Here is a 57,671-nt window from a genome sequence, read left to right as displayed (position 1 = left end):
GGCGAGCGCGTCGCCATCGCGGGTACGGCCGTCAACTGCGCGGGGGGCCGGACCCCTTGGAACACCTGGCTGACCTGCGAGGAGACCGAGGACAAGGCCGGCACCAACGGCTACACGAAGGACCACGGCTTCATCTTCGAGGTGGACGGCGCCGATCCGCGCCGCACCGGCGCGGTACCGCTGACCGCGATGGGACGCTTCCAGCACGAGGCCGTCGCCATCGATCCGCGGAACGGGATCGTCTACGAGACGGAGGACGCGTTCGAGAAGCCGTTCGGGCTCTTCTACCGCTTCCTCCCCGAGAAGCCGCTCGGGGGGACGGGTTCCCTGCGGGCCGGCGGGGCGCTCGAGGCCATGCGCGTGCCCGGCGTCCCCGACCTCTCGGCAATCCAGGAGACCGGCGCGGTCTTCGACCGGATCGAGTGGGTCCCCGTGCCGGATCCGCAGGCGGCCGACACGCCCATCCGGCTGCAGGACTTCGGGCCGAAGGGCATCACGCACGCCCAGAAGCTGGAGGGCTGTTACTGGGGCGGTTCGTCGGTGTACTTCGTCTCCAGCTTCGCGCACAGCTCGGAGGGGTCGGCCGCCGATCACTTCGGCCAGGTGTGGCGCTACGAGCCGAAGCGCCGCCGTCTCACGCTGGTGATCGTCTTCGGCCCGGACACCGACATCCAGCTGCCGGGAGAGTCGCCCGACAACATCTGCCTCGCCGCCGACGGCGGGCTGATGGTCTGCGAGGACGGCGGCGGCGCGCAGCACGTGCTCGGAGTGACGCGGCGCGGCGAGGTCTACGCGATGGCGCGGGGACGGCAGAACATCGGGACGGCCGAGGATCCGGAGTGGGGGGAGTTCGCCGGCGTCACGTTCTCGCCTGACGGCGGCACGATGTACGTGAACTGCTACACGCCGGGGACGACCTTCGCGGTGACGGGCCCCTGGCGCTGACCGCGGTGCGGTCGGGCGGGTGATCAGGCGCTCCGGCCACCGGACGGCCGGAGCGCCGTGCACATCATCTGAAGAACCATCAGCTAGCGTCCTTCAGTGATCAAATCCGTTCGTACGATGATCGTGCTGACTGTTTTGAGCGGGGTGCTCGCCGGTTGCGCCGGAACCGAGGGCACCCGCGCCAGGACCGCCGCGGCGACGGCCTCCCGGGAGCCGGCGAAGGGGACCGCTTCCCCTTCGCCGGCTCCCGGGAGCGGGCCGCCCGTGCCCGCCCGGGGACCCAGCGGTCTCACACCGGTCTTCGAACGCCGGGCGGACGGCTCCGGCCCCCGTCACACGGCGGGCGGGTCCGACAAGGTCGTGGCGCTCACCTTCGACGCGGACATGACCGCGGATCAGGGTCCCCGCGCCGCCTCCGGCGAGCACTTCGACAACCCCGCCCTGATCGCGTCCCTGCGCCGCCTGGAGGTCCCCTCGACGGTCTTCATGACCGGCAGGTGGGCGCAGGAGTACCCGTCCCAGGCCCGCTCGATCGGCACCGACCCGCTGTTCGAGATCGCCAACCACTCGTTCAGCCACTACGCCTTCTCCTCCCCCTGCTACGGACTGCCGACCGTCGCGACGCCGGACATGCGGGACGACGTCGAGCGGGCCTTCGCCGCGATCCGGAAGACGGGGGCGCGCCATGTCGTGCCGTACTTCCGCTTCCCCGGCGGCTGCTACGACGACGTGGCACTGAAGGCGCTGGGCCCGACCGGGGTGACCGCGGTCCAGTGGGACGTGGTCAGCGGTGACGCCTTCGCCACGGACGCGGACGCGGTGGCCGAGCAGGTGCTGGACGGGGTGAGGCCGGGATCGCTGGTGGTCATGCACTGCACCAGCAGCGCGGCGCCCGTCACCGACGACGCCGTACGCCGGATCGTGCCGGAGCTGCGCGAGCGCGGCTACCGCTTCGTCAAGGTCTCCGAGCTGATGCGCGGCTGAGCACGGCCTGCCGCACGGGCGTCAGCCGGAGCAGGCGGTGCGTCCCGCTTCCTGCCAGGCGCAGACCGGGCAGAGGGTGCTGCCCTTCGTCGACTCCGGATGTTCGGTCGGCTTCCGACACAGCACGCACTCGGCGTACGGCGGCCCCGTGTCCACCGGGGCGGGGGCCGGCTCGGGTGTCCCGCAGTACGCGTCGTCCATGAGGACGAGCGTACTCACTCGCGCAGTGCCGCGAGGCGGGACGTCAGTGCGGCGGCCGCCGCGGCGACGGCTACGGCGCCCGCCAGCGGCAGGAGCGGCACCCGGACCGCACCGGTCAGCGAACCGGAGACCAGGCCCGTCACCGCGGCCTCGGCCGGTGAACCGTCGGCCACGAGGGCGAGCAGCGAGCCGAGCAGGGTCGCGGCGAGCGACCAGCCGCGGCGGTGCACGACCGGCCGGGCGCAGAGTGCTCCGACCGCCGTTCCCAGCAGGGCGCAGCTCGCGGCAGCGAGCGCACCCGCCAGTGCGGCGGGCAGGAGCGGGACGGCTACGGTGCGGTCGGTGCTGACCGGTTCGCTGATCAGCAGCACGATCACGGCCCCCGCGCCGCCCAGGGCGAGCGCGCAGACCAGGCCCGTGAGCAGGGAGGCCAGGTGGGCGCGCGACGGTCCGACGGCGGCGGCGGTGACGGCCCGGGCGGCCCGCGGCTCCTGGGTCACGCAGAGCCGCGTGACCCAGGCGGCCACGGGGAGGAGGGCCGCGGCGGCGTATCCGAGCGAGTCGAGCAGGGGCTGTCCCGCCCGTACGCCGATGCCGAGGACGGCGGCGTACAGGAGCACGGGGGCGAGCCAGCGTTGCGAGCGTGCCAGCAGGGCGGCCTGATAGCGCGTCACCGCGGCCGTGCCACGGGCCGGCGCGACAGCCGTACGAGCCCGGCCGGGCACGCTCTCCGGGCCGGGAGCGGGCGTGCCCTCCGCCACGGGGACGGGTGCCCGGCCGGGCACCGGGCCCACGGCGGCTCGGTGCGGTGCCGCGTCGGGCACGTCTCGGGGCGGTGCCGTGCCGGGCGCGGAGGGGTCGACCGGCGCCGGTAGGCGGGAGAGCCCGGTGATGTGCCACGGCGGGCGGGCCGTGATCAGGGCGCGGAGCAACGGGTCCGAGTGTGCCGCGGTGGTCGTGAGCCGGATCGCGGCCGGGTCCCCGGCGTCCCGTTCCACCTCCGGTGTGCCCGGCAGCCCAGGGGGAAGGACGGCGGGAGGACCGCACGTGGCCTCGATCCGGACACGCGGACCCGGGTCGGCGGGCGGTGCGGTCGCCGGAAGGAGCGTGCGGCCCTCCAGGCGGTACGCGGCACGGACCGATCCCGCGAGCCGTCGCGGATCGTGGTCGACGAACACGACCGTGCCACCGTCGGCGACCCGCTCGGCCACGGCCCGGTCCAGCTCGCCGCGGGCCATGGCGTCCAGTCCGGTCCACGCCTCGTCGAGGACGAGGAGCTCCGGCCCGGCCAGGAGCGCCTGGGAGACGGCGACCTTCTGACCGGTGCCCTTGGAGAGCTCGTCGAGGGGTGTGGCGGCGTGCTCGGCGGCCCCGAACCGGGCCAGCCACATGTGGGCCCGAGCGGTGGCCTCTGCGGTGGGTAGGCCGTGGACGCGGCCCATGTGGACGAGGTACCCGGCAGCGGTGAAGGGCAACGCCGCGGGGAAGCGCTCGGGGACGTACGCCGCGCGCGGACGCCCGGTGACGCGCCCCTCGGTCGGCGCGTCGATTCCGGCGAGCAGGCGCAGCAGGGTCGACTTGCCGGCCCCGTTGGCTCCCTCGATCCGGACCACGGTGTGCGCGGGCAGGTCCAGGCCGAGCCCGCGCAGCACCCAGGGACCGCGCAGGCCGTACCGGCGGCCCACTCCTCGGAGCATCAATGGGCCGACGGCTTCTCCGGCTTGAGCTCACTGGGGCGTACGATCACGAACCCCTCGCCCTGGAGCATCAGCTGGACCGCTTCGCCGGAGCCGCCGCGCACCATCGAGCCGAAGCTCTGCGAGCGGTGCAGGGAGGTGGAGAGCTGGGCGCTCCAGCCGACGACCGCGTCCGTGTCGACGTACACCGGCTGCTGCGCGGTCACCGGGATCACAATGGGGTGGCCGTCGCAGACCAGGCCGAGCTTCCCGTATCCGCTGAAGACGCTGTTGAAGAGGCCGCCGCCGGTCATTCCGGCACCCTTCACGGTCTTGATCTCGTAGGAGAGGCTCGCGTCGAAGCAGAGGACGTTGCGGCCGTTGATCGTCAGGACGTCGCCCTGCTCCATCTCCACGATGAAACAGTTGGCCGCCTCGTGGGCGAACCAGGCCTCGCCCTGGCCGGTGACCGCCATCAGGGCCAGCCCTTCGCCGGTGACCGCGCGCTTGAGCATGCCGCCTATGCCCTGGCCCTTGCGCTCGAACTGGAGGTTGCCGCGGAAGGCGATCATCGATCCCTGGCGCGCGTGCATCTCACCGTTGACGGCGTACTTGATGGATTTCGCGTTCTGCAGGGTCATGCCGGGGGCGGTGGCCTGCTGCGCCATGTGCTCACTGGAAAAGAGGTCGCTCTTCATGCCGTGCATCCTCACCCGGAGCCCTTGGTTCCGCCAAGAACGGGTTGTCGGAGGAGCCTGGCAGACTTGTGCGCGTGAGCAGCGACAGCATTCCCGAGCCCCTTCCCGCATCGCCGGAGACCCCCGCCGACAGCCCGTTCCGTACGGAACCGACGGTCCGTGACGAAGCCCCGCAGTTCGTCCTCCCGCTGGTGGTGCACCTTGAGAAGACGGACCCCCCGGCGCGTAACGACGCCCTGGTGACCGCCGCCCGCGCGGTGCTCACGATCCTCTCGGACCCCCGCTCGCTCGGCGAGGAGGAGGACGGGACCGAGGGCGAGTGGGCCCGGGCGGTGCGCGACTGGCAGGACGCCCGCATCCGGAAGGTGGTGCGCCGGGCGCGCGGCGCGGAGTGGCGCAAGGCCTCCACGCTGCCCGGGATCACGGTCACGGGTGCGCACGCCGAGGTGCGGGTGTTCCCGCCGGTGCCCCTGGACGGCTGGCCCAAGGAGCTGGCCAAGCTCCAGGTGTCGGGCACGGATCTGGACGACCCCGAGGCCCCGGCCGCTCCCGATCCCTCCGGGCCGGTGCTCTGGATGAATCCGGACGTCGCCATGTCGGCGGGCAAGGCGATGGCTCAGGCCGGGCACGGCGCCCAGCTCGCCTGGTGGGAGCTGTCGGACACGGAGCGCAAGGCGTGGCGCGAGGCCGGCTTCCCGCTCTCCGTCGCCACCCCGGACGCCGCCCGCTGGCGCGAGCTCGTCGCGAGCGGGCTGCCGGTGGTGCGTGACGCCGGGTTCACCGAGGTCGCGCCGGGGTCCTGCACGGTGGTCGCCGACCACCCTGCGCTGCGCCGCTGACCCGGCTGCTCCCGCATCGGGCGTGCCCTCGCCACCCGGGCGCGGCGGGTGGGCGCGGAACACGACACGCCGCCGGTTGAACATCCCTGCGCCGACATACGTATCTCCCCGTACTGCCGCACCGGCATTACCGCCAAGTAGGTTGAACCACGTTTCAGTTGGCGGTTGATTCGACGCTGTCACGTACCGGCCCTGGAGACATCTTGCTGCGACGCATCAACGGAACGGCCCTCATCATCGCCGCGCTGGTCGCCACGCTCGGCGCCCTCGCCTTTCCCGTGTGGTCGTACGCCGACCGCTCCGGCACCGGCGAGGCCAATCTGAACGCGTCCAGCGTGGCCACCCAGTGGGGCCCGCTCTCCGCGACCGACCGGGACTTCCTGGTCAAGGTGCGCCTCGCCGGGCTGTGGGAGCTGCCCGCAGGGCAACAGGCCATCGAGCGCGCGCCCAGCGAGGGGGTGAAGCTCGCCGGGGACCATCTGGTGGTCGGCCACACGGACCTGGACCGGCGGGCCCGCGACGTGGCCGCCAAGCTGGGCGTGGAGCTCCCGAACCAGCCGTCCGAGCAGCAGCAGGGCTGGCTCAGGGAGCTCACGGCGGCCAGTGGCCAGGAGTACGAGCAGAAGTTCGCCAACCTCCTGCGCGCCGCGCACGGCAAGGTGTTCGCACTGATCGCGCAGGTGCGGCACACCACCCGCAACTCGCTGATCCGGCAGCTGGCTTCGGACGCCAACCAGACGGTGCTCGACCACATCACCATGCTGGAGCGCACCGGCTTCGTGGACTTCGACGGCCTGGCGCGTGATGCGGCCGGCGCTTCGACGGCCAGCCCCTCGGGGCCGCCCGCACCGTCGGGGGGCGGCGTCCCGCAGGTGCCGGTGCCGGTGACCCCGAGCGGCGACCAGTCGTTCACCTCCCGCCCGGTGCCACCGACGATGGCTCCTCTGCCTCAGCCGTGAGCCGTGCGGCGCCATGGGGCCGGATCAGGCCGCTGCGGCCGCCTATCCAAGGTCCGGACCCCGCCCGTCGACGGCGTCCGGGCCGGGCCCATCGGGGCCCTCAGGAGCCGTCCCGGGATTCGGGTAGAGGATGTCGCGGGCCTGTTCCGCGGCGCGGGCGAGGCTCTCGGCGACGAAGTCGAGGAAGCGGGCCACGTTCTCCAGGCGGACGGCGGCCGGAGTGCCGGCCCCGAGGACGCCGACGCCCTGCCGTGACACCTCGACCTGCTGCGTGAGGGCGCGGACGCTGGCGGCCATCGACTGGTACCAGAGGTTCTCGTCTATGACGTAGCGCTCACGGCGGCGCTCGTCGCGTTCCCTGCGGACGAGGGCCTGACCCTCCAGGAAGGCGATCGCCTTGGAGACGGACGCCGGGCTGACCTGAAGGCGCTGCACGAGTTCAGCGGCGGTCATGCTGCCGGAGTCGGTGGTGAGGAGGCAGACCATCACCCGCGCCATCATCTTGTTGGACAGGCCCGACTGCATCATGACGGCGGTGAACTGCTCCTCGTACTCGGCCAGGGCCACGGGATCGCGCCCGTGCGGCAGCGCGGCCGGTTCCGCCCCGCGGGGCGCGGCGGGCTTGCGCCGCTGGACGCGGCGTTCGGTGGCGCGGTGCGCCAGGTCCGCGCGGTAGCCGCTGGGACCGCCGTTGCGCATCACCTCACGGGTGATCGTCGAGGTCGGGCGCTCCAGGCGTCGGGCGATCTCCGCGTAGGGAAGGTCGTCGGCCAGCCCCAGTGCGATCTGCTGGCGGTCCTTCTGGGTGAGCCTGCCTCCCGGCATCGCGCCCTCCTTCGTGTGGTCCGATGCCCCGAGAATAGCGTTCACGTTCAACTCATTGCAACATTCATCATGACCCACGTTGCATTCTCTTCAGGAGTGGCGCAACGAAATAACTGCAACCACCTGCCCTGATACGGGTTTTGGACAACAAGCGTGTTGCCGGACCAATGAACGCAACGTAGCTTTTCCAGTGTTCGAAACAACGAGCCGCAAGGAGAGCACGATGCAGAAGTTCGAGACCCCCGCCCCGATCGCCGCCGTTCTGGACATCCCCGCAGGACGCGTCCAGATCATCGCCGCCGACCGCACGGACACCGTGGTCGAGGTCCGGCCCACCAACGCCTCGAAGAGCCGCGACGTGGAGGCGGCGGAGCAGACCACGGCCGGATACGCCGACGGGATCCTGCGGATCGAGGTCCCGGTGAAGAACGAGTACCTCGGCCCTTCCGGGTCCATCGAGGTGACGGTGCAACTCCCCGCCGGTTCCCGGATCGAGGCGAAGGCTGCCAGTACCGAGTTCCGGGCCGTCGGCCGCCTCGGCGACATCGCCTTCGACGGCGCGTACCACCGGATCAAGATCGACGAGGCCGCGAGCGTCCGCCTCACCGCGATCGACGGCGACGTCGAGGTCGGCCGGCTCAACGGACCCGCGGAGATCAGCACCACGAGGGGTGACATCCGGATCGCCGAGGCGGTCCGCGGCAAGGTCGTCCTCACCACCCAGCAGGGCGACATCTCGGTCACCGCCGCCACCGGCGTCTCCGCCGCTCTGGACGCCGGCACCACCTACGGCCGGGTCAGCAACAGCCTCAGGAACGACGGCACCACCGCCCTCGACATCCACGCGACCACTGCCCAGGGCGACATCACCGCCCGCAGCCTCTGACCCGCAGCACCGGAAGGAGCACCCCTCATGACCAGCTTGGCCATCGCGGCGAACGGGCTGCGCAAGTCCTACGGCGACAAGACCGTGCTCGACGGCATCGACCTGGCCGTCCCCGAAGGAACCGTCTTCTCCCTGCTCGGCCCGAACGGCGCCGGGAAGACCACCGCCGTCAAGATCCTCTCCACCCTCATCGGCGCCGACGCCGGCGACCTGCGCGTCGGCGGTCACGATCTCGTCGCCGAGCCGCACGCGGTGCGGGCGATGATCGGTGTGACGGGTCAGTTCTCGGCCGTGGACGGGCTGATCACGGGTGAGGAGAACATGCTCCTCATGGCGGACCTGCACCACCTGTCCAGGGCCGAGGGCAGGCGGGTGACCGCCGAACTCCTGGAGCGTTTCGACCTGGTGGACGCGGCGAAGAAGCCGGCCGCGAGCTACTCGGGCGGGATGAAGCGCCGCCTCGACATCGCGATGACGCTGGTGGGCGGTCCGCGGATCATCTTCCTCGACGAGCCGACCACGGGCCTGGACCCCCGCGCCCGTCACACCATGTGGGGCATCATCCGCGAGCTCGTCACCGACGGCGTCACCGTCTTCCTCACCACGCAGTACCTGGAGGAGGCCGACGAACTCGCCGACCACATCGCCGTGCTCCACGACGGGCGCATCGCCGCCGAGGGCAGCGCCGACGAACTCAAGCGGCTCATCCCCGGCGGACACGTCCGCCTCCGCTTCACCGACCCCGCCGCCTACCGCTCCGCGACCACCTCCCTGGGCCAAGTCACCCACGACGACGAGTCCCTGACCCTGCAGATCCCCAGCGACGGCAGCCAGCGCGAACTGCGCTCCATCCTCGACCGCCTCGACACCGCCGGCATCGAGGCCGACGAACTGACCGTCCACACCCCCGACCTCGACGACGTGTTCTTCGCCCTCACCGCCACCGTCCCCGCCCAGGACAACCACTCCGAGGAGACCGCACGATGAGCACCCTGACCCTCGCCGTACGCGACTCCAGGACCATGCTGCGCCGCAACCTCCTGCACGCCCGGCGCTACCCGTCGATGACCCTGAACCTGCTGCTCACCCCAGTCATGCTCCTGCTGCTCTTCGTCTACATCTTCGGCGACGTGATGAGCGCCGGCATCGGAGGCACGGACCGGTCCGACTACATCGCCTACATCCTCCCGGGCATCCTGCTGATGACCATCGGCAGCACCGTCATCGGCGCCGCGGTGTCCGTCGCCACCGACATGTCCGAGGGCATCATCGCCCGCTTCCGGACCATGGCCATCCACCGCGGGTCCGTGCTGATCGGGCACGTCGTCGGCAGCGTCCTGCAGTCCGTCGCCAGCGTGGCCCTCGTCGGCGCCGTCGGCGTGGCCATCGGCTTCCGCTCCGTGGACGCCACCGTCCTGGAATGGCTCGCCGCCCTCGGACTGCTCGCCCTGTTCGCCCTGGCCCTCACCTGGATCGCGGTCGGCATGGGGATGGCCAGCCCGAACGCGGAGGCGGCCGGCAACAGCGCGATGCCGCTGATCCTGCTGCCGCTCATCTCCAGCGCGTTCACCCCGGTCGACGCGATGCCGGGCTGGTTCCAGCCGATCGCCGAGTACCAGCCCTTCACCCCCGCCATCGAAACCCTCCGCGGCCTCCTCCTCGGCACCGAGATCGGCCACAACGGCTGGCTCGCCCTCGCCTGGTCCCTCGTCCTCACCGGACTCGGCTACTACTGGTCGACGTCCAGGTTCAGCGACGACCCGAAGTAACCGGCATGAGCTCGCGGGCCGCTCCCGCACCTCGTCCCACCCGGGGCGGCATCCTCCGACACGTCGGGGACGCCGCCCCGTCGGCGTCCCCGGACACCGCTACGGCCCGGTGGGCTCAGTGGTCCCGGCGCCGGACGTACAGGCGGTTCCCCTTCGGGCCGGTCCATTCCACCCGCACGACACCGGGCACGGCAGCATCGGCGAGACGCGAGGGGTTGGACCAGTGGCCGAAGTTCGGGTTGCGGAAGAACGTCGCCCACAGACCGCCGTGGGAGTCCTCGAAGAAGTTGTTGTGGCCGGCGCCGACACCGACGGTCCAGCGCTCGGAGTACGGGCCCTCGAAGGTGTCCGAGACGGCGGCGACCGCGTCGTACTGGTACTGCACACGGCCGGTTCCCGCCGGGTCGTAGGCCTGGCGCGGCGTGCCGTCGGCGTCGACCGACGTCCGGTCCCAGGCTGCGTGGAGGAGGAAGTACTTCCCCCCGTACTTGAACACGTACGCGCCTTCGAGGTACGGCTCGGGCGCGTAGGGGGTCTGCCGGAACGCGGGGAGACCAGTCGCCGGGACGATGTCCTCCATGTCGTCCCGGAACTTCGCGTACAGGTTGTTGTGCAGCACGAGCCAGGCGTCGCGGCCCTCGGTGTAGAGGCTGCCGTCGATGTGGTGGTAGGCACCGGGCTTGATGAAGCCCGGTCCCCCGATGAACGACTCGCCGAAGGGCTTCTCCAGATTGCCCTCGACGAGCCGGTACGGGCCCTCGACCCCGCCCTCGCTCACGAGCATGAACGATCCCACTTTCGCGGAGTGGTCCCCCATGCACGCGACGATGTACCACCTGTCGCGGAAGCGGTGCAGCTCCGGGGCCCACGCCTGGCCGCGCTTGCCGAACTGCTCGTCGTGCCAGTACTCCTGCCACGGGGCGACGACCGTCCTCCCGGGCCGGTTCTCGTCGGTGAACTCGGGCGACCAGACCTTGCCCTTCTCCGCGCCGGGCCGGATCCCGGTCGTGTCGGCCAGCTTCCACGGCCCTTCGAGGGACCGGGCCACCCAGACGAAGATGCCGTCGTTCCACGGACCGGCCGCTTCGAGTCCGGGCACCCGGGTGGTGCCCGTGGCGACGTACAGCGGGCGGCCGTCCACGACGAAGCAGTTGACGTAGGTGTCCCGCATCCACACCACGCCGCGCTCCTTGTCGCGCGGGCGCAGCTCCAGTGGGAGGACGAAGGAGTTGTCCTCGCGGGGCCACAGGTCCGGCCGGGTGTCCGCGCGGCCGTACGGCTCGGGGTCGGGCCAGTTCGACGGGTGCCGCCGCTTCGGCGCCGCCTGAGCGGAACGCTTCTGCGCGGGGGCGGCCGAGGCCTGTGCCGCCGGTACGACGGCCACGGGCAGCGCCGCCGCCGCACCTGCGCCTGCGGCGCGGGCCAGCAGGGACCGTCGGCCGAGGCGCCGCGTGTTCTCGGAGCTGGTCATCAGTCGTGTTCTCCTTCATCGAGGCCGAGGGGGCCGGGGCCCGAGATCCGTGGCCCTGCCTCGGGCGCCCCGCCGGAGAGGCCGTCCGATCCGTCGGAACACCTCTTTGCTGCCCGGCGATTCGGGTGCGGGAGTGTCCCCACTCGCCCGGAACGTGCTGCGGGGCGCTCCTCGGATGACATGCCGATCAGCATGCGAACGCTTGTTGATCTCCGTCAACAGAGCCTGTATTTAATCCGGACCGTCCGGCTCGTCGACCTGTCCGGGCCGTTCCACGTTTCCGCAGGTCTGCGGCTTTCCGACCGGGACGTCTGAAGCATCACGATCGAATATCCGGGTATTTTCCGCGCCTCCGGAAACCTCAAATCCAGCTCTGAACGTCACCCCTTTCGGGTTCGCCGGCATCCGGCGGGGCCATGACACCTGCACAGAACGGGGAGGGGACACCATGAAGCTGGGAATCGGCATCGGATGGCGGCCGGAGATCGCGGACGCCGTCGAGGCACTGCCGGGAATCGACTGGGTCGAAGCGGTCGCGGAGAACCTCTGCACGGACCATCTCCCCGATTCCCTGGTGCGGCTCCGGGAGCGCGGGGTCACGGTCGTCCCGCACGGGGTCTCGCTGGGCCTGGGCGGGGCCGACCGCCCGGATCCCGGCCGCCTCGCCGGACTGGCCGCGCGGGCCGGGCTCCTGGGCGCGCCCCTGGTGACCGAACACATCGCGTTCGTACGTGCCGGAGGGCCGCTCACCGCCACTCCGGTGCTGGAGGCGGGCCACCTGCTTCCTGTCCCCCGGACCTGGGACGCGCTGGGCGTCCTGTGCGAGAACGTGCGGATCGCACAGGACTCGCTGCCCGTCCCACTGGCCCTGGAGAACATCGCCGCGCTGATCTCCTGGCCCGGCGAGGAGCTGACGGAGGGACAGTTCCTCGCGGAGCTGGTCGAACGCACCGGCGTACGTCTGCTGATCGACGTGGCCAATCTGCACACCAATCACGTCAACCGCGGCGAGGACCCCGCGGCCGCGCTCGACGAACTGCCGGTGGAGGCCATCGCCTACGTCCATGTGGCGGGAGGGGTCGAGAAGGACGGCGTCTGGCACGACACGCACGCCCACCCCGTGACGCGCCCCGTCCTGGACGTGCTGAGCGAGCTCCGCTCCCGCGTCGACCCGCCCGGGGTCCTGCTGGAGCGTGACGACGACTTCCCTCCGGCCGGGGAGTTGGCCGGCGAACTGACCGCGATACGCGACACGCTGGCAGCGGCGGCGACGTCTCCGCGGACGGGCCGCAGGCAGTCCGCCCGGCCCGCCCTGCCCGACGGGCCTGGCGCCTCCGCCGCCGGAGCCCGCGACCGGACGGCCGTGGCGCAGACCGCGCTGCTCTCCTCGCTCGTGGCCGGCACGCCCGCGCCGGACGGCTTCGACCACCGCCGGCTGGGGGTGCAGAGCCGCGCCCTGGCCGCCAAGCGGGCGGATGTCGTCGCCAAGGTCGCACCGGAGCTCCCCGAGATCCTGGGGGACGGCTACCGGAGGGCCTTCCTCGCGTACGCCAGGAACCGGCCGATGTCCGCCGGTTACCGCCGCGACGCGCTCGGCTTCGCCGAGCAGCTGCTCATCGAGGGCCGCCCGGCCGACGACGCGGCCCGGCGGAGGCTGACCCACTGGTGGCAGGAGCGCGCCGCCCCTCGCCCCCCGCGCCGAGGGACCCGTCTGGTCCACGCCGCCCGTACCGCTCTTCTCGGAAAGTGATCGCGATGAACATTCTTGCTCTGCTGCTGACCTTGGCGGTCGCCGTCTCCTGCACGCTGCTGGTCGTCGCGACACGCCGTGCCGGCCTGCGCGGCAGCGGCACCGCCGCGTACGTCCACGACCTCTCCGAGGAGGCGTTCCTCAGCGGCGGCCCGGCCAGGGTCGTGGACGCCGCCCTCGCCCGCATGCACGCGGACGGGCAACTGAGCATCGGTGGCCCCGGCATCGTCGTGGTCCTGCGGGCGGAGCCCCGTGACGCCGTGGAACGCGTGGTCCTCCAGGAGCTGTCCGCCGCTCCGAACGGCGCCCTGCACACGCTGCGGGAGTCCGTGATGCGGCATCCGGCGGTGCAGGAGATCGGCGACGGCCTGGCCGCCCGTGGGCTGCTCGTCGCGCCCGGCGAGAGCCGGGCCCGCCGCATCTGGGGGCTGGTCCTGGGCATCGGATGCATCGTGGGATTCCCGGTCGGCATCGCGCTGACCATCGCCCAGTACGCCCTGCAGGAGGGGTACGCGGACATTCCGTTCCCCTTCGTCCTCAAGGTCCTGCCCGCGATCGTGGCCGGGTCCGTGGTCGGCCTGGGCACCGCGGCGGCGGCCAGGGCGCGGCTCACCAAGGAGGGACGCAGGGCCGCCGACAGCTATCGGCTGGCCAGCGCCCACGTGACCGATCCGGGCCATCTGGTGGCCACCCAGGGTCTGGGGGCGCTCCCCGACCCGGAACTGCAGGGGCAGTTGGCGGCGGCCGCCCGGCAACGGCCCTCGGGGCGTCGCCCGTCGGTCACTGCGTCCACCGCCTCGCCCGCCGCGGCCACCGCGTTCGTGCCGGTGGTGTGGTGCGCCGCAGCGGGCCCCGGTGGCGGGAGCTGCGGAGGCTCCACCGGCGGGGGCGGCCATTCGGGGTCGGGTTCCACGTGCAGCTCGGGATCGAGCTGCGGCAGCAGCGGGTCGAGCTGCGGCAGTGGCGGCGGCTCCAGTTGCAGCAGTGGGTCGAGCTGCGGGGGCGGAGGCGGGGGCGGGTCCAGTTGCGGCAGCAGCTCATGAACGTACGACGCCAGACAGGGCACGATTCAGCCACCCATGACCGTGTGTGACCGAGATTCGTCCGTATCGTGAACACGGCATGGCGCTTCCTTGCCTTTCTCGCATAGAACTCGGCCATGCTCTGGGTCATGCTTCTTCTGGTCGCGTGGGGCGCGGCCGCCGTCTCCTGCATCCGGCTGTGCCTCGTCACGGCGGGCGCGGCGCAGCGGCCGCCCGCCGCCGCGCGGCCGGCCGTCTCCCCCGAACTGAATCTGTACGAGACGGCGTTCCTGGCCGGCGGACCCCAGCGGGTCGCGGACCTGGCCCTGGTCTCCATGCATCTGCGGCGCCGGCTGCTGCTCGCCCACACCGGCTGGGCGACGGTCGTCGACCCGGAAGGGCGGGACGACGTCGAGCGCACGGTGATCCGCGCGATCGGCCCTGAGGGGCAGTCCCGGATAGCTCCCATACGTGCCGCCGCGGCGGCGGCCGACGCCGTGCGCTCCCTCGCCGACCGGCTCGTCGCGGCGGGGCTCGCCGTACCGCACGGGACCCGGACGAGCCTGGACTCGGCGGTGCGCTCCGTGCGGGGCGCGGCGGTGCTGGTGGTGGCCCTGGCGGCCGCCGCGATGCTGATTCCAGGTCAGCAGACGGGCTACGCGGGCCCGGTGGCGGCCTGGTTCGGGCTGCCGCTCGTCCTGACGCTGGGCTGCCTGGCCATCGCGCGGGTGGAGAACCATCCGTACAGTCCGTGGGCCTCACCGACCGGACAGCACTGGCTGGACTCGCTGCCGGCCCCGGTGCGCGGGGCGGACCGCGATCTCCTGGCGGCGGTGGCGGTACGGGGCGTGCGGGCCCTGGAGGACCCGGACCTGAGAGCGGCCCTGCTGAGCGGAGCCCGGACCGGGGTCTGACCCGGCGAGCCGGCGCAGCACACCACGAGGGCCGCCCCCGGCGACGGGGGCGGCCCTCGTGGTGTGCTGTCCAGTTGTTCGGCCCGGGACACATCGGCCGGAGCCGGCGAGAGGCGGCGGTCCGCGGAGAGGAATGGCTGACTCCCCCGCGGGCCACGACAGTTCGCCGGCATGCGGCCGATGTGTACCCGGCACCGGACCCGGTGTCGCTGGAACGACGGGCGGCGTCACACGCGCCGTTGCCCGCCCACTGATCTTCCGGGTCGGGATGACCGGAAACGCTGGCTATGCGAGTCCGGCCACCAAGTCTGCGACTGCCTTCCTGCGCCCCGTGTAGAACGGGACCTCTTCCCGCACGTGCATCCGCGCCTCGGACGCCCGCAGGTGACGCATGAGGTCGACGATGCGGTACAGCTCGTCGGCCTCGAAGGCGAGGAGCCACTCGTAGTCGCCCAGCGAGAAGGAGGCGACGGTGTTGGCACGCACGTCCGGGTAGCCACGGGCCATCTTGCCGTGGTCCGCGAGCATACGGCGGCGGTCCTCGTCGGGCAGCAGGTACCAGTCGTAGCTGCGCACGAAGGGGTACACGCTGATGTAGTCGCGCGGCGTCTCGTCGGCCAGGAAGGCCGGCACGTGGGACTTGTTGAACTCGGCCGGGCGGTGCAGCGCCATGTTCGACCAGACCGGCTCGAGTGCGCGGCCCAGCTTCGTGCGCCGGAAGAGGTTGTACGCCTCCTGGAGCTCGTCGGAGGTCTCCGCGTGCCACCAGATCATCAGATCGGCGTCGGCCCGCAGACCGGACACGTCGTAGGTGCCGCGGACCGTGATGTCCTTCGCCCCGAGCTGGTCGAACAGCTCCTGGACCTCGTCGGCGTAGCCGGCGCGGTCGACGGGCAGGACATCCTTCAGCCTGAAGACGGACCACAGGGTGTAGCGGATGACCTCGTTGAGGTCCTTGGCCTTCTTGCCTGCGTTCGGAAGCTTTTCTGGCGCACTCATACGGCTATTGTCCCGCCTCGCTCCCCGTGCCCCGAACCCGGGTCGGCGTGTTGTCGATCTCCCCCGCGCCCGCACCCGTGAGGTCACGGGCGATCTCGTCCGCGGCCCGGTGTGCGCTGGCCACGCAGGCGGGGATCCCGACGCCGTCGTACACCGCCCCGCACACCCGCAGGCCGGGCAGCTTGGCGACCTGGTCGCGGATCCGGGCGACCCTGGTGAGGTGGCCCACGGGGTACTGGGGCAGCCCGCCGATCCACCGGGTGACCTCGGTGTCCACGGGCCGGGCCGTGAGCCCGGCCGCGGAGGCGAGATCGCCCAGGGACGCGGCGACGAGCTCGGAGTCCTCGCGGTGCAGGTGCTCCTCCTCGCCGTAGCGGCCGACGGAGGTGCGCAGCACGAAGAGGTCGGGGGCGGCGTCGGCGACCCACTGCCACTTGTTGCTGGAGAAGGTGGCGGCCTTGATCGTCCGACCGTCGACGGGCGGCACGAGGAACCCGGACCGCCCCCGGAGTGCCTCGGTCCCCTCGGTGTCGGAGCGCCGGAAGGCCATGGTGACCAGGGCCATCGAGGCGTACTCGACGGCGGCGAGCTCGACCGAGGCGGCCGGGCACTCGGCGGCGAGCAGGGTGGAGGCCGACCATGCGGGGGTGGCCAGGACGACGGCGTCGGCGGAGATCACCCGGCTGTCGGTGCGCACGTCCCAGCCGTCCGCGGTCCGCGTCAGGCCGAGCACCGGCGTCTCCAGGAGGATCTCGCCGCCTCCCTCGCGTACGGCGTCGGCGACGGCGCCCGGCAGGGTGCCGATACCCCCCTCGATGCCCTGGAAGACCGGTCCGGTCCGCTGTCGGGCGGCGGCCCTCTCCTGGATCCGGAGCACCCCGTCGAGGAGCGGCCCGCCCTCCTTCACGGCTTCGAAGAGCTGGGGCACGGCCGCGCGCATCGAGATCCGGTAGGCGTCGCCCGCGTACACCCCGCCGAGCAGCGGTTCCACGAGCCGGTCGACGACCTCGCGGCCGAGCCGGTCCGCGACGTACGAGCCGACCGCGACGTCGTCGCCGACCGCGGTCGGGGTGAGGTCGCGCTCCTCGGCGATCCTGGCCAGGCCCTCGGGCGAGAGGACCCCGCTGAGCGCCGAGGGGTCGCCCGGCACGCCCATCACGTGACCCTTGGGCATGGGGCGCAGGGCGTCGCGGGTCCAGACCGACGCGGTGGCGGTGGCCGGCGGCTGGAGCCGGTCCTCCAGCCCCACCGCGGTCGCCAGCTCGACCCCTTCGGGCCGCCGCGCGAGCATCGACTCGGCACCGAGGTCGACCCGCGTGCCCGCGATCTCGCCGGTCATCAGCTTGCCCCCGGGCCTCCCGGTCGCCTCCAGGACGGTGACCCGGAGCCCCGAGGCCAGCAGCCGGTGGGCGGCGGCGAGTCCGGCGATGCCACCGCCGATGACGACGGTGTGGCCCGTACGTGTGGTGTCGCGCTGAAGAGGACGCTGCATGGGTCCACTCTCTCAAACCCGGTCCGAGTCCCGAACGTGACCGGTTCGAAACCGCTGACAGGCAACCCGCGCAGGGGGCCCGTACGTCGAACCAGCACCATCGACAACGGCCCTGGGGGGACGCGTTATGCCATACGGACGCCACTCGGACAGTCATCCGCCCACTCGGCACCACCGCCGCGGTCCGCGCGCGCTGGCGGCCGCCGGACTGCTCGTCACGCTTCTGGCCACCGGCGCCTGCGGCGCCTCCTCGGACAGCGGGGGCCAGGGGCTGAACTCGGCGGCTGACGACAAGGCGGCCGCCGCCCCCGAGGCTGCGGGGGCCGGTGCGAAGGATGCGGAGAAGTCCGCCTCCGGCGCCTCCTCGGCGACGAAGCCGGGCTCCGCGGTCGCGGTCCACGTCATCCGGACCGCCACGCTCTCCGTCGAGGTGAAGAACGTACCGAAGGCGGTCGCGGCGGCCCGCGGCGCGGCGGAGGGCGCCGGCGGACTCGTCGCCGAGGAGAACACGGAACGGGTCGACGACACCCACGACTACTCCCACCTCGTCCTGCGGGTGCCCCAGGCCGGGTACGACGACGTGCTGCGCGACCTCGCGGGGACGGGGAAGCTGCTGTCCCGCACGTCGAACGCGAAGGACGTCACGGGCCAGGTCGTCGACGTAGAGAGCCGGATCGCCACCCAGCGGGCGAGCGTCGCCCGGGTCCGCGACCTGATGGACAAGGCCGAGAAGCTCACCGACGTGGTGACCCTGGAAGGTGAACTGAGCAGCCGCCAGGCCGATCTGGAGTCGCTGCTCGCCCAGCAGGCGTCGCTGAAGGACCGCACGACGCTGGCGACCATCACCCTCGAACTCAGCGAACCCGACGCGGAGGCGAAGGACCCGGAGGAGGAGGACACGGGCTTCCTCGACGCCCTGCGCGGCGGCTGGGACGCGTTCGTGACGATGCTGCGGTGGATCGCCGTGGCGATCGGCGCCACGGCGCCGTTCCTGGCCACCGCGGCCGCGCTGGTGCTCCTGTGGCGGCTGCTGCGCGGCCGCCTGCCGGGGCGCCGCACCACGACGCCGGAGAAGGCCGAGGAGCCCGCACAGGCCCCACCGGCCCCGTAGGCGCCGTAGCGTGGGGCCCTGACCTGGCACACGGCGGCGGAGGGACCCGGCATGGCGACGGAGCGACTGGTGGTCGTCGGAGGCGACGCGGCGGGCATGTCCGCCGCGTCGCAGGCCCGCAGGCTCAAGGGGCCCGAGGAGCTGAGCATCGTCGCCTTCGAACGCGGCGACTTCACCTCGTACTCCGCCTGCGGCATCCCGTACTGGGTGAGCGGCGACGTCGAGGGGCCCGACGCCCTCGTCGCCCGTACGCCCGAGGAGCACCGGGCCCGGTCCATCGATCTGCGCACCCGCACCGAGGTGACGGAGATCGACGTCGCGGGGCACCGGGTACGGGCGCTGGACCGGGACAGCGGTGAGACGTACTGGACGGGCTTCGACAAGCTGGTCGTCGCGACGGGCGCCCGGCCCGTGCGCCCCGATCTGCCCGGGATCGACGCTCCGGGCGTCCACGGGGTGCAGACCCTGGGCGACGGCCAGGCGCTCCTGGACTCGCTGGACCGGGCCACGGGACGCCGGGCGGTCGTCGTCGGCGCGGGCTACATCGGCGTCGAGATGGCCGAGGCGATGCTGAAGCGCGGCTTCGAGGTGACGGTGCTCAACCGGGGTGCGCAGCCGATGGCGACGCTCGATCCCGACATGGGCCGGCTGGTCCACGAAGCGATGGACGGACTGGGCATCACCACGGTCAACGAAGCCTCGGTCACCAGGATCGACACCGGCCGGGACGGGCGGGTCACCGCGGTCGCCACGGACCGGGAGACCTACCCGGCGGACGTCGTCGTGCTCGGCATCGGCGTCGAGCCGGAGACCTCCCTCGCCCGCGAGGCCGGCCTCCCGCTGGGACCGCACGGCGGCCTGCTGACGGACCTCTCGATGCGGGTCGTGGGGCAGGAGGACATCTGGGCGGGCGGGGACTGCGTCGAGGTCCAGGACCTCGTCGCGGGCCGCACCCGCCACATCGCGCTCGGCACCCACGCGAACAAGCACGGCCAGATCATCGGGTCCAACGTCGGCGGGGGCTACGGCACGTTCCCCGGCGTGGTCGGTACGGCGGTGAGCAAGGTCTGCGACCTGGAGATCGCCAGGACCGGGCTGCGCGAGAAGGACGCCCGCGCCGTCGGACTGCGCTACGTCACGGCCACGATCGAGTCGACGGGCCGTGCCGGCTACTACCCGGGGGCGAAGCCGATGACGGTGAAGATGCTCGCGGAGTACCGGACCGGCCGGCTCCTGGGCGTGCAGATCGTCGGCCGCGAGGGGGCGGCGAAGCGCGTGGACGTCGCGGCGGTGGCGCTCACCGCCGGAATGACGGTGGAGGCGATGACGGCCCTCGACCTCGGCTACGCCCCGCCGTTCTCGCCGGTGTGGGACCCGGTCCTGGTGGCCGCCCGCAAGGCCGTGGCGGCGGTGCGGGCGAGCCTGCGGGACTAGTGGGCCGTCTGCTGGTGGACGTACTCGACCAGGCGCGTCAGGGCGTCCGGTTCGGTCGTCGGCATGACGCCGTGGCCGAGGTTGAAGATGTGGCCCTCGAGGCCGGCGGCGGCGTCGAGCACCTCGCGGGTCTTCGCCTCGACCGCTCCGGTCGGGGCGAAGAGCACCGCCGGGTCCAGGTTGCCCTGGAGTGCCTTGCCGGGGCCGACCCGGCGGGCGCCCTCGTCCATCGGTACCCTCCAGTCCACACCGACGACGTCCGCGCCGGCCTCACCCATCAGGCCGAGGAGCTCACCGGTGCCCACGCCGAAGTGGATGCGCGGGACGCCGTACGACGCGACGGCGTCGAAGACCTTCGCGGAGGCCGGCATCACGGAGCTGCGGTAGTCGGCCGGGGCGAGCGCGCCGACCCAGGAGTCGAAGAGCTGGACCGCCGAGGCACCCGCCTCGATCTGGACCTTGAGGAACGCGCCGGTGATCTCCGCGAGCCGGTCGAGCAGGTCGGCCCAGAGCTCCGGCTCGCCGTACATCATGGCCTTGGTGCGCTCGTGGTTGCGGGACGGGCCGCCCTCCACGAGGTAGCTCGCGAGGGTGAACGGCGCACCGGCGAATCCGATCAGCGGCGTGGCGCCGAGCTCGGCCGTGAGCATCCCGATGGCCTCGGTGACGTACGGGACGTCGTCGGGCGTGAGGTCGCGCAGCCGGGCCAGGTCGGCGCGGGTGCGGATCGGCTCGGCGATCACCGGGCCGACGCCGGGCTTGATGTCGAGGTCGATGCCGATGGCCTTGAGGGGAACGACGATGTCGCTGAAGTAGATCGCCGCGTCGACCTTGTGGCGGCGCACGGGCTGCAGCGTGATCTCGGTGACCAGCTCCGGCATCATGCAGGAGTCGAGCATCGCGATGCCCTCGCGGACCTTCAGGTACTCGGGCAGCGACCGGCCCGCCTGGCGCATGAACCAGACCGGTGTGTGCGGCACCGGCTCGCGGCGACAGGCCTTCAGGAACGCCGAGTCATGGGTGGCGGGGGTCGTCCGCAGGCCCGAGGACGGGCCCTCCCCTGATCGGACGGAGCTGAGCTCTTGGGGAAGGTCGTTGGCACTCACGCACAGAATCTTCGCACGGAGCGGCAACTAGCCGGACCTCGCATGGGTGTCCCTCCCTGCACGGGGCTCCGGTTCCGCCTACTCTTCCCCGCATGGCTCCGGCTCAGGGACAATTTTCCGATCATTCCGATGGCACTGACAGCGAGGAGAGTGCGGAGGGCGAAACAGTCCCGCAGGCGTTCCGGTCGGCGGTCGAGGCGCTGCGCTCCGCGCGCCTTCGCCCCGAACTGGAGGTCGAGCCCACGCGGCCGCCGAAGCGGCTCGCCCCGCACGCCTACGCCGTGGAGGCCGCCGTCGTGGAGGGCGAGGACGATCTCGCCGACGGCCGCCTGGTCCTCCTGCACGACCCCGCCGGACACGACGCCTGGCAGGGCACGTTCCGGCTGGTGACGCTCGTACGGGCCGAGCTGGAACCGGAGATGGCCGCCGACCCGCTGCTGCCCGAGGTGTGCTGGTCCTGGCTCACGGGGGCGCTGGACGCCCGCGGGCTCTCCTACGGGGAGGCGGGCGGGACGGTGACGCGCGCCGGCTCGCACTACTTCGGCGCGCTGTCCGAGCGCCGCCCGGCGACGCAGATCGAGATCCGGGCCTCGTGGACGCCGCGTGAGGGGCGCGGCGGAGTGCCGGACATGGGCGCGCACCTGGTCGCCTGGGGCGATCTGCTCTGCCAGCTCGCCGGTCTGCCGCCCTCGGGCACGGCCGACGCCGCGGTGGTGACCCTGCCCCAGCGGCGCGGGCCCCAGGTCTCATAACGCAGCGTCATCTTCGGAGAGAGCCGGTCGCACAGGGACCGGCTCTCTTTTCGTACAATCGATCGCGCGTCCTATTTGCCCGAATTGTTACTCACTAAATCGTGATCTTCCTCTAAAGGAGGACGCACCTGCTGCCGAAGAGGTCAATGACCCTTCAAGCACGGTTCGCCCCCGGCTTCATCCCCGAGCCGGCCCGTCCCGCCACTCCCCAGGAGGCCTGGTGTCCGTTCTCCTCGAGCAGCCCGCAAGCCTGGTCGCCTACCGCCCGAACAAGCCGACGGCCATGGTCGTCGTGGCCGACCCGCGCGTCCGTTCCACCGTCACCCGCCATCTGTGGGCCCTCGGAGTTCGTGACGTCATCGAGGCGTCGTCCATCGCGGAGGCCCGCCCCCGCGTCGGCAACCCGCGCGACATCTGCGTTGCCGACGTCCACCTGCCCGACGGTTCCGGGCTGACCCTGCTGTCCGAGACCCGAGCCGCCGGCTGGCCGAACGGCCTCGCCCTCTCCGCCGCCGACGACATCGGCGCCGTACGCAACGCCCTCGCGGGCGGCGTGAAGGGCTACGTCGTCACCGGCACCCGTACCAACATCGGCCACCCCACCCGTCCCGGCGTCGCCCCGATCGGCGCCAATGCCGCCCGTATGCACCGCAGGCCCCCCGGTTCCCCGAGCCACCCGGGCGGCTACCGCGAACTCTCCGGCCGCGAGGTGGAGGTGCTCCGCCTGGTCGCCGAAGGCCAGTCCAACAAGGCCATCGGCGTCTCGATGGGCCTCTCCGCACTCACCGTGAAGAGTCACCTCGCCCGCATCGCCCGCAAGCTCGGCACCGGAGACCGTGCAGGAATGGTCGCCGTGGCCCTGCGGACGGGCATCATCCACTGACCCCACACACCCCGCCGGCACCTGCGCGGATGCGTATCCGGCCGGTTTACGTGCATGGCCGCCCGTCGACGGAACGTTCCGTCGGCGGGCGACGCACATACACAGATACCCTTGGCATGTGACCGACGCCCAAGAGACCGCAGCAGACACTTCACTGCGAACCACCGGGGGCGCTCCCCCGGACGACGTCGCCCCGGCGCCGATCCCCTTGCTCGAACCGCGCGAGGGCATCCCCCCGGTGGTGGCGGACGACGACGCGCTCGCCCGGGTGGTCGCGGCCTTCGCCGCGGGCACCGGCCCCGTCGCCGTCGACGCCGAGCGCGCCTCGGGCTACCGCTACGGGCAGCGCGCCTACCTCGTACAGCTGCGCCGCGAGGGCGCCGGGAGTGCGCTGATCGACCCGGTCGGCTGTCCCGACCTCTCCGGTCTCGGCCACGCGCTCACCGGCACCGAGTGGATCCTGCACGCCGCGACCCAGGACCTGCCCTGCCTGCGCGACATAGGCATGACCCCGACCTCGCTCTTCGACACGGAGCTCGCCGGACGGCTGGCCGGATTCCCGCGCGTCGGACTGGGCGCCATAGTGGAGAACGTCCTCGGCTACGCCTTGGAGAAGGGACACTCCGCGGTCGACTGGTCCACCCGCCCGCTGCCCGACCCCTGGCTGCGCTACGCCGCCCTCGACGTCGAGCTGCTGGTGGACCTGCGCGACGCCCTGGAGGAGGAGCTGGACCGGCAGGGCAAGCTGGACTGGGCGCTGGAGGAGTTCGCCGCGATCGCCTCGGCGCCCCCGGCTCCCCCGCGCAAGGACCCGTGGCGCCGGACCTCCGGCATGCACAAGGTGCGCCGGCGCCGTCAGATCGCGGTCGTCCGGGAGCTGTGGACCGCCCGCGACCAGGTGGCGCAGCGCCGTGACATCTCGCCCGGCAAGGTGCTCGGCGACGCCGCGATCATCGAGGCGGCCCTGGCCCTCCCGGCGAACGTGCAGGCGCTCACGGCACTGCCCGGCTTCGGGCACCGCATGGGGCGCCGTCAGCTGGAGCAGTGGCAGGCGGCCGTCGACCGGGCCAGGGAGCTGCCCGAGTCGGAGCTGCCGCAGCCCGGCCAGCAGCCGGCCGGCCCGCCGCCGCCCCGCTCCTGGGCGGACAAGGACCCGGCCGCCGCGGCCCGTCTGTCGGCGGCCCGCACCGCGGTGTCGGAGCTCGCCGAGCGGCTGCACATGCCGCAGGAGAACCTGATCACCCCCGACACGGTGCGCAGGGTCTGCTGGGAGCCGCCCAAGGTCCTGACCCCGGACACGGTCGAGACCGCCCTCGCCGGCCACGGCGCGCGCCACTGGCAGATCGGCCAGGTCGGGCCCCTGCTGCTGAGGGCCCTGGACACCAGCGCCTGACACGTCCCGACACGCGTACGCCCCCCGCCGGATCCGGCGGGGGGCGTACGCGTGTCGGGAGCACCCCGGGGACCGCCTCTTCGAGGAGGATCGAATTCACGCCAGTTACCCGGTCCTCTCGGGCGGCCGGCGACGCTCCCTCCCCGTGTGACGTTCGCCGCTCCGGCGACGGGGGGTGGGCAGTCTGGTTACCCGCAAGTAGCATGAGGGTCGTGGCGTGCCGATGCGTGCGCCCGCAGCAGTGCCATCCCGCACCCTGGAGGAGAGCCACCGTGCCTCGTACCATCCGGGACGTCGTCTTCGTCGACGGCGTCCGCACCCCGTTCGGCAAAGCGGGCCCGAAGGGCATCTACCACGAGACCCGCGCCGACGATCTCGTCGTGAAGGCCATCCGGGAGCTGCTGCGCCGCAACCCGGACCTGGACCCCGCGAAGATCGACGAGGTCGCCATCGCCGCGACCACCCAGATCGGCGACCAGGGCCTCACCCTCGGGCGTACGGCCGGGATTCTGGCCGGTCTGCCTCAGTCGGTGCCCGGTTACTCCATCGACCGCATGTGTGCGGGCGCCCTGACCGCCGTCACCGCGACGGCCGGTTCCATCGCCTTCGGCGCGTACGACGTCGTCATCGCCGGCGGTGTCGAGCACATGGGCCGCCACCCGATGGGCGAGAGCGTGGACCCGAACCCGCGTCTCGTGTCGGAGAAGCTGGTCGACGAGTCCGCCCTGTTCATGGGCATGACCGCGGAGAACCTGCACGACAGGTACCCCTCGATCACCAAGCAGCGCGCCGACGAGTACGCGGTCCGCTCGCAGGAGAAGGCCGCCAAGGCGTACGCCAACGGCAAGATCCAGCAGGACCTGGTGCCGGTATCCGTGCGCCGCACCGACCCGGCCGTCGGCGAGACGGGCTGGGGCCTGGTCACCGCGGACGAGCCGATGCGCCCGGGCACCACCATGGAGTCCCTGGCCGGCCTGAAGACCCCGTTCCGCGCCCACGGCCGCGTGACGGCCGGTAACGCCGCGGGCCTCAACGACGGCGCCACCGCCTCGCTGCTCGCGTCCGAGGAGACCGCCCGCGAGCTGGGCCTCCCGGTCAAGATGCGCCTCGTCTCGTACGCCTTCGCGGGTGTCGAGCCCGAGGTCATGGGCTACGGCCCGATCCCGGCGACGGAGAAGGCCCTGGCCAAGGCCGGTCTCTCCATCGAGGACATCGGTCTCTTCGAGATCAACGAGGCCTTCGCCGTGCAGGTGCTCGCGTTCCTGGAGCACTACGGCATCGCCGACGACGACCAGCGCGTCAACCAGTACGGCGGCGCGATCGCCTACGGTCACCCGCTCGCCTCCTCCGGCGTCCGCCTGATGACTCAGCTGGCCCGCCAGTTCGAGGAGCAGCCGGAGGTCCGCTACGGCCTGACGACCATGTGCGTCGGCTTCGGCATGGGCGCGACGGTCGTCTGGGAGAACCCGAACTTCAACGGAGGCAACAAGTGAGCTCCACCACTGAGCTTCTGAGGGGCGCGGCCGAGCTGTTCCCCGGCGAGGTCGTCACGCAGGCGCACGTACGCCATCTCGACCTGCCCGGCGGTGCGGGGCGCTTCGCGCTCATCACCCTGGACAACGGCTTCGACCACACCAAGCCGACCACCATCGGCCCGCAGTCGCTGGCGAACCTGAACGCCGCCGTCGACCAGGTCGAGAAGGAGGCGGCCGAGGGCACGATCGTCGGCGTCGGTGTCACCGGCAAGCCGTTCATCTTCGCCGTCGGCGCGGACCTCAAGGGCGTCGAGCTCCTCAAGGACCACAAGGACGCGCTGGCCATCGGCAAGGGCGGCCACGACGTCTTCCGCCGCCTGTCCGGCCTCGCGGTCCCCACGTTCGCGTACTACAACGGCGCGGCCATGGGCGGCGGTGTGGAGATCGGTCTGCACTGCTCCTACCGCACCGTCTCCAGCGCGCTGCCCGCGTTCTCACTGCCCGAGGTCTTCCTCGGCCTGGTCCCCGGCTGGGGCGGCTGCGCGCTGCTCCCCAACCTGATCGGCGCCGACCGCGCCGTCTCGGTGATCATCGAGAACTCGCTCAACCAGAACCGTCAGCTCAAGGGCAAGCAGGTCTACGAGCTCGGGATCGCCGACGCGATCTTCGAGGGCGCCGACTTCCTGGAGCAGTCGCTGATCTGGACCGCCTCCGTCCTCAAGGGCGAGCTCGTGGTCGAGCGCCTCGAGGTCGACCGCGGTGACGCCTGGGACCAGGCCGTCGCCCGCGGCAGGGCCGTTGCCGACTCCAAGGTGCACGGCGCCGCCCCGGCCGCGTACCGCGCGCTGGAGATCATCGCCGCGGCCAAGAGCGGTGACCTGTCCGCCGGCTTCGACGCCGAGGACCAGGCCCTCGCGGACCTGATCATGGGCGGCGAGCTGCGCTCCGGGATCTACTCCTTCAACCTGGTCCAGAAGCGCGCCAAGCGTCCGGCCGGCGCTCCGGACAAGGCCCTGGCCCGTCCGGTCACCAAGGTCGGCGTGGTGGGCGCGGGCCTGATGGCCAGCCAGCTCGCGCTGCTCTTCCTGCGCCGCCTCGAGGTGCCGGTCGTCCTCACGGACATCGACCAGGCACGCGTCGACAAGGGTGTGGGCTACGTCCACGCCGAGATCGAGAAGCTGCTCGGCAAGGGCCGCATCAACCAGGACAAGGCCAACCGCCTCAAGGCCCTGGTCTCCGGTGTGCTGGACAAGGCGGAGGGCTTCTCCGACGCCGACTTCATCATCGAGGCCGTCTTCGAGGAGATCGGCGTCAAGCAGAAGGTGTTCGCGGAGGTCGAGGCGGTCGCCCCGGCGCACGCGATCCTCGCCACGAACACCTCGTCCCTCTCGGTCACCGAGATGGCGTCGAAGCTGAAGAACCCCGAGCGGGTCGTCGGCTTCCACTTCTTCAACCCGGTCGCGATCCTCCCGCTCCTGGAGATCGTCCGCGGCGAGCAGACCGACGACGCCTCGCTGGCCACGGCCTTCGGCGTCGCCCGCAAGCTGAAGAAGACCGCGGTCCTGGTGAAGGACGCCCCGGCGTTCGTCGTCAACCGCATCCTCACCCGCTTCATGGGCGAGATCCAGAACATCATCGACGAGGGCACCCCGGTCGAGACGGCGGAGAAGGCCATCGAGCCCCTCGGCCTGCCGATGTCCCCGCTGGTGCTCCTGGAGCTGGTCGGCCCGGCCATCGGCCTGCACGTCTCCGAGACCCTGAACCGCGCGTTCCCGGACCGATTCACGGTCTCCGAGAACCTCGCCGCGGTCGTCAAGGCCGGCAAGCGCGGCTTCTACGTCTACGAATCCGGAGCGCCGGTCCTCGACCCCGAGGTCGCCGCCCTCCTCAAGCAGGGCGACACCGTCCTGACGGAGGACCAGGTCCGTGACCGCGTCCTCGACGCGGTGGCGCAGGAGATCGGCCTGATGCTGGACGAGGGCGTCGTCGCCGAGGCCCAGGACATCGACCTCTGCCTGATCACGGGCGCCGGCTGGCCCTTCCACCTGGGCGGCATCACGCCGTACCTGGACCGCGAGGGCGTCTCGCAGCGGGTCAACGGGAAGCCGTTCCTGGCGCAGGGCGTGGCGAGCGTCCCGGCGTAACCGGGGATCTCCCTGTGGACGGGCCGTACGGGATCCTTCCGTACGGCCCGTCCGCGTGCTGCGGCGTCCGACGGCACGGCGCACGTACGAACGGGCCGGACGGGGTCACCCGCCCGGCCCGTCGCCCGTCCCGGCCGTCACCAGGTCCCGGTGAACGGCCTGTGGTTGCAGGCCTCGCCGCACTCCTCACGGGAGTTGCCGGCTGCGCGGATGCCGCTGTTCTCCGGGATGCCGACGACCTTGAACCGGACGGTGGCGGGAGCGGATTCCTGCGCGCCGAAGAGCGCGATGACATCGACGGCGTGGTGCCCGGCCCGCCAGCGGTGGGCGTGGGTGAAGTGCCACTCGCCCTTCTCGTCGACGGCGGTCGCACCGATCAGCCGGCCGCCCTCCATCAGCACGACCTTGGTGGCGCCCGGCTGGGTGCGTCCGGCGAAGCGCACCTTCGGCCCCGCGAACTTGTTCTCCTTCGGTGCCGTGATGACGGTGGGCGCCACGCCTGCAATCACCTGGAAGTGCTGCTCGGCCGTCGGTGAACACCCGTCCGCCCGGAGCCCCACGCACTGGACGAGGTGTTCGCCGGGGGTCCACTCGACCGCACGGCGCCACAGCCACTGGCCGGCGGCGCCCACACCGGTTCCCCCGATGTACTGGCCCTGCTCGAAGAACAGCAGGTAATCCGTGCCGGGTGCGGCGGTGCCCGAGAACTTGGTCATGGGACCCACGGTGGCTCCGGCGGCAGGGCGGGCGAAACTCGGCACTCCGCCGGTGCGCACACCGTAGTTCAGGGCCGACTCGGGCGACTGGACCGTGAACTCGTTCGAGACCGGAGGCAGCCCTTCGGGTTCCATGAGCGCCGCTATGTCCACGTCGGCCCTGGTGAGGACGGAACGCTCGACGAGGCCGGCCACGACCAGCCGGGCGACCTCGTAGGCCCCGGGATGGTTCAGGTGGCTCGAATCGATGTTTCCGTCCGGGTGCAGGGCGTGCTCTCCGGCGTCGACCCAGCAGAAGTACTGGCGCAACCGCGTGGGGCCGATCCTGGACCAGAGACTCATCGTGATGCCGGTGAGATCGATCAGCGGGACACCCCGCTCGGCCGCGACCTCCGCCATGGCCCGCGGATACTCGCCCCGCGTGTTCTTCACCTCGCCGGTCGCGGAGAAGGCGTAGCGCGCCGTGGGAGTGACCATGACCGGCACTCCGCCCTCACTCCGGATGTAGTCCGTGAAGAGCCCCAGGATCTCCTGGTACTCCGGCACCGGCACATAGCGCATGCCGTTGTGGATCATGTGGTCCACGCCGCCGAACCCGAGGAGGACGACGTCCCCGGGACTCATCCTGTTGAGGAGGCCCGCGAACCGCTCGGTGTAGTACTTGCGCGTGGTCATCGCGCTGCGCGCGTAGTTCGCCACGTCGATCGGGCCGACGAGCAGCTCCTGTATCTTCTGCCCCCAGCCGGCCATGGGGGCCTCCTCGTCCGTGCGCGGCGCCGGAACGGAATCCCCGAGGACAAATATTGTGCGGTTCATTTTATCCCCATCCAAGGAGTTCTAGCGGTCGACGACGTTCATGGCCATGGCCCCTGACGCGGAGCAGTAGGGGCGCACCCGGACGGGCTTGGCCGGGTGGACGCTCACGAATTCGGTTGTCTCGTCCCCCACGACCGGTACTTCCGGGTACACGAACGCACCCTTCACGTCGGGGAAATCCTCCAGGAGATGACACACGCGGAACTTGCGCCAGTTGTCCGGAGAGGGCTGGAGCCACCAGTCCCAGTCCTCCCAGCGGTCGAGGCGGTGGTCCACCACCTTGCGGACCGGCACCTCGACCCGGAAGGCGTTGTTCGCGAGGACCTGGACGGGCACGGTGAAGTTGGCCGAGCGCGGCCCGCGCCGGCTGACCACGAAGAGAGCGCCGGGCTCGATCCGGGCGGACCCGCAGAGGACACCGGTCAGGGTGATCCCGTGCTCGTCGACCTCGACGGCGGTCGACTCGACGTGGTCCTGCCGCAGAACGGTACGGAGCATCAGCTTGCCGTTCGGCTGCGCGTACGGGAGGTTCCATCCGACGGGCGTCGTCCCGGAGTCGGTCAGGACGGCCGCCCTGGCCCCGATCAGCTTCCGCGTGTCCCGGATCCCGGCCTTCATATGGACGTCGGCAGACTTCGCCGAGGACATGGTGACCCGCCATCGGCCGTCGCCGAGGTCCTCCAGGGCCGAGGGGGTCAGCGCGGCCGTGTAGCGCGTGCCACCGTTGCCGAGCGGTTTTCGGGTGGTGCGCAGAGGCATGTCCGGCAGCCGTTTCCCGTCGGACGGGTTGTGCCTGAGGACGAACTGCCAGCGGCTCTTGCCGTCCTGCGGGCCGACGGCCGAGAACCTCAGCCAGCCGACGTCGTCGGCCGCCACATCGACCGTGGCGGCCGCTATCGAGACGGGCGGCACGGTCGACTGCACGGCGACGACGTCCGAGGCCGCGGCCGGGGGCCGGTAACCGCTGTCCGAGGCCGACCGCCGGCGCGCCGCGCCCTCGAACAGCTCGACGTATCGTGCCGCGACCGCCTCGGGGTCGTAGCGCGCGGAGTTGCGCAGGGCGGCCACGCCCATGTCGCGGCGGAGCCGGTCGTCGGACATCAGCAGCCTCAGGCCGTGCGCGATCGCCTCCGCGTCCTCGGTCCTGACCAGCAGGCCGTCCTCGCCGTGGCGCAGGATCTCGCGCGGCCCCACGGGGCAGTCGGTGGACACGACGGGCAGCCCGCACCGCATGGCCTCCACCAGTGTCATGCCGAAGGACTCGGCGCTGGAGGTGACGGCGGCGATCGACCCCTTGGCCCACTCCGACTCGATCGGGGAGAACCCGCCCATGAGCAGCGCTCGTCCGGCGAGTCCGAGTTCGGTGGTCAGCTCGCGCAGAGCGGCCGCCTCGCCTCCGTCGCCGTAGATCCGCAACTGCCAGTCGGGGAACTCGTCGGCGAGCATGCCGAAGGCACGGATCAGCAGGTCGTAGCGCTTGATCCGGTGCATGCGGCCCGCGCTGACGATCACCTTGTGGGAGCCGTCCGCGGGCTCGACCACGGGACGCGGCACGCTGTTGGGGATGCCGATGACCGGGATCCCGGGCACGGGGGTGTGCTCCAGGAACGATCGGGCGTCGGCCTCCGTGACCGTCGTCACGGCGTCGAGCCGCGGATAGACCCGTGCCATCTCGGCACGGACCGCCGGCGGGATCCCCAGATGCGTCATGTGCTCCTGGGCGACACGCAGGACCGGGTCACGGGTGTACCGCGCGACGAAGAGATTCAGGCTGGGCCTGGTGCCCACCACCACATCCGCGGTGGTCCGGCTCAGGTCCTGGATGATCCGCGCGTCGGTGAACCTGCTGTACTGGGCGTAGAACTCCTCCTGCCGTGGAACGACCTCGCTCGGCTCGTCGCTGCCGGGGGCCCGCACGTCGGCCGATCCGGACCGGAGGTCCACCAGGGCTCGCACGGTGATGCGTGGGGAGATCTCGAACTTCGTCGCGGTGCTGCGTCTGAAGACCGAGACGATCTCGACCTCATGACGGACCGCCAGCGCCTCGGCGAGATTGATCACCGTCCGGTTGGTACCGCCGATGCCGTAGATGTTGTTGATCAGGAACGAGATCTTCACCGGGCCGCACGTTCTTTCCGCTCGAACGGGCTCGGCACCGGGAAGTAGGACTCCAGGAAAGCGTTCAGCATGAGGGTCTGCCGGTTCACCTCGAAGGTGTCCGAGACCGTGTCGTTGATGCAGAACGCCTGCCGGTCACGCCGGGCCAGCAGGATGCCCAGCCTTCTGGAGATCTCCGGCTTCGCCAGATCCAGATAGGCGAAACTGATGTCGGAGGGCACGGCTCGTCCTGTGAAGTACGCGTAGTAGTGGTAGAGCGAGGACGGGATGGAGATGTCGGTCGCGCTGCGGAATCTGCTGTGCGAGGTGCTGTGGTGCGCCTCGGCGAACTCCTTCTCCATCTCGTAGAGGACACTGCGCCGCAGGGCGTACGGAGCGTGCCGGAGTTTCTGCACGATGGCGGATCCGAAGCTCTCGAGGATGATCTTCCGGTTGTTCTTCCCGGCGGCGTCGACGGGCCGGTCCCCCACGGTCAGGCCCCATCTGGGCACCTGCGAGGGGGAGAAGAAGGTGCGGGTCATCCCGTTCGACATGAAGAAGTCCTTGGGCGTCGTCGGGCACCCGAGGAACATGTCGTCGTTGAAGTACAGGAAATGCTCGGCCAGACCGTCGATGTGGTGCAGCTGGCTCTCGATGGCGTGCGAGTTGTACGTCGGCAGGGCGGCCGAGTCCTGGAATATCTCCGAGTGGTCGACGACCGTGAGACGGGAACTGCGCAGACTCAGCCACTCGGGTCTCTGCCGGTCCGTCACGAGATAGATGTGGCGGACCCAGGGCGCGTTCTGCTCCAGCGCGCGCAGGGAGTAGCGGAGTTCGTCGCGGCTGATGTACCGGGCCGCGTTGGCCGACTCGGTGTGGTAGCCCCCGTCGCCGTACTGGGCGCGCCGACGCTGCCATTCCGGGGCCGCCCCGTCCACCCAGGTGTAGACGACGTCGACGGGAAAACGCACGTCCTCCGGCAGCACGTCGGCGCAGGCCTCGATCGTGCGCACCGACCGGGTGCGGCGGGTGTGCAGGGCGGCGAACCCGGTCAGCCGGCTGACGGGAACACTGACCCGTGGTTCGTCAAGGGAGACGTCCTCGGTGACCCGGTTGGGGCGAGGGGCGACCAGCCGGCCGTCCTCGGCGCGCCAGAACTCGATGTCACAGCCGTAACGGAGGCCCAGTACCAGGGAGTTGCCGGGATCGGCCCACACCATGCCGGTGCGAAGCACGCTCGCCCGGCGCCCGGTGCGCCGGGCTCCGGCGGATCCGCACAGGGCGGACCGGCCGACGAGCCGCTCGCCGGAGCAAGCGGAAAGGTACACGGGCGCGGTGAGGCGGGTCGTCGCGAGGGCGGTCACGACACGTTCCCGGTCGGCCGCCGAGACGCCGAGGACGGACCTGAAGTCGGAGTTGCCCCGGACGGCGAAGTAGTCGATCCCCGCGTCGTCGAGCAGGGAGACGATCAGTTCCAGGTTCGCCTCCCGCAGGCCGAGCGGGGAAGCCGTGGCACGCACGAGCGCGATCATCCCTCCCCGTCCCGAGAGGACGGCCAGGCTCTCCGAGGTGCGGAAGAGGTGGGGCCAGCGGCGCCGCGCCCTGCGTCCTCGGACGAACCGAGCGGCCAGGGTGAGGATGTGCAGGCGCCGCAACAGCCCCTTGAGACCGGTCCGCAGGCGCATGGGGACGCGCCGGGCGACGCGACGCCTCAGGGATCGGGGAACGACGTTGCGGTACACCCCGATGACCGCGGATGCCTCCGGATTACTAGTGCTCACGTGTACGGTTCCGGGTCCTCTGAGTGGCCGTGCTCGAACGGACTCGCCACGGGGAAGTAGCGGCGCAGGAAATCGACGACCGCCTTGCTGCCGCCCTGGCCGAGAGCCTCGTTGCTCCCGAGCCCGAAGAACTGGAGCTGCTGCAGGTCGCGTCGCACGAGGAGCCGGTCGAGTCGCAGGGCGATTCCGGGAAGGGCCGCGTGCACGACAGCGGTGGTCTCACCCGAGGGGTCGGCGAGGCCGTGGGCGTACGCGAAGTGGTGGGCCAGCCCGTCACCCGGATGGGATCCGGGAAGCTTCGGCTGCGCCTGCCCGTCCGGTGACGGCTCAGCCGTCACCCCTGTCTCCGCGAGCCGGCCCAGGATCGAGCACGTGTACGGCTGCGGTCCGGGCGCGAAGGACTGCGTCACGGCCCGGCCGGTCGCCGAATACGCCTGCGCGGTCCAGGGTGCGAACGACTCCTCCGCCGTCCACATCCCCCGCCGCGGCCGCGTCGTGCCGCCGGGGGTGAAGTAGTCGAACGGACGCGTCGGCCGCCCGAGCAGCGCGCCGGGCCTGAGGAGCAGGAAGTGCTCCGCGATGTCGGGAAGGAGGTGGAGGCGGCCGTCGGCCCCGTGCTCGTCCGTGACCACGACAAGCCTGGCGTCGCCTCCCCTGAGCCACCCGGGTGCCGGAGTCCGGGCCACCACATGGACGACATCGATCCACGGGGCGTACTGGTGGAGGGAGCGCAGGGACGCCCGCAGCAGCTCCTCGTTCCAGGCGCCCGGGTGCTCCCACAGCAGAACGGCGTCGACAGGGAAGGAGATCTCTTCGAGGCGCGCGATGTCGAACTGTTCCAGCGTGATCGACGGGTCCATGTCACCGTCGATGTCGCAGTAGCCCGAAAGCCGGTCGAAGCCGATCTCGATTCCCACGGCGTCCCTGGAGACGACTCGCTGGACACGATTGGGCCGGGGTCCGACCAGGCGCTCCTGCGGCAGATCGCTGTTGACCGTCCAGAACTCGATCTCGATGCCCTGGTCCTCACCGACCCAGAGGTTCTCGGTGGGCTCGGTGCGCAGCCAGGTGATCCGCACGGCCTTGGCTCTGCCGTAGTTCTTCCAGGCCTTGAGATGGCTCCCCGGAGTCATGAGGGTGTCGTTGTTCACGGGCGACGCCGACACGACGTATCCGGTGTGTTCCTCCAGCAGCGCGCGGAGCACCCGGCGGACCGGCCCCTTGTCCTGCTGCTCCACCGCGAGGCAGATGCGCCGGTCGTCGAGCGCGGGCACGGCGAACCAGGGGATGTCGGCGGCGTCCAGGGCCGAGGTCACCAGATCATGGTCGAGACGACGCGCCAGGTCGATGGTCAGTCCCTGGTGCACATGACCGACACGGCCGTCCGGTGTGCGCGTCCTGCGTTCGGACGCGCTCGCGAAATCTCCCTTCCTGACCAGCCGGAGCGCGCGCCGGTGAAGGCGCGCCTCACGACGGTTGAGGGTGCGGACCAGGCCGCCCTTGACCTTGCGCCGGACCCGGGTCGGCACCCGGCTGCCGGCGACGGCACGCACCGGTTGCGGCACGATGCGCTTGTAGACCCTGGCCGCAGAACTCGAATCGGTCATGTCATGAACCCCGATTCATCGTTCGTACGGACTGGGGACGGGGAAGTAGGCGTTGAGGAATCCGTCGAGCAGCTCCTGCTGGGCCTCGATGTCCTCCGGCGTGGAGAACGCGTCGTTCAGGCAGAAGGAGTCCTGGCTCCGGCCGTCGAGGAGCCGCTGCAGGCGGTCCGCCAGGTCGGGAACGGCCAGCTGGAGGTAGGTGAACGGCATGGCCCCCGGCTGGGCACGGCCGGTCAGCGCCGCGTAGTAGAGCCCGAACGACGAGGTCGTGGACAGATCCGTCATCGCCCGGAAGCGGCTGGCCGCCGTACGGGCCCATGCCTGCGGGAAGTCGCGCTCGGCTTCCTCCATCGCGCTGCGGCGCAGCGCGTAGGGGATGTGCTCCATGGGCTGGGTGATCACCCGGCCGAAGCGCTCCCGCAGAAGAGCGCGGTTGTTCTTGCACGCCGCGTCGACCGGGGTGTCGGTCTCGACGACCGGGCCCTGCGGTATGCGGTTGCGCGAGGGGAAGTACCGCGCCGTTCCGCTCGGCGTGAAGAACGAGTGCGGCGCGACGGGACGTCCTATGAACATGTCGTCGTTGAAGTACAGGAAGTGCTCGGACAGCCCTTCGATGTGGTGCAGCTGGCTCTCGATCGAGTGCGAGTTGAACGTCGGCAGGTCCGCGGAGTTCCGGAAGATCTCCCGGTGGCTCACCACACGGATCCCGGGTACGTCCTCACGGAGCCACGCCGGCACCTGGTCGTCCGTGGCGATGTAGATGTTGCGGATCCACGGGGCGAACATGTGGAGCGACCGGACCGAGTAGCGCAGTTCGTCACGGCTGATGAAGCGGGCGTCGCTCGCGGACTCGGCGTGGTAGACCTCACCCTTCGCCGCCGCCTTGCGCTGCTGCCAGGCGGGGTCGTTCCCGTCCACCCACGTGTACACGGCGTCGACGGGGAACGCGATGTCCTCGACACAGCTCACCAGGAACTCGGGCCTGGTGGCGAGCGGGGGAGCCTCGTCCCGCGACGTGTGATCGGAGACGAAGCGGCTGAACAGCCGCGGAGCCCCGAGGACGTTTCCGCCCTCCCCCGACACCGCCCAGGTGACCCTGTTGGCCCGGGGCGCGACCAGGTGGGTCCCCTGCCACCGCCAGAACTCCACCGCGCATCCGTACTCGTGGCCGAGCACCAGGTGCCTGCCCACATCGGCGCGGTACCAGCTGACCTGCACCGCTGCCGCGTCACGGACACCGCGCCAGGCCTTGGGATCCCGGGACGAGCGGGGAGCGCCGGGCGCCGCCGCGTGCGGATCGATCACGCTGAGGTGACCCGCGTACTGCCCCATCCCCCTGAAGAGGGCGCCCAGAACGGCTTCCCGGTCCTCCTCGGCGACCGCAACGACAGTTCCGTGGTCCGAGGTCCCGCGGACGGCGAAGAAGGAGACTCCGGCGGACTGGAGCAGATCGGCTACGGCGGAACGATTCGCCTCGCGGGCGCCGAGAGGCGTGAGCCCCGGCTCCACATAGACGTCGTCCGTCGCACCACCGGACGTGTGCGGCTGCTGAGGGGCCGAGGGCGCAGTGGGGGGCGGAGCCGGCGAATGACCCGGCACCGCCTCCCGGACATGACTCACCATCGGTCCAGGAATGATCGTCAAACCCGCCACCCCCCACCCGGGCCGGACAAACGCCGCCGCACGCCATCACTCCCTGAGCTGCCTGCGGTCGACGACCAGCAGAGTTCTTCGCGGACCCCCCCGGGACCGCAACTCTGCGAGCTTTATTCGCCACAAGTAGTCATTGATGGCAACTGAAAGAACTTTCAACTTTCACAGAGCGATCACATCTTCATCAGTTGTAGGCTCCGTGTCAATGTCCGACTCACAAGCCACAAATCGCCAAACATGGCGAAATGGCGTACAAATCGACCACGGCGTCGCTGCCCGACAGGCAGCGCGTACGGGGGCGGACGTCAGGCCCGCTCCGCCGGACTCATGGCCAGGCCCGGTTCGGCGTTCTGGCGCGCGACGTACAGGGCTCCGTCGGCGCCGATCACTCCCAGCACCACCCGCCCCAGGCTGTCGACCGCCAGGGCCGGCGGCATGCCCGTCCGTTCACCGGTCGGCGACCACCACAGGCCGCCCCCCTCGTTCTCCGTGCCGCACGCCGCGAGCATGACCTGACCGTCGAGGTCGCGATGCGCCAGGACCGTACAGTCGTAGCCGTCGAGCGGGGCCCGCAGCGCGGTGACCGGACCTTCGGCCGGGGTGCCTCCCAGCGGGATCACCCAGCCCCCGAGGCGATAGGCCATCACGCCCCCCGTCGCGGGGTCGGTCCAGTAGTACGTGCACCGCTCCGGTGCGGTCTCCAGCGCCGTCACACTGCCCGAAGCCATCTGGACGGGGATGTCCTGCTCCCGCGAGAAGGCTCCGTTCGGAGACGTCTGACGCCAGTGCATCGCTGCGCCCGGGCCCTGGACGAGGAGATCGGCGGCGCCGGACCGTCCCGGAGTGACAGCCATCCCCTCCTCCGCGCCACGGGCGTTCATGTTGTGCCACGACTCCCACTTGCCGTCCTTGTCGTCGCGCCGCAGCATCACACCGCCGGCCGCGGTCCGCACGAAGAAGTGCACCAGTCCGGACGGGCTCACGATGCCCGTCGGCGCTCCCATGCCGGACGCCTGGTCGGAGTTCTTGCGCGGATTACCGAGGGAACGCCACTCGCCGAGGCCGCGGCCGCTCTGGTACTGGATGGCGTGCATCACCTCGACGACGGGCGGTCCGTCCTTCTTCGGGACGGCCCTGCGTCCGAGGAAGTGCACGTACCCGTCGGCGCCTTGGGCGAGAGAGAGGTGCGTCAGGTGGGGCACTTCGAACAGGTCCGGGCCTGACCATTCCGGCCCTCCCGGACGCGTCTCCGTCCACCGGAGGACTCCGTCGGGGTGTCGCGCGTACGCGGTGAGTCTTCCGTCCTTGCCGCGCACGATCCACTGACCGCCGACGGCGGCCACGGCCGCGCGACGGTCGTCGCTCCGGTGCTCACGGGCAGTTCGCACCGGGGCGGTCCCCCGGTCGGCGCGCCCAGACTTGACCCGCATGATGTGAGGTCGTCCTTCCCATGATTGCCCGCCAGGACCCGGCGCCGGCTGCTGCACCGCCACCTGCGTCAGGGACGCACGACGGATCTGGCACCCGCCATCATAGAATCTCCGTTCGATCGCCACCGACTCGCCGCCCCGCGTTCACCCCTCCCTCGCCCGCCGGACGAATGTGTACGAGGTGCGGAGAGCGCGCGAAGAATTACACACGATTCGAAAATTTGTCTATACTACTCGGCCAGCCCCCCACATGCGTGGACCGGCCCCACCCGAGTCCCCAACTCCCCACCCAGCCCTCACGGGCCACAGACCAAGGGACTCGTGCAGGATGAGCCACGACGCCGTACCCCCGGGCCCGCGTGCCTCGCGACGGGCGGAAGCACCCAAGCGAGGCCGGAAGAAGGAACGCAAGCGCCGCCGCGGCCTCAAGATCACGCTCGGGGTCCTCCTCGTGCTCCTGCTCGCGGGCGGTGGCACGGCGTACTGGATGTACCAGGACCTCGACGGCAACATCAAGGGCGTCGACATCAACAAGGCGCTCGGTGAGGACCGCCCCGAGAAGCTCCCCACCGCCGGCCAGAACCTGCTCGTCCTCGGGTCCGACTCACGCGCCGGGGCGGAGAACAAGGAGCTGGGCGGCGGCGGCGCGGTCGGCGGCGCCCGGTCGGACACCGCGCTGGTGGTGCACATACCCGAGGGCCGCACCGAGGCCACCGCCATCTCCATCCCGCGCGACACCCTCGTGACCCGGCCCGAGTGCGTCAAGGACGACGGTTCGAAGATGGCGTCCGCGGAGCGGGTCATGTTCAACTCCGTCTACTCGCAGGTCGGTCCGGCCTGTGTGGTCAAGACCGTGGAGAAGATGTCCGGGGTCCGGATCGACCACTACCTGGAGATCAACTTCGCCGGGTTCAAGGACCTGGTCGACGCGATCGGCGGGGTCACCGTCGACGTCGAGGAGCCGATCAAGGACAAGGCCTCCGGACTCGACCTGACCGCCGGCGCGCACAAGCTGAACGGCACCGAGTCGCTCGCCTACGTCCGCACCCGGCACGGCATCGGTGACGGGAGCGACCTCGGCCGCATCGGGCTCCAGCAGCAGTTCCTGCTCGCCCTGCTGACGGAGATCAAGTCGCAGGACCTGCTGGGCAGTCCGACGAGCACCTACAAGATCGCCAACTCCGCGACGAAGTCGCTCACGACCGACGAGGGCCTCGCCTCGCTGACCTCGCTCGCGGAGTTCGCCCGGTCGATGAACGGCGTCGATCCCTCCACCATGGAGACGATCATGCTGCCCGTCGCCTACGACAAGCAGGACCCGAACCGCGTGGTGGCGGCGGAGCCGCAGGCGGGCAGCCTCTGGAAGGCGATCCGCACGGACGGCACGATCCCCGAGTCGGCGAAGAAGTCTCCGGCGACTGGCGGCTGACCTGTCATCCTTCGGGGATGACAGGTGGGCGGACCCTGGTGATCGTCGACGCCGCCGATGTGGTGGGGCCGGTTCTGAGGGCACCTCCCACGCAGAAGACTGTGGGGGAAGCTGGTGACGGGGTACGTGTGGAGGCGGCGCCGGGCAGCGGGGACGATCTGATCGCCGCACCGGCCGCCGCCGCACACGGTGCGCGGCCCTGCGTCGTCGTCACGGCCGGGCCTGCTGCGGCAGCGGGTCGAGGCGTACGGAGCCCGGTGCACGGGCCCGCGCACGGTACAGCCGCTGCCGCCGTCACGGCGTGACTGACCGGGTCAACGGGCCTTCGCCATACGGCTGTTCCGGCGGCCGTACGCGAAGTAGATGATGACGCCGATCACCATCCAGATCCCGAACCGCAGCCAGGTCTCCGCCGGCAGGTTCAGCATCAGCCAGACCGAGGCCGCCACCGACACGATCGGGAGCGCCGGCACCCAGGGGGTGCGGAACGCGCGGTGCAGCTCGGGGCGGGTGCGCCGCAGGACGATGACGCCGAGGGCGACCACCACGAACGCGAAGAGCGTGCCGATGTTCACCAGCGTCGCCAGTTCGTTGATGCTGGTGAAGCCGGCCACGATCGCGATGACCACGCCCAGCAGGATCGTCGGACGGTACGGCGTGCCGAAGCGCGGGTGCGTCACCGAGAAGAACCTCGGGAGCAGACCGTCCCGGCTCATCGCGAAGAACACCCGGGTCTGGCCGAGCAGCAGGATCATGCAGACCGTGGTGAGCCCGACCGCCGCGCCGAAGCTGATGACGCCCGCGTAGAAGGGGTGTCCGACCGCCTTGAAGGCGTCGGCGAGCGGGGCGCTGACGGAGAGTTCGGAGTAGTTCTGCATGCCGGTGACGACGATCGACACAGCGACGTAGAGCAGTGTGCAGATGACGAGGGACGCGAGGATCCCCCGCGGCATGTCCCGCTGCGGGAGCTTGGTCTCCTCGGCGGCGGTGGCCACCACGTCGAAGCCGATGAAGGCGAAGAAGACGATGGAGGCGGCGGTGAAGATGCCCATGACGCCGAAGTTGGTCGGTTCGTAGCCGAAGATCAGCTGGACCAGCGGGGCGTCCAGGCCCGAACCGCCGGCCTGCTTCTCCGCCTCGGGGATGAAGGGCGAGTAGTTGGACGTGTCGATGAAGAAGAGCCCGGCGATGATGACGATGCCCACGACCGCCAGCTTGATGGCGACGACGACCGTGGTCACCCGGGCGGAGAGCTTCATTCCGAGCACCAGGATGACGGTCAGGATCAGCACCAGGGCGAAGGCGAGGATGTCGAAGCCGAATCCGCTCGCCACGTCCGGGCCGGAGAGCACCTCGGGCATCGTCCAGCCGATGTTGTCCATGAGTGAGCGCACGTAGCCGGACCAGCCGACCGCCACCACCGCGGTGCCCAGCGCGAACTCCAGGACCAGGTCCCAGCCGATGATCCAGGCGACCAGCTCGCCCAGCGAGGCGTACGAGAAGGTGTACGCCGACCCGGCCACCGGGACGGTGGAGGCGAACTCGGCGTAGCAGAGCGCGGCGAGGGCGCAGACGACGCCCGCCGCGACGAAGGCCAGGGCCGTGGCGGGGCCCGCCGTCTCCTTGGCGACCTTGCCCGTGAGGACGAAGATCCCGGTGCCGATGATGACACCCACCCCGAACACCGTGAGGTCCAGTGCCGAGAGGGATTTCTTGAGCGCGTGCTCCGGTTCCTCGGTATCACGGATGGACTGTTCGACCGTCTTGGTCCTGAACAGTCCGTTCCCGCTGGGGGGCGTGTCCTGCTGCGTGCTCACCGGCGTACCTCCACGCGCTCGTCGTGCACGCCATGATTCGTAACCGGCCGCCCCCGGCACGCTCCGAAGGGCCCGATTTCACGCGAATGGGCCGGTCGGACCACCCGTGCGGGGTGGCGACCGGCCCAGTGGGCACGCGAGGGATCAGTCGCGGACGGGCTCCGCGGTCCGGCTCTCGTACCGGCCGTCCAGCTTGGCGACCAGGCCGGTGACCTGCCGGGCGATGTCCGGTGCGGTCAGCCCGATCTCGGCCAGGACCTCGCCGCGCGAGGCGTGGTCCAGGAAGACCGGCGGGATGCCGAAGTCGCGCAGCGGTACGTCGACGCCGGCGTCGCGCAGCGCCTGGGCGACGGCGGAGCCGACACCGCCGGCCCTGCTGTTGTCCTCGACGGTGACGACGACCCGGTGCTCCTCGGCGAGCGGGGCGAGCGCCTCGTCGACCGGCTTGACCCAGCGCGGGTCGACTACCGTGGTGGAGATGCCCTGGGCGTCCAGCAGGGAGGCGATCTCCAGGCACATCGGGGCCAGGGCGCCGACGGAGACCAGGAGGACGTCGGGCGAGTCCGTACCCGCCGTGCGCAGGATGTCCATGCCACCGGCCGTACCCACGGCCTTGACCGCGGGGCCGACCGCGCCCTTGGAGAAGCGGACGACGGTGGGCGCGTCGTCCACGGCGACGGCCTCGCGCAGCTGGGCGCGGACCTGGTCGGCGTCGCGCGGGGCGGCGATGCGCAGGGTCGGCACGCACTGGAGGATCGACATGTCCCACATGCCGTTGTGCGAGGCACCGTCCGTGCCCGTGACGCCGGCCCGGTCCAGGACGAAGGTCACTCCGCACTTGTGCAGGGCGACGTCCATCAGGACCTGGTCGAACGCGCGGTTGAGGAAGGTCGCGTAGACCGCGAAGACCGGGTGCAGCCCACCGGTGGCCAGGCCCGCGGCGGAGACTGCGCCGTGCTGCTCGGCGATCCCGACGTCGTAGATCCGGTCCGGGAACGCCTCCTCGAACTTCCCGAGGCCGACGGGCTGGAGCATGGCCGCGGTGATGGCGACGATGTCCTCGCGCTCGTGGCCGAGCCTGACCATCTCCTCGCCGAAGACCGAGGTCCAGTCGAGGCCGGAGGTGGAGATGGGCAGGCCGGTGTCCGGGTGGATCTTGCCGACCGCGTGGAAGCGGTCCGCCTCGTCCTGGAGGGCGGGGGTGTAGCCGCGGCCCTTCTCGGTGAGGCAGTGCACGATGACCGGGCCGCCGAAGCGCTTGGCCCGCTGGAGCGCGGATTCCAGGGCCTCGATGTCGTGGCCGTCGATCGGTCCGACGTACTTCAGGCCGAGGTCCTCGAACATGCCCTGCGGGGCGATGAAGTCCTTGAGGCCCTTCTTGGCGCCGTGCAGGGTCTCGTACAGCGGCCTGCCGACGACGGGCGTGCGCTCCAGGAGGTCCTTGCCGCGGGCCAGGAACCGCTCGTAGCCGTCGGTGGTGCGCAGGGTGGCGAGGTGGTTCGCGAGGCCGCCGATGGTCGGCGCGTAGGAGCGCTCGTTGTCGTTGACGACGATGACGAGCGGGCGGTCCTTGGCGGCGGCGATGTTGTTCAGCGCCTCCCAGGCCATACCGCCGGTGAGCGCGCCGTCACCGATCACGGCGACGACGTGGTCGTCCTTCTTCAGGACCTCGTTGGCCTTGGCGAGGCCGTCGGCCCAGCCGAGCACCGTCGAGGCATGCGAGTTCTCGATGACGTCGTGCTCGGACTCGGCGCGGGAGGGGTAGCCGGAGAGGCCGCCCTTGCTCTTGAGCTTCGAGAAGTCCTGCCGGCCGGTGAGCAGCTTGTGCACGTAGCTCTGGTGGCCCGTGTCGAAGAGGACCTTGTCCTGCGGGGACTCGAAGACCCGGTGCAGGGCGATGGTCAGCTCGACCACGCCGAGGTTCGGGCCGAGGTGGCCGCCGGTCTTGGAGACCTCCTCGACGAGGAAGGTGCGGATCTCCCCGGCGAGCTGGTCGAGCTGCTCGAGGCCGAGCCGGTCCAGGTCACGCGGTCCCTTGATGCGGGTCAGCAGGTCCACCCGTGCCTCCTTGCTTGTGAGCTGGTCGAGCGTGTCGATCCGATGAGTCTAATGTTCCGCCGGCGGACCCGGTCATCGGGCGGCGCATTCCGCCGCGCCGCGCCGGTGCGCACCGGACATGCAGGTGCCCGGCATCGCGAGGATGCCGGGCACATGTGTGCAGGTACGACGGTCAGGCGCGGCCTGCGGTCTTCTGCGTCTTGCGGGTGATGGAGTCGATGACGACCGTGATGAGAAGAACAGCGCCGGTGATCATGTAGTTGATCGGTGTGGCGATGCCCTCCAGGGCCAGGCCGTACTGGATCGAGACGATCACCATGACACCGAGCAGCGCGTTCCAGGTGCGGCCCCGGCCACCGAAGAGGCTGGTGCCGCCGATGACGGCCGCGGCGATGACGTTCATCAGGAGGTCGCCGCCGCCGGAGCCCTGGTTGGCCGCCGCGATCTTGGAGGCCCAGAAGAGGCCGCCGATCGCCGCGAAGGTGCCGGCGATGGCGAAGACCGAGACGCGGATCGCGGTGACGTTGATGCCCGCGCGGCGGGACGCCTCGACGCTGCCGCCGAGCGCGAAGATCTTCCGGCCGTAGGAGGTGCGGCGCAGGACGAAGTCCGTACCGACCAGGACGACGAGGAAGAGGACCAGGGCCAGCGGGAGACCGCGGTACTGGTTGAACATGAACGCCGCGCCGAAGGAGAACACCGCGAGGATCACGGTGCGCACGACGATGTCGACGATGGGCCGCGACGGGACGCCTGCGGCCTCGCGGCGGCGGGTGTCGAGGAACGCGGCGAGGAAGTAACCGATCACCGCGACGGCCGCGAGGCCGTATGCGGCGGCGACGTCCGCGAAGTAGTACGTGGTCAGCTGGCCGACGACGCCGTCGCTGTCCAGGTTGATCGTGCCCGTGTCACCGAGCAGCTGGAGCATGAAGCCCAGCCAGAACAGCAGGCCGGCGAGGGTCACGGCGAACGCCGGGGCGCCGATCCGTGCGAAGAAGAAGCCGTGGATGGCTCCGATGACCGCGCCGCTGACGATCGCCACGAGGACGGCGAGCCACTCGTTCATCCCGTGCGTGACGCTGAGCACGGCCACGACGGCACCGGAGACACCGGAGACCGAGCCGACGGAGAGGTCGATCTCGCCGAGCAGCAGCACGAAGATGATGCCGACGGCCATCATGCCGGTGGCCACCATCGTCACGGCGATGTCGCTGACGTTCTTCGCGGAGAGGAACTCGGAGTTCAGGCTCTGGAAGACCACGCAGATGATGATCAGGCCGATGATCACGGGGATCGAGCCCAGGTCACCGCCGCGCATCTTGCGCTTGAACTCGGTGATGTAGCCGCCGAAGCCCTGCTCGCGGACGAGGAGGCGGGGGTCGACCACGGTGTCGGCGCCCTTGGCGGCCTCCGGGTTGACCACTGCGGTGGACGTCTTGTCGGTTGTCACTTCTGGGCCTCCGCGTTGCGCGCCGCACGACGGGTCACGGCGTTCTCCGTGGCACCCGTGATGGCGGAGATGATCTCTTCCTGCGAGGTGGTCTTCACGTCGAAGACCCCGTTGTTCCGGCCCAGCCGGAGCACGGCGACCTTGTCGGCGACGGCCTTCACATCGGCCATGTTGTGGCTGATGAGGATGACCGCGTGGCCCCGCTCGCGCAGCCGCTCGACGAGGTCGAGGACCTGGGCGGTCTGCTCGACGCCGAGCGCGGCGGTGGGCTCGTCGAGGATGACGAGCTTGGGCTCGCCCAGCATCGAACGCGCGATGGCGACGGTCTGGCGCTGACCGCCGGAGAGCGACGCGATCGGTATGCGGACGCTGGGAATGCGGATCGACAGCGTGCTGAGGAGCTCGCGGGAGCGCCGCTCCATCTCCACCTCGTCGAGGATCCCGAACTTGCGGAGCTCCCTGCCGAGGTAGAGGTTGCCGACGACGTCGATGTTGTCGCAGAGCGCGAGGTCCTGGTAGACGGTCGCGATCCCCAGGTTCTGGGCATCGTGCGGCTTGTTGATCTGGACCGGTCGGCCGTCCCACTCGATGACTCCGTCATCGATGGGGTGCACCCCGGCGATCGTCTTGACCAGCGTTGATTTACCGGCGCCGTTGTCACCCACCAGGGCGACCACCTCACCGGCGTGGACCTCGAGCTCGACGTCGGTGAGCGCCTGAACGGCACCGAATCGCTTCGAGACCCCTCGCAACGCCAACACGGGCGTAGCGGACACGTGAACCATCTCCTTCGCCGCCTGACCCGGCGGGGATACCGCACCTGGGGGGAGGCGCGGTGGTCGAGCAGAAGTAGAAACAGCGGAAGCGTTCCGTCCGGCGCCCGGCCCGGTAGCGGGACAGTTGGTGGGCCGGGCGCCGGACAGGCTTCGGGCCGCCCGGCCGCCCCTGGGGGCGGGCCGGGCGGAGGGGCCTACTGCAGGCCCGCGGAGGTGCAGGCGGCCTTGTACTTGGCCGAGCAGATCTCGTCGAGCGTCCAGATCCCGTCCTTGATGACGGTCTCCTTGATGTTGTCCTTGGTCAGCGAGACGACCGGGACGAGGACGGTGGCGATGCCCTTCGTGCCGGCATTGTCGACCTTGGACGTGGCGATGGTGTCGAGCTTCTCGCCCTTGGCGAGCGCGACGGCCATCTCCGCGGCGACGATGCCCTCCTGCGGGTACGACTTGTAGACGCTCATGAACTGCTCACCGGTGACGATGCGCTGCACACCGGCGAGTTCGGCGTCCTGGCCGGTGACCGGCGGGAGCTTGGAGAGACCGGCCGACTTGAGGGCCTGGATGATGCCGCCCGCCATGCCGTCGTTGGCGGAGTAGACGCCGGCGATCTTGTCCTTGCCGAGGGCCGTGATCGCACCCTCCATGTTGGAGTTGGCGTTCTCCGGCTTCCACTCCTTGGTGTCGTACTCCTTGCCGTAGGTCACCTTGCCGTCGAGAACCGACTTGGCGCCCTGCTTGAAGAGCTTGGCGTTCGGGTCGGTGATCGAGCCGTTCATCATCACGATGGTGGGCTTGGCGGCGTCGCCCAGGGCCTCCAGCAGGGCCTTGCCCTGCACACGGCCGACCTCTTCGTTGTCGAAGGAGGTGTAGGCGTCGATCGGGCCCTCGGCGAGGCGGTCGAAGGCGACGACGGGGATGCCCTCGTCCTTGGCCTTCTTGACGCTGTTCTCGATGGCCTTGGCGTCGACCGCGTCGATGATGAGCGCGTCGACCTTGTTCGTGATCATGGTGTCGACCTGCTGCGCCTGCAGCGTGGCGTCCTGCTTGGCGTTGGCGTAGACGACCTCCGCCTTGCCACCGGTCAGCTCGCTGACCTTCTTCTCGATGATCGGCTTGTCGAACTTCTCGTAACGAGCCGTGACGTTCTCGGGAAGGAGCAGACCGATCTTGAGGGCATCGCCCTTCTTGCCCGAGTCGGTGCTGGCCTTGTCACCGGACTCCTTGGCACTACCGCAAGCAGCGAGCGAGACAGCCATGGTGGTGGCGGCAACGGCAACGGCGGCACGACGCATACGCGTGTTCATTTCGAACCTCCCTGACGAGGCCGCGACGTTGCGGCCGAGGTGGCTGGAAGTCAACTCGGCCCCGACGCCAGCGTCAAGGAGTAAATACTTAACGAGATGACAACGGTGCCATTCGTTATCTAAGTGAAGGCAGGCGTCGCGGCAGGGAGGGTACTCTCCAAAAGGGTCGAATCCCCCATCTCGCTCAGTACGAGGGCCAGCGCACCCAGCACCTCGGCCCGCCCGCCGAGCGCTCCCGGGAGCACGGAGAGCTGCCGTGCGGCGCTGGGAATGGCGTAGCGCGAGACCGAGTCGCGGATGGGTGCGAGCACCAACTCCCCCGCCTCAGCGAGTGATCCCCCGAGCACGACCCGGCTCGGGTTGAGGAGGTTGCAGAGGTTCGCGACGCCGCTGCCGATGTGCCGGCCGACGTCCCCGATGACCCTGCGGCAGCCGGGATCGCCCTCCCTGGCGAGCTGGACCATCCGCTCCATCGTGAGATCCGGCCCGTGGCTGGGCTTCAGCAGCGGCAGGACGTACCGGGCGGCGGTGAAGGTCTCCAGGCACCCACGGTTGCCGCAGCGGCAGACGGGGCCGGACTCGTCGAGGGTGATGTGGCCGATCTCGCCGGCCGTGCCGCCGGGCCCCCGGTAGATGTGCCCGTCGATCACCAGACCGGCGCCCACACCGCTGGCCACCTTGATGTACGCGAGGTCCCTGACGCCCCTCCCGCTGCCCCAGACGAGCTCTCCGAGCGCCCCGAGGTTGGCATCGTTGTCGACGTAGACCGGGACGCCGAGGCGTCCGGCGAGCTCCTGGCTGGGGTTGATGCCCGTCCAGCCGGGCAGGATCGAGGTGGAGCCCAGGGTGCCGGATTCGACGTCGATCGGGCCCGGAACACCGAGGCCCACGCCGATCACCTTCTCGGGACTGATCCCGGTGGTCTCGATCAGGCGGTTGACCAGCTGCTCCGCCCGGCCGAAGCCCTGCGCGGAGGAGGCATCCACATCCAGCGGCTCGGACTCCTCGGCCAGCACCTGGTGGGCCAGGTTGCCGACGGCCACCCGGAGGTGGGTGTGCCCGAAATCAACACCGATGACGATGCCCGCGTCCCCGCTCAGGGAGACGCTCCTGGCACGGCGTCCACCTGCCGAGGTGGGCGTCACCTCTACGGTGCCACCCTCCTTGAGTTCACGGACGATGTTGGAGACGGTGGCTGCGGAGAGCCCGGTGCTTCTGGCGATCTCGGCCTGGGTCAGGGACCCCGCCATCCTTACGGCACGTACGACCCGCTCAAGGTTGGCCCTATGCAGAGATGTCTGCGACCCCGGAGTCTCCATCGACTCACTCACTCCTGCCGTTTTCTCTAACATGTGAACCCTAAGCTGAGCGTTTTGGGGTGCCCCCCGTCAAGACCTTGAGCAGTCGGAGCCTCCGATGAGCACCGGGCCTCCATATCCGGGCAGCGGCAAATCACCAGAAAAGACCCTGAACCGTCCCCCGGCCGGGGCCGGGGAACGGTTCCTGCCCCTACGGGGCCTGTCCACTTCTGGTGACAGTTGTTGTCCGGGTGAAGACAAGAAGAGACCGAAGCGGCCGGCGGGCCGCCCCGTCGAGGCGGGGCGGGCCACCGGCTCGTCAGCGGCGGGTGAAACAGGTGACCGTCACGTCGTTGTCGAACGAGGTGCGCTCGGTGACCTTGAAGAGAGTGGGGTCGAACGCCCCGTTGAACGCCGGGATCCCGGACCCCGCGACGACCGGGTAGCTCTTGATGATCAGTTCGTCGATCTCGGGCAGCAGCGCTCCGGCGAGCAGACCGCCGCCGCAGAGCCAGATGTCCTGCCCCTCCTCCTTCTTGAGCTCGCGCACCAGCGCGAGCGGGTCCCCGGGGACCACGGTGACGGCCGGGTCGGTGTCGGGCGCCAGCGTGGTGGACACGACGTACTGGCGCAGGTGGGCGTAGGGGCTGGTGAAACCGGCGTCCAGGCCGGGGCGGTACGAGCCGAGTCCCATCAGCACCGTGTCGAACCGCAGGTTGGGCGCGTCCGTGAGACCCACGCCCGCCCGGGCGAAGGTGGGGACGGTCTCGGGATAGCGGGTGTTCATCGACTTCATGTAGGCAGCCGCCTGGGCCTCGTCGCCCTGGGGATAGAAGTCGAACTCTCCCCCGGGTCCGGCGATGCAGCCGTCGAGGGTGACCGCGACGTAGTACACGAGCTTCCGCAAGGGCGATCCATTCATAGTACTGTATTTGTAGTGGTAAGAACGTAGTACTACGGATGGAGTGGTGTCAATGGTGCGCAGGAACGACGCGCGACGGGCCTCCCTCGTCGACGCCTCGATCGAGGTGCTGGCCAGGGAAGGCGCGCGCGGACTGACCTTCAGGGCGGTGGACTCCGAGGCCGCGGTGCCCGCCGGGACGGCGTCCAACTACTTCGCCAACCGTGACGACCTGCTCACCCAGGCGGGAGCACGGGTCTACGAACGGCTCCAGCCCGACGGGGCGACGGTCGAACGCCAGCAGTCCGCTCCGAGGGACCGCGAGACCTACACGGCGCTGATGCGCGAACTGATCGGCCGGATCAGCGCCTTCCGCACCGGCTACCTGGCCCTGCTCGAACTGCGCCTCGAAGCCACCCGGCGTCCGGCGCTGCGGGCCGTGCTGACCGAGCAGGTGCGCGCGGACGTCGAGGCCAATGTGGCTTACCACGAGGCGTCGGGACTGCCGGGCGACGCCACGGCCGTCCGCCTGCTCATTCTGACGTTCAACTGGCTCATCGTCGAACAGCTCACGCTGCCGGACGTTTTCTCGGAGGCCGAGCGCGACCGGCTGGTCGAGGCCGCGGTCGACCGCATCGTGGCAGGGTGACGCGCCGGGCCTCCCCCGCTCACACGGTCGGCGTACGGCTCCCTGCGGACGGGACCGGACCGTACGCGGCGCCACCGTGCGCGGCGTCGGCGAGGGCGACCTCGCCGTGCCGCTGCGTGACCTGGAACGCCTGGCAGGGGTCCGGCACACGCCGTGGGACGCCGAGGGGGCTCCTCCGTCCGGGCCGGACGGAGGAGCCCCCTCGGCGCGCCCTGCGGACGTTTCGGGCCCTACTTGAGCGCCCCCGCCGTCAGCCCGGCGACGACCTGGCGCTGGAAGACGATGTAGGCGAGGAGGACCGGCAGCATCGCCATGACCAGCCCGGCGAAGAGCCCTGACCAGTCCCCCTTGTAGCCCTGGCTGGTGGCCAGTTCGACGAGGCCCTGGGAGAGCACCTTGCCGTCCGGATCGGTGTTCAGCACCGTCGGCAGCATGTACTGGTTCCACTGCCCGAGGAAGTTGAAGATGCCGACGCTGATCAGGCCGGGCTTGGCCATCGGCAGCATCACCTGGAAGAACGTCCGGGTGTGCGAGGCCCCGTCGAGCAGCGCCGCTTCGGCGATCGACGTCGGCAGGGTCCGGAAGAACGAGGTGAGGAAGAAGACGGTGAACGGGAGCGAGTAGGCGATGTACACCAGGATCAGCCCGTGGATCGAGTTCAGCAGGCCCATGTTGTTCATGACGAAGAACAGCGGGACCAGCGCCAGGATGATCGGGAAGCTCATCCCTCCGATGAAGAGGAAGTAGATGAAGCGGTTCCCCGGGAAGTCGAACCGTGCCAGGACGTACGCCGCCATCGAACCCAGCAGCAGTGTGCCGATCAGCGAACCGCCCACCACCAGGATGGTGTTCAGGAAGTAGTCACTCATGTGGGCCTGGTTCCAGGCCCGTGACCAGTTCTCGAAGTGCAGCTTGTCCGGCAGCGCCCAGGGGGTCGACAGGATCGACTCGTCGGTCTTGAAGGACGCCATCACCGCCCAGAGCAGCGGCATCACGACGAGCACCGCCCAGATGATCAGCACCCCGTGCGAGAAGACGTTGAGTACCTTGCCCTCGCTGCTCTTCGCCGGTTCGGCGGCCGGCGCGTCCGTCTTCGTCACCGGCGAGCGCGGGGCCGGAACGGCGGGCGGAGTCTCAGTGACCTTCACGTGTGCTCACCTCGTACAACTGTCGAGCCGGCCACCGGGACCGAACTGATCTGCGTGCAGCCGGCCGTCCGGTCGCGGAACCTCGGGGAAGCCGGCATCAGAACTCCAGCCGCTCGCGGCGGCCGAGGCGCATCACGATGCCGGCGAACAGCATGGTGACGATGAGCAGCCCGACACCGATGGTGGTCGCGTAACCGGCCTGGGCGTCCCGGAAGGCCGTCTGGTAGACGTACAGCGGCAGGACGGTGGTCGAGTACGCCGGGCCGCCGGGGCCGACCGTCATGACCTGTACGGCCGTGAAGGCCTCCACGCCGAGCGCCAGGATCCCCATGTAGACCCAGCCCGACTGCACGGTGTCCCAGAGCAGCGGCAGCGTGATCTTGAAGAACGTCGTGATGCGGCTGGCCCCGTCGAGCAGCGCGGCCTCGTAGAAGTCCTTCGGGATGGACGCCATGCCGGCCGAGAAGAGGACGATGAAGAATCCGACCGTCGACCAGATCAGGACGACCATGACGCAGTAGAGCGCCAGGTCGGGGTCGCCGAGCCAGTCCGGCTGGAGGCTCTTGAGCCCGACCGCCTTCAGCGTCGCGTTCAGCATTCCGTCACGCGGATTGAACGCGAACTGGAAGAGCAGGGCCACGATCACGATCGACAGCACCTGGGGGAAGAAATAGGCGATCTTGTAGAACGAGGAGCCCCGTACACCGGCGACCGCGGCGCCTTTGCGCCGACGGCCGCCGACATTGAGCATGAAGGCGAAGAAGAGGGCGAGGCCCAGCGTCACCAGCGGCAGCAGCAGGGCGAGCAGCACGCTGTGCTGCAGCGACTTCCAGAAGATGTCGTCCTTGAGCATCCGGCTGTAGTTGTCGAAGCCGACCATCTGGAAGTCGGGGCTCAGTCCGGTCCAGTCCGTGAACGAGTAGTAGATGGACTGGGCGAAGGGCCAGATGACGAAGATGGCGTACAACGCGAGTGGGGCCACGAGAAACCCCACGATGAACCGGTACTTGCCGTGCTGCATCGTTTAACGACCCCGATTTCTGAGCGGGTGCCGCCGCTGGTGACGGTGGCTCACTGGTGCTTGTAGTGCTTGATGGACTGGTCCTTGGCCGCCGCGTCCGCGAAGGCCTGGATCTTCTTGATGGTCTCCGCCGGGGTCGCGCGGCCGGCCATCATCTCGCCGATGCCGGCGATGCCGATCTGCTCCTTCTGGAGCTTCACGTACCAGTCCTGCATCCGCGGGTTCACCACGTTGTCGCCGGCCTGCTTCAGCACGTCGACACCGGACTGCATGGCGGTGGACAGCGTGAGGCCGTCGGTGCCGCCGTTGAAGGCACTGAGTGACTTCACCGACTTGGTGAAGTTCTTGGAGGACTCCTCGCTGAGCATGATGCGCAGCTGCTCCATGCCGCCCTCGGGGTTCTTCGCCTTGGCGGGCACGACGAACGGCTCACCGCCGGAGGCCCAGATGGTGCCGTAGGGGAGCTTGTCGGACGAGTCCAGGCTGGACGGCGCGCCGACCATCATCTTGAAGTCCTCGGGCGTGGTGGGCGCCGCCTCGTTCTCCACCCACGAGCCGTTCGGGATGAAGAGCGCCTTGCCCTTCGTCCACTCGGTCTGCGACTGGATGTGGGTCAGGCCAGGAGTGCCCTTGAGGACGTAGCCCTTGGCGAAGAGCTCGTAGTAGGCCTCGAAGGCGGCCTTGACGGCCGGGTCCTTCCAGGCGTTCGGCTCCAGGTTGTCGATCTTGTCGAGGACCTCGCGGCCGCCGATCTTGCCGATGAAGGGGTAGAGCGAGAACGGCAGGTAGTACGGGTACTTGCCCGGGTACGTCCAGCCGGCGATGCCCTTCTTCTTCGCCTTGGCACACAGCGCGAGCATGTCGTCCCAGGTCTCCGGGTACGCCGCGTCGAGCTTCTCCAGGTTGGTCTGGGAGTACCAGACGCCGTAGACCGTGTACGCGTAGTACATGATCCAGACCGGGTCGCCGTCGAACTGGCCCATCTCCAGGACACCGGGGCGCAGCGTGTCGCGGACCTTCTTGGCCGGGTCGTCGTACGACGGGGCGTCCATCAGCGGGGTCAGGTCGGCGAGCTGCTTCTTGCCGACCAGGACGCCCATGTCCATCTGCTCGGCGCCCGAGTTGTCGATCAGGTCCGGCGGGGTGCCACCGTTGAAGCGCGGCTGCAGCGTCGACTGGATCTTCTCGGTCGCGGCGTGCTTGACCTTCGGCGCCTTGGGGAAGGCGGCGTTGTACTTCTTCTCGGCGTCGATGGCGTACTGCTCGCCGAAGCCGCCGTTGAAGATGACCACCTCGAGGGCGGCGGTCTCATTGACACCGAGCGGGTTCTTCGCGCTCTTGGTGCCCTTTTCGACCTTCTCGTCGCTCCCGCTGTCACTGCTCGCGCAGGCCGACAGGAAGCTCATCGTCGGAACAGCGATCAGGCCGAGTGCGGCAGAACGCTTGATCAGATCGCGACGGCCAAGGCCTTCGTTCGTGCGGCCTGAGGTGGATCCCATGCTCAAGTCCTCGCCTTCTCCAGGACTCAGGCGGTGTGTACCGGTCACCCGTAAGGAATTCGCCTAGGCGAAGGGCCCCGCCACCGCGGTCAGTTGCGCTTGGGTCGTGCAGATTGCCGGATTTCCAGGTGCGGTGGGGGAGTTTCGGGGGACCGCGCGGCGGCCGCTCTCGCGCCCACGCCCGTTCCACCCTCCCCCGTGCCCGCGCGCCGTTGTGAAGCGGCTGTGCAGACGCCGACAGGTATAGTCCACTTGCCGCCAACTGAGCAAGATCGAATGCAGGGTTGAGCGGCAGTCTTTCCCGAGTTGAGACCTCCCGGAAACCTCGGCACTGCGTGCCGTCGCACGGAAACGGCGCATTCCGCAATACGGTCGAATCACCGGCGTCGACCCCGTGCAACACCCTTGACACATCCAGTCACTTGGCTCCCTACTGGTACCCGCGCCCCACAATGACAACGTTGTCCAGAGCATGTCCCCGGGAGGAACGGCTCCGTATGCAGCCCCTACGTGGTCCTCAGCACGGCTCGCGCCACAGACACAACCGCTCCGCCGCGGTCCTCGCGGCCTCTCTCGTCATGGCCCTGGCGGCCCCCACCGCGGCCCTCGCCCAGCCCTCCGGCGCGGCACGGAAGCCGTCCGGCGACACCTCGTTCAGCTCCTCCTTCGAAGCGGACGAGAAGCAGCCGGACTGGCGCAGCACGGTCGAGGAGGATGCCGACGGCAGGAAGAAGGCATCGGGCATCGACGGCGGGTTCTCCGCCGGGATACCGGGCAACGTCACCGACCAGGTCACGGATCTGCGCGCCAGCAGCGAGAACTCCGGCGGCGGCGAGGGCAAGGAGAACCTGGCCGATGTGGAGCCGGGCACCAAGTGGCTGGCCTTCCAGCCCACGGGCTGGGTCGAGTTCGACCTCGCCGAGCCCACCAAGGTCGTGACCTACGCCCTGACGTCGGCCAACGACCACGACGAGCGGGACCCCAAGGACTGGACCCTGAAGGGCTCCGCCGACGGCAAGACCTGGACGGACCTGGACACCCGCACGGACCAGACGTTCTCCGAGCGCCTCCAGACGAAGTCGTTCGACTTCACCACGGACACCGCCTACCAGCACTTCCGGCTGGAGATCACGAAGAACAACGGCGCGTCCGACGCGATCCAGCTCGCCGACGTCCAGTTCTCGGACGGCGACACCTCCGCCCCCGCTCCGGACGACATGCGCACCCAGCCCGACCGGGGTCCTTCGGGGTCCCCGACCGCCAAGCAGGGCGCCGGGTTCACGGGGAAGAAGGCGCTGCGGTACGCGGGTAAGCACAAGGCCGACGGCCACGCCTACTCGTACAACAAGGTCTTCGACGTCAACACGGCGATCACGAAGGACACCCAGCTGTCCTACCTGGTCTACCCGCAGATGGGCGAGACGGACCTCGACTACCCCGCGACCCACGTGGCGGTGGACCTGGCCTTCACCGACGGCACCTACCTGAGCGGGCTGAAGGCCACCGACAGCCACGGCGGACTGCTCACCCCGCAGGGCCAGGCCGACGCCAAGCGGCTGTACGTGAACCAGTGGAACAAGGTCGCCTCACGGATCGGCTCGGTCGCCGCCGGCAAGACCGTCGACCGGATCCTGGTGGCCTACGACTCCCCCAAGGGCCCCTCGAAGTTCCAGGGGTGGATCGACGACATCTCGATCGCCCCGAAGGCTCCGGAGAAGCGCAAGGCGCACCTCTCGGAATACGCGTCGACCGTCCGCGGCACCAACTCCAGCGGCGGCTTCTCGCGCGGCAACAACTTCCCGGCGACCGCGGTGCCGCACGGCTTCAACTTCTGGACGCCGGTCACCAACGCGGGCTCCACGAGCTGGCTGTACGACTACTCCCGCGGCAACAACGAGGACAACCTGCCCACGCTGCAGGCCTTCAGCGCGAGCCACGAGCCGAGCCCCTGGATGGGGGACCGCCAGACCTTCCAGATGATGCCGTCGGCGGCCTCCGGCACTCCGGACGCCTCCCGCACGGCCCGTGCCCTGCCGTTCCGCCACGAGAACGAGACGGCGACGCCGCACTACTACGGGGTGACGTTCGAGAACGGCCTCGAGGCCGAGATGGCGCCGACCGACCACGCGGCGCGGATGCGCTTCACCTACCCCGGTGACGACGCGAGCCTCGTCTTCGACAACGTCTCGAACGACGGCGGTCTCACCCTCGACGCGAGGACGGGCTCCTTCACCGGTTACTCCGACGTGAAGAGCGGGGGCTCCACCGGCGCCACCCGTCTCTTCGTGTACGGGTCCTTCGACGCACCGGTGACCGACAGCGGCAAGCTGAAGGGCGGTGGCGGCGACGACGTGACCGGCTTCTTCCGCTTCGACGCGGGCAAGGACCGGACGGTCAACCTGCGTCTGGCCACCTCGCTGATCAGCGTCGACCAGGCGAAGAAGAACCTCGCCATGGAGCTGCCGGAGAGGACCTCCTTCGACGCGGTGAAGAGGAACGCGCAGAAGGCGTGGGACAAGATCCTCGGCAAGATCGAGGTCGAGGGTGCCAACGCCGACCAGCTGACCACGCTCTACTCCAGCCTGTACCGGCTCTACCTCTACCCGAACTCCGGCTTCGAGCAGGTCGACGGGAAGAGCACCTACGCGAGCCCCTTCTCGCCGCAGACCGGCACGGACACCCCGACCCACACCGGCGCGAAGATCGTCAAGGGTGAGGTCTACGTCAACAACGGCTTCTGGGACACCTACCGGACGACCTGGCCGGCGTACTCCTTCCTCAGCCCGAAGCAGGCCGGAAAGATGGTCGACGGCTTCGTCCAGCAGTACAAGGACGGTGGCTGGATCTCGCGCTGGTCCTCCCCCGGCTACTCCGACCTGATGACCGGCACCAGCTCCGACGTCGCCTTCGCCGACGCCTACGTCAAGGGCGTCGACTTCGACGCCGAGGCGGCGTACGACGCGGCGGTCAAGAACGCCACGGTGACCCCGCCGTCCTCGGGCGTGGGGCGCAAGGGCATGGACACCTCGGTCTTCACCGGCTACGCGAACACCGAGACGCACGAGGGTCTCTCCTGGTCGCTGGAGGGCTACCTCAACGACTACGGCATCGCGCAGATGGGCCAGGCCCTCTACAAGAAGACGAAGAAGCAGCGCTACAAGGAGGAGTCCGAGTACTTCCTCAACCGCGCGCAGAACTACGTCAAGCTCTTCGACGACAAGGCCGGCTTCTTCCAGGGCAAGAAGGCGAACGGCGACTGGCGCCTTCCCTCCGACCAGTTCGACCCCCGTGTCTGGGGCTACGACTACACGGAGACCAACGGCTGGGGCTACGCCTTCACCGCACCGCAGGACAGCCGTGGCCTGGCCAACCTCTACGGCGGGCGGGACGGTCTGGCGAAGAAGCTGGACACCTACTTCTCGACGCCGGAGACGGCGGGCAAGGAGTTCACCGGCTCGTACGGCGGCGTGATCCACGAGATGACCGAGGCGCGCGACGTGCGGATGGGCCAGTACGGCCACAGCAACCAGGTCGCGCACCACGCCACGTACATGTACGACGCGGCCTCGCAGCCCTGGAAGACGCAGGAGAAGGTCCGCGAGGTCCTCGGCCGCCTGTACACGGGCAGCGAGATCGGCCAGGGCTACCACGGCGACGAGGACAACGGCGAGCAGTCGGCCTGGTTCCTCTTCTCCTCGCTCGGCTTCTACCCGCTGGTCATGGGCAGCGGGGAGTACGCCATCGGTTCGCCTCTCTTCACAAAGACGACGGTGCACCTGGAGAACGGCCGCGACCTGGTGGTCAAGGCCCCGAAGAACAGCTCTACGAACATCTACGTCCAGGGCCTGAAGGTCAACGGCAAGAAGTGGACCTCCACGTCGCTGCCGCACGACCTGCTGGCCAAGGGCGGCGTGCTGGAGTTCGACATGGGCTCCAAGCCCTCGGCGTGGGGTACGGGCAAGGACGCGGCCCCGGTCTCCATCACGAAGGACGACAAGGTGCCGGCGCCCAGGGGCGACGTGCTCAAGGGTGACGGCGCGCTGTACGACAACACCTCCGCGACGTCGGCCACGGTCGAGTCGGTGGACCTGCCGGCGGCCGAGGGCACGAAGGCGGTCCAGTACACGCTGACCTCGGCCACGGCGGACAAGGCCCCCACGGGCTGGGTGCTGCAGGGATCGGCGGACGGCACGACCTGGAAGGACCTCGACAAGCGGTCCGGCCAGACGTTCGCCTGGGACAAGCAGACCCGGGTGTTCTCGGTCCAGGCGCCGAAGGCGTACGCGAAGTACCGGCTGGTGAGCTCGGCAGCGGCGACGCTGGCGGAGATCGAGCTGATCTCCTGAGCGACTGACCGGAGTTGAACGGCCGGGGGGGGGGCCCCCCCCCCCCCCGGGGGCCCCCCCCCCGGGGGGAGGGGGACGCAGCCCCCCCCCCCCCCCACCCCCGGCGGGGGGAGTATAAAAAAAAAAAAACCCCCCCCACCAAAAGGC

Annotated in this window: 44 protein-coding genes and 1 pseudogene (1 of these 45 only partly in view); 21 read left to right on the top strand and 24 right to left on the bottom strand. The window is 70.1% G+C overall.

All coding sequences use genetic code 11. From position 1 onward, the window contains the following. Positions 1–945, top strand: partial view of an alkaline phosphatase PhoX gene (locus ACFUNE_RS23215; RefSeq protein ID WP_383571176.1) — the 3' portion only. 432 nt of this gene lie to the left of the window's left edge; the window shows 945 of its 1,377 coding nt (coding positions 433–1,377); its start codon lies beyond the left edge, outside the window; its stop codon occupies positions 943–945. 117 nt (positions 946–1,062) lie between these two features. Continuing rightward, positions 1,063–1,929 carry a polysaccharide deacetylase family protein gene (locus ACFUNE_RS23210; RefSeq protein ID WP_383571727.1) on the top strand — a complete coding sequence of 289 codons (867 nt, stop codon included), beginning with the start codon at positions 1,063–1,065 and terminating at the stop codon, positions 1,927–1,929. Positions 1,930–1,950: 21 nt separating this feature from the next. On the opposite strand, the gene ACFUNE_RS23205 is transcribed toward ACFUNE_RS23210, so the two are convergent. Genes ACFUNE_RS23205 through ACFUNE_RS23195 form a run of 3 tightly spaced genes read right to left on the bottom strand, consistent with a single transcriptional unit; the run spans position 1,951 to position 4,504 of the window. Beyond that, entirely contained in the window at positions 1,951–2,130 is a 180-nt protein-coding gene (locus tag ACFUNE_RS23205; RefSeq protein ID WP_383571173.1) for a hypothetical protein, read from the bottom strand. A gap of 14 nt (positions 2,131–2,144) precedes the next feature. After that, positions 2,145–3,815 carry an ATP-binding cassette domain-containing protein gene (locus tag ACFUNE_RS23200; protein WP_383571170.1) on the bottom strand — a complete coding sequence of 557 codons (1,671 nt, stop codon included), beginning with the start codon at positions 3,813–3,815 and terminating at the stop codon, positions 2,145–2,147. A gap of 11 nt (positions 3,816–3,826) precedes the next feature. After that, a complete protein-coding gene (locus ACFUNE_RS23195) occupies positions 3,827–4,504 on the bottom strand; it encodes an AIM24 family protein (RefSeq protein ID WP_383571167.1) in 678 nt (225 codons plus the stop codon). Between the two features lie 74 nt (positions 4,505–4,578). Here ACFUNE_RS23195 and ACFUNE_RS23190 point away from each other — a divergent pair, with 74 nt between their 5' ends. Then, positions 4,579–5,343: a peptidyl-tRNA hydrolase gene (locus ACFUNE_RS23190; protein ID WP_383571164.1), complete on the top strand. Its 765-nt coding sequence runs from the start codon at positions 4,579–4,581 to the stop codon at positions 5,341–5,343. A 206-nt stretch (positions 5,344–5,549) separates the two neighbouring features. Beyond that, positions 5,550–6,302 (top strand): DUF4142 domain-containing protein, encoded by a 753-nt coding sequence (locus ACFUNE_RS23185; protein ID WP_383571725.1) that lies wholly within the window; start codon positions 5,550–5,552, stop codon positions 6,300–6,302. 42 nt (positions 6,303–6,344) lie between these two features. Here the strand turns inward: ACFUNE_RS23185 and ACFUNE_RS23180 are convergent, their stop codons facing one another. Beyond that, complete coding sequence (locus ACFUNE_RS23180) at positions 6,345–7,127, bottom strand: helix-turn-helix domain-containing protein (RefSeq protein ID WP_383571722.1); 783 nt, start codon at positions 7,125–7,127, stop codon at positions 6,345–6,347. A 223-nt stretch (positions 7,128–7,350) separates the two neighbouring features. Here ACFUNE_RS23180 and ACFUNE_RS23175 point away from each other — a divergent pair, with 223 nt between their 5' ends. The 3 genes from ACFUNE_RS23175 to ACFUNE_RS23165 are packed head-to-tail and all read left to right on the top strand — an operon-like array spanning position 7,351 to position 9,782. Further along, positions 7,351–8,013 carry a DUF4097 family beta strand repeat-containing protein gene (locus tag ACFUNE_RS23175; protein ID WP_383571161.1) on the top strand — a complete coding sequence of 221 codons (663 nt, stop codon included), beginning with the start codon at positions 7,351–7,353 and terminating at the stop codon, positions 8,011–8,013. Between the two features lie 27 nt (positions 8,014–8,040). Then, the gene (locus ACFUNE_RS23170) at positions 8,041–9,000 is read left to right on the top strand and encodes an ATP-binding cassette domain-containing protein (RefSeq protein WP_383571158.1); all 960 of its coding nucleotides are present in this window, start codon (positions 8,041–8,043) and stop codon (positions 8,998–9,000) included. Next, a complete protein-coding gene (locus tag ACFUNE_RS23165) occupies positions 8,997–9,782 on the top strand; it encodes an ABC transporter permease (protein ID WP_383571155.1) in 786 nt (261 codons plus the stop codon). Before ACFUNE_RS23170 ends, ACFUNE_RS23165 begins: the two co-directional genes overlap by 4 nt. Positions 9,783–9,897: 115 nt before the next feature. Here the strand turns inward: ACFUNE_RS23165 and ACFUNE_RS23160 are convergent, their stop codons facing one another. Continuing rightward, entirely contained in the window at positions 9,898–11,253 is a 1,356-nt protein-coding gene (locus tag ACFUNE_RS23160) for a family 43 glycosylhydrolase (protein ID WP_383571152.1), read from the bottom strand. A 448-nt stretch (positions 11,254–11,701) separates the two neighbouring features. Here ACFUNE_RS23160 and ACFUNE_RS23155 point away from each other — a divergent pair, with 448 nt between their 5' ends. The 3 genes from ACFUNE_RS23155 to ACFUNE_RS23145 all read left to right on the top strand — a co-directional run bounded on the left by ACFUNE_RS23155 (position 11,702) and on the right by ACFUNE_RS23145 (position 14,939). After that, positions 11,702–13,003, top strand: a complete 1,302-nt coding sequence (locus tag ACFUNE_RS23155; protein WP_383571149.1) for a DUF692 domain-containing protein — start codon at positions 11,702–11,704, stop codon at positions 13,001–13,003. A gap of 5 nt (positions 13,004–13,008) precedes the next feature. Further along, positions 13,009–14,046, top strand: a complete 1,038-nt coding sequence (locus tag ACFUNE_RS23150) for a TIGR04222 domain-containing membrane protein (RefSeq protein ID WP_383571146.1) — start codon at positions 13,009–13,011, stop codon at positions 14,044–14,046. 116 nt (positions 14,047–14,162) lie between these two features. Further along, positions 14,163–14,939 carry a TIGR04222 domain-containing membrane protein gene (locus tag ACFUNE_RS23145; protein ID WP_383571143.1) on the top strand — a complete coding sequence of 259 codons (777 nt, stop codon included), beginning with the start codon at positions 14,163–14,165 and terminating at the stop codon, positions 14,937–14,939. Positions 14,940–15,224: 285 nt separating this feature from the next. Here ACFUNE_RS23145 and hemQ read toward each other — a convergent pair whose 3' ends face one another. Together hemQ and hemG are read right to left on the bottom strand one after the other, a co-directional pair. Further along, positions 15,225–15,938, bottom strand: a complete 714-nt coding sequence (hemQ, locus tag ACFUNE_RS23140; RefSeq protein ID WP_383571140.1) for a hydrogen peroxide-dependent heme synthase — start codon at positions 15,936–15,938, stop codon at positions 15,225–15,227. A gap of 4 nt (positions 15,939–15,942) precedes the next feature. After that, positions 15,943–17,430 carry a protoporphyrinogen oxidase gene (gene hemG, locus ACFUNE_RS23135; protein WP_383571137.1) on the bottom strand — a complete coding sequence of 496 codons (1,488 nt, stop codon included), beginning with the start codon at positions 17,428–17,430 and terminating at the stop codon, positions 15,943–15,945. A gap of 127 nt (positions 17,431–17,557) precedes the next feature. Between hemG and ACFUNE_RS23130 the strand changes: the two genes are divergently transcribed. Beyond that, a complete protein-coding gene (locus tag ACFUNE_RS23130) occupies positions 17,558–18,541 on the top strand; it encodes a DUF4349 domain-containing protein (RefSeq protein WP_383571134.1) in 984 nt (327 codons plus the stop codon). A gap of 51 nt (positions 18,542–18,592) precedes the next feature. Continuing rightward, on the top strand, positions 18,593–19,975 hold the full coding sequence (locus tag ACFUNE_RS23125) for an FAD-dependent oxidoreductase (RefSeq protein WP_383571131.1): 1,383 nt from the start codon (positions 18,593–18,595) through the stop codon (positions 19,973–19,975). Here ACFUNE_RS23125 and hemE read toward each other — a convergent pair. Further along, positions 19,972–21,081, bottom strand: a complete 1,110-nt coding sequence (gene hemE, locus ACFUNE_RS23120; protein ID WP_383571128.1) for a uroporphyrinogen decarboxylase — start codon at positions 21,079–21,081, stop codon at positions 19,972–19,974. The genes ACFUNE_RS23125 and hemE overlap by 4 nt on opposite strands. 92 nt (positions 21,082–21,173) lie before the next feature. Between hemE and ACFUNE_RS23115 the strand changes: the two genes are divergently transcribed. From ACFUNE_RS23115 to ACFUNE_RS23095, 5 genes are all read left to right on the top strand, one after another. Continuing rightward, on the top strand, positions 21,174–21,833 hold the full coding sequence (locus ACFUNE_RS23115) for a DUF3000 domain-containing protein (protein ID WP_383571125.1): 660 nt from the start codon (positions 21,174–21,176) through the stop codon (positions 21,831–21,833). Positions 21,834–22,053: 220 nt separating this feature from the next. Beyond that, the gene (locus tag ACFUNE_RS23110) at positions 22,054–22,716 is read left to right on the top strand and encodes a response regulator transcription factor (protein WP_033300087.1); all 663 of its coding nucleotides are present in this window, start codon (positions 22,054–22,056) and stop codon (positions 22,714–22,716) included. Positions 22,717–22,834: 118 nt separating this feature from the next. Continuing rightward, positions 22,835–24,109: an HRDC domain-containing protein gene (locus ACFUNE_RS23105; RefSeq protein WP_383571121.1), complete on the top strand. Its 1,275-nt coding sequence runs from the start codon at positions 22,835–22,837 to the stop codon at positions 24,107–24,109. Positions 24,110–24,381: 272 nt separating this feature from the next. Then, positions 24,382–25,602 (top strand): thiolase family protein, encoded by a 1,221-nt coding sequence (locus tag ACFUNE_RS23100; protein ID WP_383571118.1) that lies wholly within the window; start codon positions 24,382–24,384, stop codon positions 25,600–25,602. Then, positions 25,599–27,728, top strand: coding sequence for a 3-hydroxyacyl-CoA dehydrogenase NAD-binding domain-containing protein (locus ACFUNE_RS23095; RefSeq protein ID WP_383571115.1), 2,130 nt, complete (start codon positions 25,599–25,601; stop codon positions 27,726–27,728). Before ACFUNE_RS23100 ends, ACFUNE_RS23095 begins: the two co-directional genes overlap by 4 nt. A gap of 137 nt (positions 27,729–27,865) precedes the next feature. Here ACFUNE_RS23095 and ACFUNE_RS23090 read toward each other — a convergent pair whose 3' ends face one another. From ACFUNE_RS23090 to ACFUNE_RS23065, 6 genes are all read right to left on the bottom strand, one after another. Further along, positions 27,866–29,260 carry a GDSL-type esterase/lipase family protein gene (locus ACFUNE_RS23090; protein ID WP_383571112.1) on the bottom strand — a complete coding sequence of 465 codons (1,395 nt, stop codon included), beginning with the start codon at positions 29,258–29,260 and terminating at the stop codon, positions 27,866–27,868. A 21-nt stretch (positions 29,261–29,281) separates the two neighbouring features. Beyond that, positions 29,282–31,378 (bottom strand): glycosyltransferase family 4 protein, encoded by a 2,097-nt coding sequence (locus ACFUNE_RS23085; RefSeq protein ID WP_383571109.1) that lies wholly within the window; start codon positions 31,376–31,378, stop codon positions 29,282–29,284. Further along, positions 31,375–33,138, bottom strand: coding sequence for a stealth family protein (locus ACFUNE_RS23080; protein ID WP_383571106.1), 1,764 nt, complete (start codon positions 33,136–33,138; stop codon positions 31,375–31,377). The genes ACFUNE_RS23085 and ACFUNE_RS23080 overlap by 4 nt, the downstream gene beginning before the upstream one ends. After that, entirely contained in the window at positions 33,135–34,745 is a 1,611-nt protein-coding gene (locus ACFUNE_RS23075; protein WP_383571103.1) for a sugar phosphotransferase, read from the bottom strand. The genes ACFUNE_RS23080 and ACFUNE_RS23075 overlap by 4 nt, the downstream gene beginning before the upstream one ends. A 15-nt stretch (positions 34,746–34,760) precedes the next feature. After that, positions 34,761–36,368 carry a stealth family protein gene (locus ACFUNE_RS23070; protein ID WP_383571100.1) on the bottom strand — a complete coding sequence of 536 codons (1,608 nt, stop codon included), beginning with the start codon at positions 36,366–36,368 and terminating at the stop codon, positions 34,761–34,763. 335 nt (positions 36,369–36,703) lie between these two features. Further along, positions 36,704–37,828, bottom strand: coding sequence for a hypothetical protein (locus ACFUNE_RS23065; RefSeq protein WP_383571097.1), 1,125 nt, complete (start codon positions 37,826–37,828; stop codon positions 36,704–36,706). Positions 37,829–38,156: 328 nt separating this feature from the next. On the opposite strand from ACFUNE_RS23065, the gene ACFUNE_RS23060 reads away from it, so the two are divergent. Further along, on the top strand, positions 38,157–39,257 hold the full coding sequence (locus ACFUNE_RS23060; RefSeq protein ID WP_383571094.1) for an LCP family protein: 1,101 nt from the start codon (positions 38,157–38,159) through the stop codon (positions 39,255–39,257). A 119-nt stretch (positions 39,258–39,376) separates the two neighbouring features. After that, positions 39,377–39,566 (top strand): annotated as a pseudogene (locus ACFUNE_RS23055) (NTP pyrophosphohydrolase); the annotation flags it as partial. A 5-nt stretch (positions 39,567–39,571) separates the two neighbouring features. Here the strand turns inward: ACFUNE_RS23055 and ACFUNE_RS23050 are convergent. The 7 genes from ACFUNE_RS23050 to ACFUNE_RS23020 all read right to left on the bottom strand — a co-directional run bounded on the left by ACFUNE_RS23050 (position 39,572) and on the right by ACFUNE_RS23020 (position 48,867). Next, positions 39,572–41,074 (bottom strand): amino acid permease, encoded by a 1,503-nt coding sequence (locus tag ACFUNE_RS23050; protein WP_383571091.1) that lies wholly within the window; start codon positions 41,072–41,074, stop codon positions 39,572–39,574. Positions 41,075–41,218: 144 nt separating this feature from the next. After that, positions 41,219–43,132: a 1-deoxy-D-xylulose-5-phosphate synthase gene (dxs, locus tag ACFUNE_RS23045; protein WP_383571088.1), complete on the bottom strand. Its 1,914-nt coding sequence runs from the start codon at positions 43,130–43,132 to the stop codon at positions 41,219–41,221. A gap of 172 nt (positions 43,133–43,304) precedes the next feature. Next, positions 43,305–44,582, bottom strand: a complete 1,278-nt coding sequence (locus tag ACFUNE_RS23040) for a sugar ABC transporter permease (protein WP_383571085.1) — start codon at positions 44,580–44,582, stop codon at positions 43,305–43,307. Further along, positions 44,579–45,367 carry an ATP-binding cassette domain-containing protein gene (locus ACFUNE_RS23035; RefSeq protein WP_056791786.1) on the bottom strand — a complete coding sequence of 263 codons (789 nt, stop codon included), beginning with the start codon at positions 45,365–45,367 and terminating at the stop codon, positions 44,579–44,581. The genes ACFUNE_RS23040 and ACFUNE_RS23035 overlap by 4 nt, the downstream gene beginning before the upstream one ends. A 185-nt stretch (positions 45,368–45,552) precedes the next feature. After that, positions 45,553–46,662, bottom strand: a complete 1,110-nt coding sequence (locus tag ACFUNE_RS23030) for a sugar ABC transporter substrate-binding protein (RefSeq protein WP_383571082.1) — start codon at positions 46,660–46,662, stop codon at positions 45,553–45,555. Positions 46,663–46,781: 119 nt separating this feature from the next. Continuing rightward, positions 46,782–47,981 (bottom strand): ROK family protein, encoded by a 1,200-nt coding sequence (locus tag ACFUNE_RS23025; protein WP_383571079.1) that lies wholly within the window; start codon positions 47,979–47,981, stop codon positions 46,782–46,784. Between the two features lie 298 nt (positions 47,982–48,279). Further along, the gene (locus tag ACFUNE_RS23020; RefSeq protein WP_383571076.1) at positions 48,280–48,867 is read right to left on the bottom strand and encodes a dihydrofolate reductase family protein; all 588 of its coding nucleotides are present in this window, start codon (positions 48,865–48,867) and stop codon (positions 48,280–48,282) included. A gap of 67 nt (positions 48,868–48,934) precedes the next feature. On the opposite strand from ACFUNE_RS23020, the gene ACFUNE_RS23015 reads away from it, so the two are divergent. Continuing rightward, positions 48,935–49,510: a TetR/AcrR family transcriptional regulator gene (locus tag ACFUNE_RS23015; RefSeq protein WP_383571073.1), complete on the top strand. Its 576-nt coding sequence runs from the start codon at positions 48,935–48,937 to the stop codon at positions 49,508–49,510. Positions 49,511–49,740: 230 nt separating this feature from the next. Here the strand turns inward: ACFUNE_RS23015 and ACFUNE_RS23010 are convergent, their stop codons facing one another. The 3 genes from ACFUNE_RS23010 to ngcE form a co-directional block, all read right to left on the bottom strand. Next, entirely contained in the window at positions 49,741–50,658 is a 918-nt protein-coding gene (locus ACFUNE_RS23010) for a carbohydrate ABC transporter permease (RefSeq protein WP_383571070.1), read from the bottom strand. 97 nt (positions 50,659–50,755) lie between these two features. Further along, a complete protein-coding gene (locus ACFUNE_RS23005; protein WP_383571067.1) occupies positions 50,756–51,679 on the bottom strand; it encodes a carbohydrate ABC transporter permease in 924 nt (307 codons plus the stop codon). Between the two features lie 50 nt (positions 51,680–51,729). Beyond that, complete coding sequence (ngcE, locus tag ACFUNE_RS23000) at positions 51,730–53,178, bottom strand: N-acetylglucosamine/diacetylchitobiose ABC transporter substrate-binding protein (protein ID WP_383571064.1); 1,449 nt, start codon at positions 53,176–53,178, stop codon at positions 51,730–51,732. 497 nt (positions 53,179–53,675) lie between these two features. Here ngcE and ACFUNE_RS22995 point away from each other — a divergent pair, with 497 nt between their 5' ends. Next, positions 53,676–57,524 carry a GH92 family glycosyl hydrolase gene (locus tag ACFUNE_RS22995; RefSeq protein WP_383571061.1) on the top strand — a complete coding sequence of 1,283 codons (3,849 nt, stop codon included), beginning with the start codon at positions 53,676–53,678 and terminating at the stop codon, positions 57,522–57,524. Positions 57,525–57,671: the final 147 nt, after the last annotated feature.

This window comes from Streptomyces sp. NPDC057287 (assembly GCF_042667905.1).
Classification (GTDB): domain Bacteria; phylum Actinomycetota; class Actinomycetes; order Streptomycetales; family Streptomycetaceae; genus Streptomyces.
Note: the sequence above shows the minus strand (reverse complement) of the source record. Positions and strands in the feature narration are given on the sequence as shown.

What these genes read in the sequence shown, in the direction of transcription:
- ACFUNE_RS23210 (WP_383571727.1), top strand. Translation starts at nt 1,063, where the DNA reads ATGATCGTGCTGACTGTTTTGAGCGGGGTGCTCGCCGGTTGCGCCGGA.
- ACFUNE_RS23205 (WP_383571173.1), bottom strand. Translation starts at nt 2,130, where the DNA reads ATGGACGACGCGTACTGCGGGACACCCGAGCCGGCCCCCGCCCCGGTG.
- ACFUNE_RS23195 (WP_383571167.1), bottom strand. Translation starts at nt 4,504, where the DNA reads ATGAAGAGCGACCTCTTTTCCAGTGAGCACATGGCGCAGCAGGCCACC.
- ACFUNE_RS23180 (WP_383571722.1), bottom strand. Translation starts at nt 7,127, where the DNA reads ATGCCGGGAGGCAGGCTCACCCAGAAGGACCGCCAGCAGATCGCACTG.
- ACFUNE_RS23175 (WP_383571161.1), top strand. Translation starts at nt 7,351, where the DNA reads ATGCAGAAGTTCGAGACCCCCGCCCCGATCGCCGCCGTTCTGGACATC.
- ACFUNE_RS23170 (WP_383571158.1), top strand. Translation starts at nt 8,041, where the DNA reads ATGACCAGCTTGGCCATCGCGGCGAACGGGCTGCGCAAGTCCTACGGC.
- ACFUNE_RS23165 (WP_383571155.1), top strand. Translation starts at nt 8,997, where the DNA reads ATGAGCACCCTGACCCTCGCCGTACGCGACTCCAGGACCATGCTGCGC.
- ACFUNE_RS23160 (WP_383571152.1), bottom strand. Translation starts at nt 11,253, where the DNA reads ATGACCAGCTCCGAGAACACGCGGCGCCTCGGCCGACGGTCCCTGCTG.
- ACFUNE_RS23155 (WP_383571149.1), top strand. Translation starts at nt 11,702, where the DNA reads ATGAAGCTGGGAATCGGCATCGGATGGCGGCCGGAGATCGCGGACGCC.
- ACFUNE_RS23150 (WP_383571146.1), top strand. Translation starts at nt 13,009, where the DNA reads ATGAACATTCTTGCTCTGCTGCTGACCTTGGCGGTCGCCGTCTCCTGC.
- ACFUNE_RS23145 (WP_383571143.1), top strand. Translation starts at nt 14,163, where the DNA reads ATGCTCTGGGTCATGCTTCTTCTGGTCGCGTGGGGCGCGGCCGCCGTC.
- hemQ (WP_383571140.1), bottom strand. Translation starts at nt 15,938, where the DNA reads ATGAGTGCGCCAGAAAAGCTTCCGAACGCAGGCAAGAAGGCCAAGGAC.
- hemG (WP_383571137.1), bottom strand. Translation starts at nt 17,430, where the DNA reads ATGCAGCGTCCTCTTCAGCGCGACACCACACGTACGGGCCACACCGTC.
- ACFUNE_RS23130 (WP_383571134.1), top strand. Translation starts at nt 17,558, where the DNA reads ATGCCATACGGACGCCACTCGGACAGTCATCCGCCCACTCGGCACCAC.
- ACFUNE_RS23125 (WP_383571131.1), top strand. Translation starts at nt 18,593, where the DNA reads ATGGCGACGGAGCGACTGGTGGTCGTCGGAGGCGACGCGGCGGGCATG.
- ACFUNE_RS23115 (WP_383571125.1), top strand. Translation starts at nt 21,174, where the DNA reads ATGGCTCCGGCTCAGGGACAATTTTCCGATCATTCCGATGGCACTGAC.
- ACFUNE_RS23090 (WP_383571112.1), bottom strand. Translation starts at nt 29,260, where the DNA reads ATGAACCGCACAATATTTGTCCTCGGGGATTCCGTTCCGGCGCCGCGC.
- ACFUNE_RS23075 (WP_383571103.1), bottom strand. Translation starts at nt 34,745, where the DNA reads ATGACCGATTCGAGTTCTGCGGCCAGGGTCTACAAGCGCATCGTGCCG.
- ACFUNE_RS23070 (WP_383571100.1), bottom strand. Translation starts at nt 36,368, where the DNA reads ATGGTGAGTCATGTCCGGGAGGCGGTGCCGGGTCATTCGCCGGCTCCG.
- ACFUNE_RS23065 (WP_383571097.1), bottom strand. Translation starts at nt 37,828, where the DNA reads ATGCGGGTCAAGTCTGGGCGCGCCGACCGGGGGACCGCCCCGGTGCGA.
- ACFUNE_RS23060 (WP_383571094.1), top strand. Translation starts at nt 38,157, where the DNA reads ATGAGCCACGACGCCGTACCCCCGGGCCCGCGTGCCTCGCGACGGGCG.
- ACFUNE_RS23035 (WP_056791786.1), bottom strand. Translation starts at nt 45,367, where the DNA reads ATGGTTCACGTGTCCGCTACGCCCGTGTTGGCGTTGCGAGGGGTCTCG.
- ACFUNE_RS23030 (WP_383571082.1), bottom strand. Translation starts at nt 46,662, where the DNA reads ATGAACACGCGTATGCGTCGTGCCGCCGTTGCCGTTGCCGCCACCACC.
- ACFUNE_RS23025 (WP_383571079.1), bottom strand. Translation starts at nt 47,981, where the DNA reads ATGGAGACTCCGGGGTCGCAGACATCTCTGCATAGGGCCAACCTTGAG.
- ACFUNE_RS23015 (WP_383571073.1), top strand. Translation starts at nt 48,935, where the DNA reads ATGGTGCGCAGGAACGACGCGCGACGGGCCTCCCTCGTCGACGCCTCG.
- ACFUNE_RS23005 (WP_383571067.1), bottom strand. Translation starts at nt 51,679, where the DNA reads ATGCAGCACGGCAAGTACCGGTTCATCGTGGGGTTTCTCGTGGCCCCA.
- ngcE (WP_383571064.1), bottom strand. Translation starts at nt 53,178, where the DNA reads ATGGGATCCACCTCAGGCCGCACGAACGAAGGCCTTGGCCGTCGCGAT.
- ACFUNE_RS22995 (WP_383571061.1), top strand. Translation starts at nt 53,676, where the DNA reads ATGCAGCCCCTACGTGGTCCTCAGCACGGCTCGCGCCACAGACACAAC.